Source organism: Stenotrophomonas sp. STEN087 (assembly GCF_056759115.1).
On record NZ_JBRRCR010000018.1, the window covers coordinates 1 to 54,927 of the forward strand.

A 54,927-nucleotide genomic window follows, 5' to 3' on the forward strand; every position below is an offset into this window, starting at 1 on the left:
GGTCCGGTTGAGGGGGACGCCGTGAACCCATCCATGGGGGCTTGGTCGCGGCATCCATGCCGCTCACACCCCCTCAACCGGACCCACCCCGCCTTCGACAGTTTCCTGCGAGCTGTCGGAACGGCACGGGGTCAGATCCCGTTGCGACGCAACGGGCTCTGACCCCATCCGGATGAATTCTCAAACTGGAATGCATCCACGCGTGGCGTGGCTCTACTGGTGGGTTCCGACCGTTGGTCGGCACGGGGTCGGATCCCGTTGCGACGCAACGGGCTCTGACCCCATCCGGATGAATTCTCATCTTGGAATGCATCCACGCGTGGCGTGGCTCTACTGCTCTGGTGGGTGCCGACCGTTAGTCGGCACGGGGTCGGATCCCGTTGCGACGCAACGGGCTCTGACCGCATCCGGATGAATTCTTATCTTGAAATGCATCCACGCATGGCGTGGATCTACTGGTAGGTGCCAACCTTGGTTGGCACGTTTCAGTCCCAGAACACGGTCAGTACGCGGTGGCCTTCCGAGGGCACGGGGGCGTCGATGTGTTGGCCGTACGGCCAGCCTTCGCCTACGCCGTCGCATTCCAGGCCCTGCAGCCAGCCTTCCACGGTTGCGGCGTCGGCGCGGGTCAGCACGTGCACGTTCTCCGCGGCAGGCCATTCGCTGTCGTCTTCCAATGCACTGCCCCAGTCCTGGTGCAGGCCCACGTAGATACCTTCCACTTCGGGCTTTTCACCAATCGCGGCCAGGCGTGCGTACAGCTCGGCAATCGGCGGGCGACCGTAGCCCCACTGGTTCGGTGCGATGCACTCTTCGAAGTCGTTGCCTTCGAAGTACGCGGCCAGCGGTACCACCGGCAGGTGCTCCGGATCACGGGCGTCAAGACGTTCAAGCAGGTCCAGCGGTTGCTGACGGGCGGACATGGGGCGTTCCTTGCAATGGGGAGCCGCGATTGTAGCGATCGCGGTCAGTAGATCGGCGTGACCTTCATCTGCGGCAGCGGACGTGGTGCGCCGTCGGTCAGGTCCGGGCCCAGGTCTTCCCAGGTGCGGCCCTGCTCCACCATCTGCGCCCACAGCTGCTGCGAACCACGACGCTTGTCTTCCGAGCCGAGCTTGTACGAAGGTGGCACGGGCTCGCCGCGGGCGACGATGGAATATGCCGCACGATAAGCCAGCACCTGCTGCGCCGGGTCGTCGGTGCGCGCCACTTCCAGCGTGTAGCGCTGGTAGGCCGAAGCGAGGTTGCGCCAACGGATCCAGTAGTGATTCTCGAACGAGAACGCGCAGAAGCGTGCGCCGGCCAGGCTGCCCTTGTCAGCGATGCGGCTCAGCACCTCCTGCGGCATGTCCAGGTTCATGCCGCCTTCGTCGCCCTGCAGGCTCACATGCACGATGCGGTCGCGGTAGCCCGGTGCACGCGCCTGCAGCAGGTCGCGCCAGTTCTGCATGGTGGCCACCACTGCGAACAGGAAGCGACCCAGCTCGGCCGCGGCCAGCGGCGTGGCGATGGACTGGTAATGCCGCTGCCAGCCGTGGCGGTTCTCGGTAGGCAGCACCACCGCACGCTCCAGCGCCTGCTGGCCGGTGGTGCCGTGGCTGACATCCTCGGCGTGCTGCGGGTAGACCAGGTTGATCGCGAAGGTCGGCCAGCGTGGCATCGCCGCGTCGAACAGGTGGATGGGGAAGTTGCTGCTGATGCCGCCATCGGAGAACCAGCAGATGCGGAACGCGGTGATGACCGGCCCGCAGGACTGGCCGGCACTGGTCAGTCCTTCCATGCTGTCGGCCACGTTGTGTTCGGCATCGGCCGCGGCCGGCGACGGCTCGCAGCGGCGCTCGCGGCGCGCGGGTTCATGCAGAGGCACCGCGCTGATCAGCAGCGGGAAACTCAGGCTCATGCGGGTGGCCACCAGCACCGGCAACTGCGGGCCCTGCGGCAGGTGGTAGTACTGCCGGCCCTCCACATCCACCGGCGCACCGGCATGGTCGACCAGCCACTGCACCACGCTGGCCGGGAACAGCTGCTCGAACTCCTCGCGCAGGAACCAGAACTGCGCGCCACCCAGCGGCAGCGTGCGCGGTTCGTTGTGCGATACGCAGGTGGTGATCATCTGCAGGCTGATCGCATGCGGGCTCTCCGGCTCGCCGGCATAGCGGGGCGCGTCGTGCAGATCGGCGAAGGTGAGCGGCGCGTCCAGCGGCTTGCCGGACAGCTGCTGCAGGCTCTCGTGCAGCCATTCGGTCAGCGCCGGCTTGCGCGCATCGCGGCCCAGGCCGCTGCACAGGCCCAGCAGGTTGCGCCGTGCCACCCTCGCCACCCGCAGCGCGGCACCGGCCACACCCGCACCATAGGCGCACAGCAGCGACGGCAGCAGGGTGGCCGCCACGCCGCTCCAACCGCCGCCCCACCAGCCCAGGCCGAGCAGCAGCGCCAGCGACACCAGCACTTCCAGCGGGGCGATTTCGAACACGGCCACCGCCAGGCACAGCAGCTTGCGCGGCCAGCCGTAACCACCGGTCAGCGCCACCAGCAGCCGGTAGGCCGCCCGCGCACCGCGCGCCGGCTGGAACAGGCTGTAGATGAAGCCGCGCCGCGACAGCTGCGCCGACACCGCCGACAGGCCGCCATAGCCGGCGTCGTCAGCCAGGTGCTCGCCGGCCTGCTGGCGGCGATCGCCATAGGCCGCCGCTGCCGCGACCGCCGCGGCAATGGCGCCGGCCGAGGTGCCGCCGATGCTCTTGAACCGATAATCGCGGGCCAGCGCCAGTACCGCATTGGGGTACACGATGCCGCTGGTGATGCCGCCCTTCATGACCAGATCGCAGTACTTGTCTGCCACTACCCTGCCCCCGCTGACTGTGCCTGAGATGCCACCCGACGCTACGGATGCAGTATGACGCGAAGGCTTCTCACAGCCTGAGAACCCGCCCACGGAAGGGCCACTGGCCGCCCCCGCCGTGCCGGGGCACACTGCGCCCAGGACACTCATGCAGGGATTGCCATGACCACCCGTCGCGCGTTCATCGCAGGCTGTGCCGCCGCCACTGCCGCCAGTGCCTGTACCCGGCGCGGCACGCCCGTGGCCAACGACATCAGCCAGCTGGAACCCACCGACGTGGCCGCGGTGCGGGCCGTTGCCGAAACGGCCGACCTGCAGGCCGCCCTGCAGCAGCACCGGGGCACGATCTGCGTGGCCGGCGGCCGCTACAGCATGGGCGGGCAGACCAGTGCGGCCGGCGCCCTGCAGCTGGACCTGACGCCGAGCCACCGCCTGCTGTGGCTGGACGTCGCGCGCAAGGCGGTGCGCGTGCAGGCCGGCATGCGCTGGCGCGCGCTGCAGGAATGGCTGGACCCGCACAACCTGTCGGTGAAGGTGATGCAGAGCTTCAGCAATTTCACCGTGGGCGGTTCGGTGTCGGTGAACTGCCATGGTCGCTACGTCGGCAGCGGCAGCATCGCTTCCACCGTGCGTGCGCTGCAGGTGGTACTGCGGTCCGGCGAGGTGGTCGAGACCTCGCGCACGCAGCACCCGGAGCTGTTCGCCGCGGTCATCGGTGGCTATGGCCTGATCGGCGTGGTCAGTGAAGTCGAGCTGGACCTGGCCGACAACGACCGCATGGCGCGGCACATGGAGCGGGTGGCACTGGCCGATTACCCGCAATGGTTCCGCGAGAACGTGGCGTCGCGCAGCGATGCGTTGATGCACAACGCCGACCTGATTCCGCCGCGTTTCGATGCACCGGTGACCGTGACCTGGCTGCGCAGCACAGCAGCGCTGACCGACACCCGGCGCCTGATACCGGTGGGTGCGAACTATGCCCACGAGCAGAACATGATCTGGGCCGTCACCGAACTGCCCGGTGGCCCGCAGCTGCGCGAGAGCTCGGTGGTGAAGCAGCAGATTGCCGAACCGCGGGTGATCCATCGCAACCTGGAAGCGAGCCTGGACGTGGCCGCGCTGGAACCCCGCACACGCGCGATGTCGACCTACCTGCTGCAGGAATACTTCATCCCCGTGCGCAGCTTCCAGGCCTTCGCCACGCGCATGGCCGCGATCCTGCAGCACCACCGCGTGGATGCATTGAACGTATCGATCCGCCACGCGCCGGCGGATACGACCGCGTTGATGAAGTGGGCGAACGAAGAAGTGTTCTGCTTCGTGCTGTACCACAAGCAGCGACGACACCCGTGGGGCGACACGATGTCCACGCGCTGGACCCGCGCATTGATTGACGCAGCAGTGGAAAGCGGCGGCCGTTACTACCTGCCCTACCGCCCGCACGCCACACGCGAGCAGTTCCAGCGCGCGTACCCGCAATGGAACGCATTCGTTGAACGCAAACGCCAGTACGACCCGCAGATGCAGCTGGTGAACCACCTCTGGCAGCGCTACTTGGCCGCCCCCTAGCAATGGGGTCAGAGCCCGTTGCGATGCAACGGGATCCGACCCCGTGCCGTTCCCACAGATCGCGGAAAACCGTCGAAGGCGGGGTGGGTCCGGTTGAGGGGGTGTGAGCGGCATGGATGCCGCGACCAAGCCCCCATGGATGGGTTCACGGCGTCCCCCTCAACCGGACCCACCCCGCCAACCCACGGATAGCCAGCTTTTGAAGTTGAGGTTGCCGGCCAGCGGCCGGCACTACCGCAGGTAACCCCACACTTGACCCCGACAACCATCGGCGTAGCATCAGCACCAAGCCAAGGGACAGACCCGCGGCTACCACAACGACATGAGGGATTCTCATGGAATTCGACTATCTCGTCTTCATCGGGCGTTTTGAGCCCTTCCACAACGGCCACGCCGCCGTTGCCCGCCTGGCCCTGAGCCGGGCCCGCAAGCTGATCTTCCTGGTCGGCTCTGCCGATACCCCCCGCAGCCTGCGCAATCCCTGGACCGTGGCCGAACGCGCCGTGATGATCCAGGCCGCCCTCGATGGCAACACCGAACGCCTGCTGATCCGCCCGCTGCGCGACCACCTGTACAACGAGGCCCAGTGGATCGCCAACGTGCAGCGCCAGGTGGCCGAAGCCCTGCGCAACGACGGCGCTGCCGCCGATGCCAAGGTCGGCCTGATCGGCATGGACAAGGACGCCTCCAGCTACTACCTGCGCGAATTCCCGCAGTGGCCGCTGGTGGACGTGCAGCACACCGCCACCCTGTCGGCCACCGAGCTGCGCCGCTACCTGTTCGAAGCCGGCGACGTCGACTTCCACGGTGCGCTGCTGATGCTGCGTGGCAACGTACCGGCGCCGGTGTACGACATGCTCGAAGCCTTCCGCAGAAGCGCACCGGCCTATGGCCAGCTGGTGGCCGAGTACCGCTTCATCGAACAGTACAAGGCCGCCTGGAAGGACGCGCCCTACGCGCCCACCTTTGTCACCACCGATGCGGTGGTGGTGCATTCGGGCCACGTGCTGCTGGTGCGCCGCCGTTCGGAACCCGGCAAGGGCCTGTGGGCACTACCCGGCGGCTTCGTCGGCCAGGAACAGAGCCTGCTCGACAGCTGCCTGCGCGAACTGCGTGAAGAGACCCGGCTGAAGATTCCGCTGCCGGTGCTGAAGGGTTCGTTGAAGAGCCAGCAGGTGTTCGACCATCCCGACCGCAGCCAGCGCGGCCGCACCATCACCCACGGTTTCCACTTCGAATTCCCGGCCGGTGAACTGCCGGCGGTGCGCGGCGGCGACGACGCCGACAAGGCGCGCTGGATTCCGGTGAGCGAAGCACTGGAGATGGGCCCGCAGCTGTTCGAAGACCACCTGCACATCCTGGAATATTTCCTCGGCCGGGGCTGACCCGACCGGCTTTCCCCACCGGCGGATAGACCGCCGGTGTCACTCGACGCGAAGGAGCTTCCGTCATGCATTACCTCGATAATCTTCTCCTCGACACCGACAGCTACAAGGCCAGCCACTGGCTGCAGTACCCGCCGGGTACCGATGCCACGTTCTTCTACGTGGAATCGCGCGGCGGCCTGCATGACCGCACGGTGTTCTTCGGCCTGCAGGCGATCCTCAAGGACGCGCTGGCACGGCCGGTCACCCACGCCGATATCGACGCCGCCGCCGCGGTATTCGCCGCACATGGCGAACCGTTCAACGAAGCCGGCTGGCGCGATATCGTCGATCGCCTCGGCGGCCACCTGCCGGTACGCATCCGCGCCGTGCCCGAGGGCAGCGTGGTGCCCACGCACCAGGCGCTGATGACCATCGAATCGACCGACCCGGCCGCGTTCTGGGTGCCCTCGTACCTGGAAACCCTGCTGCTGCGCGTGTGGTACCCGGTCACCGTGGCCACCATCAGCTGGCATGCGCGGCAGACCATCGCCGGTTTCCTGCAGCAGACCAGCGACGACCCGCAGGGGCAGCTGCCGTTCAAGCTGCACGACTTCGGCGCACGCGGTGTATCGAGCCTGCAGTCGGCCGCGCTGGGCGGTGCCGCGCACCTGGTCAACTTCCTCGGCACCGACACCGTCTCGGCGCTGTGCCTGGCCCGCGCGCACTACCACGCGCCGATGGCCGGCTATTCGATTCCCGCCGCCGAGCACAGCACCATCACCAGCTGGGGCCGCGAGCGCGAAGTGGATGCCTACCGCAACATGCTGCGCCAGTTCGGCAGGCCCGGTGCGATCGTCGCGGTGGTGTCGGACAGCTATGACATCTACCGCGCCATCAGCGAACACTGGGGCACCACCCTGCGCGATGAAGTGATCGCCTCCGGCGCGACCCTGGTCATCCGCCCCGATTCGGGCGACCCGGTGGAGGTGGTGGCCGAGAGCCTGCGCCGCCTGGACGAGGCCTTTGGCCACACGATCAACGGCAAGGGCTACCGCGTGCTCAACCATGTGCGGGTGATCCAGGGCGATGGCATCAACCCGGACACCATCCGCGCCATCCTGCAGCGCATCACCGCGGACGGCTACGCCGCCGACAACGTGGCCTTCGGCATGGGCGGTGCGCTGCTGCAGCGGCTGGACCGCGATACGCAGAAATTCGCGCTGAAGTGCTCGGCCGCGCGGGTCGACGGTGCCTGGATCGATGTCTACAAGGACCCGATCACCGATGCGGGCAAGACCAGCAAGCGCGGCCGCATGCGCCTGCTGCGCCGCCTGGACGATGGCAGCCTGCATACGGTGGCGCTGCCGGCCAGCGGTGACGACACCCTGCCGGCCGGCTTCGAGGATGCGATGGTGACCGTGTGGGAGAACGGCCGGTTGCTGTACGACCAGCGGCTGGAGGACATCCGCGCGCGGGCTGCGGCGGGGCGTTGAAGGTTCGTCCCGCCCGGGGTCAGAGCCCGCTGCGTGGCAGCGGGATCCGACCCCTTCCTTCCGCCGGGCTCTGCCCCCCCCTTGCCCCTTGACCCTGGCCGGCAACGCGTCCACCGTGGGCACGCCGAAGGTATCCCTGCCACGGCTGGATGGCGGCAGGGATTTGAATGGGAATCCGGTGAAGGCGCCTTACGCGCCCATTCCGGAGCTGCCCCGCAGCGGTGAATGGAAACGAATCCTGCCAACAGCACTGGGCTCGCGCCTGGGAAGCGGCAGGTAGTAGGTGGGCTGCGGCCCGTGTCCATCAGCCCGAATACCGGCCCCGGCCGGGGGACACGACTGTCCCCTGACTCGACCTGGAATCTCCGCGGGGAGGTTGCCGGGGCCAATGTCGTCCTGCGCGTGCAGGCGACGTGGCCGCGCGCGTCCTGTTCACGGTTTCCGGCCAGACCCGTTGCCCACGCCCAGATGCACCCGACGATGACCGAGTTCCAACGCCCCGCCCTGTCCCTGCCTGCCGACGGCAAGCGCCTGCTGCTGCATTCGTGCTGCGCGCCCTGCTCGGGCGAAGTGATGGAGGCGATCACCGCCTCCGGGATCGACTACGCGATCTTCTTCTACAACCCCAACATCCACCCGGTGAAGGAATACGAGCTGCGCAAGCAGGAGAACATCCGCTTCGCCGAGCAGCACGGCATCCCCCTCATCGACTGCGACTACGACACCGACAACTGGTTCAGCCGCGCGCGCGGCATGGAGAACGAACCCGAGCGTGGCATCCGCTGCACGATGTGCTTCGACATGCGTTTCGAGCGCACCGCGCTGTACGCGCATGAGCACGGCTACGACACCATCAGTTCGTCGCTGGGCATTTCGCGCTGGAAGAACATGACGCAGATCAACGACTGCGGCGTGCGCGCGGCCTCGCGCTACGAAGGCCTGCAGTACTGGGAATACAACTGGCGCAAGGGCGGCGGTGCCAGCCGCATGGTGGAGATCAGCAAGCGCGAGCAGTTCTACCAGCAGGAATACTGCGGCTGCGTGTATTCGCTGCGCGATGCCAACCGCCACCGCCGCGAAACCGGCCGCGAGCGCATCAAGATCGGCCTGCTGTACTACGGCCAGGAGGCTGAAACGCCGCAGGGCGATTGACGTGTGCGCGGGGGGCGGCCACGCTGGTCGCCCCCTCTGCTGTGCTGGACCCTGCCATGACCGCCCTGCCCGCCGATGTCGCCCTGCTGGTGATCGACCTGCAGCCGGACTTCATGCCCGGTGGCGCGCTGGCCTGTGACCAGGGCGATGCGCTGGTGGCGCCGATTGCCGAACTGCTGGCGCAGCGCCGCTACCGCACGGTGGTGGCCACCCAGGACTGGCACCCGGCCGACCACGCCTCGTTCGCCAGCCAGCACCCGGGCACGCGCCCGTTCGAGAGCATCCTGCTGCACGCGCAGCCGCAGACCCTGTGGCCGGACCACTGCGTGCAGGGCAGCGACGGCGCCGCGCTGCACCCGGGCGTGGACTGGACCGTGGCCGACCTGATCCTGCGCAAGGGCACCCGCCAGCAGGTGGACTCGTACAGCGCGTTCCGCGAGAACCATGGTCCGGAGGGCGAACGCCCGCCGACCGGGCTGGCCGGCTGGCTGCATGAGCGCCGCATCCGCGAGGTGCATGTGTGCGGCCTGGCGCGCGACTACTGCGTGCTGTGGAGCGCGCAGGACGCGGTGAAATCCGGCTTCCGGGTGAAGTTCCTTTGGGACCTGACCCGGCCGGTGACCGAAGCCAACGACGCGATGGTGCGTGAGGCGCTGGGCAAGGCGGGGATTGCGATCGTCTGAGGCGTGACGCCGGGCATGGCCCGGCGCTAACGGATAACCGCCGTTGGTAGCGCCGGGCCCTGCCCGGCGGCCGCGGGCTGGGAAAATTCCGGAACACCACCGTGCGATGCCCGTTGAGCAGAATGCGGTGCTCGACGTGCCGGCGCACGGCGCGCGCCAGCACCTGGGATTCGGTGTCGCTGCCCAGCCGCACCAGTTCGCGCGGTGCCATGGCGTGGTCCACGCGGGCCACGTCCTGTTCGATGATCGGGCCTTCGTCCAGATCCTCGGTGACGTAGTGCGCGGTGGCGCCGATGATCTTGACCCCGCGTGCGTGCGCCTGGTGGTACGGCTGCGCGCCCTTGAAGCTGGGCAGGAAACTGTGGTGGATGTTGATCGCGCGGCCGGCCAAGGCGCGGCACAGCGTCGGCGAAAGGATCTGCATGTAGCGCGCCAGCACCACCAGGTCGATACGCTCGCGCTCGACCAGATCGATGATCTGCTGTTCCTGCACGGCGCGCGTGTCCGCGTTCACCGGCAAGTGATGGAACGGCACCTGGTAGGACGCGGCCAGCGGCGCGAAATCGGCGTGGTTGGACGCCACCGCGGCGATGTCCACTTTCAGCTGGCCGCTATGGGCGCGGAACAGCAGGTCGTTCAGGCAATGGCCCTGCTTGCTGACCAGCACCAGCAGGCGCGCGCGGCGGCGGCCGTCGTGCAGCTGCCAGTCCATGCCGTAGTCGGCGGCCAGCGCGGCCATTGCTGCATTCACGGTATCCAGCGGCAGGCTGGCGTCGCGGTCGAAATGCACGCGCAGGAAGAAGCGGCCGCTCTCCTCATCGCCGAACTGCTGGGCGTCGAGGATGTTGCAGCCGTGGTCGAACAACAGCCCGGACACGCGGTAGACGATGCCGGTGCGGTCGGGGCAGGACAGGGTAAGAATGGAATCGGGGCGCATCGCCCGAGTTTAGGGCAGCGCCGTGGCAGCGGGGACGATGGTCACCGATGCAACCGTGTGCGCCGATGATCAGCGTGGCGCCTCCATCAGCGCCTGCAGTGCCCGCAGCGCTTGCCCGTCGTTCTCCCAGCCCAGCGCGGTGGTCATCAGCGCGCCGTCCTTCAGCAGATGGAAGGTGGGCGTCTGGCCAGTGCGCAGCGCCGTCCAGGCCGGGCCGGGCTGCAGCGGCTGCATCGGCAGATCGGGATGCGCACGGTTCCAGTCCAGCATCTGCTGGATGGGCCAGTTCTGGTCGTTGGGCACCACCAGCTGCAGGTGTGGCCGCAGCCCCGCGAACGCGGGATCGGTGGTGATCGCCGCCAGGGCACGCTGCGAGAAACCACAGTACGGATGGACCAGCGCTACGATCTGCCAGCCCTGCTGCGGCAGGGTGCGGCGGACGGCGTGGTCGGCGTCTGAAAGCACCAGCACCTGGCGCGCCGCGACCGTATCACCGGTGATCCCGGGCAGAACCTTGGCATCCAGGCCTGCATCGGCGCGCAGCGCATTGGCCTGGGCGAACCGGCGCTGTGCGATCAGCGCACGGTGCAGTTCATCGGCGCGGGCCTTCGCGGCATCGCCCTGACCCCGCAAACGCGGCAACAGGCACTGCATCTGGTCCAGCCGCTGCGCGTCCGGCGCGTAGAAGTTGACCAGCTGGGTGGCCGCGAATGCATCCTCCACGCGCTCGGCCGGTACGGCCTGGCAGCCCTCGGCGAGCATCGATGCCAGCGGATCGGCCTGGTAGGCCACCTGCAGGCGCTGCACGCGCTCGGCCAGTGGCATCGCCCGCGCGTCTTCGTCGATGGCCTGCAGGCGGTCGGCCAGAGGGGTCGGGGCGGCGGACACGCCGGCGCTGGCCAACAACAGCAGCCCACCCATCCAACGATGCAGTGCGGTCGACTTCATGCGGCCTCCTTCCCCATGGACGCAGGCAGCCTAGCGCGGTCGAAGGACACACACCAAGTGCGGATGCGACAACACTGCGCGGCTTGGTACAGACCCAAGCGATACTTTCCCTCCCGCATGGCAAGCTGGTCGGTCATGAACCTGTTGCAGCTCATCCGCAGCTTCACCCGCACCGCAGAGACCGGCAGCATTGCCGCCGCGGCCCGCCACCTTGGCATCAGCGCCACCGCCGTGGGCCAGAACATCCACCGGCTGGAAGCCCACCTGGGCGTGCGCCTGCTCAACCGCAGCACGCGGCAGCTGGCACTCAGCGAAGCCGGTGCGGTGTACCTGGCGCAGGTGCGGCACATCGAGGCCGACCTGGCGCGCGCGCAGGCGATGGTCACCGCCGGCGATATCGAACCGTCCGGGCCGCTGCGCATCGCCAGCAGCAGCGCGTTCGGCCGCCACGTGTTGGCTCCACTGCTGCCCCGCCTGCAGCAGCGCTACCCGCAGCTGCAGCTGGAACTGCGCCTGAGCGATCGCGCCGTGCAGCACGGGCCGGAAGCGGTGGATGCCAGCATCCGCATCGGCGCGCAGCTGGAAGACGGGCTGGTGGCGCGGCCGCTGGCGCGCATCCCCTTCGTGTTCTGTGCGTCGCCGGCGTATCTGCAGGCGCACGGCACGCCGGCCGATCCGGCCGCGCTGAACGGCCATCGCGGGCTGCTGCACCGCTTCCCCACCGATGGCCGGCCGCTGCGCTGGGGCCTGCTGAAGGACGGCCAGCGGGTGGATGCGGCGCTGCCGCCGAGCATGGTCTGCGATGACATCGACGCGCTGGCCGAACTGGCCGCTGCAGGCGCGGGCATCACCCGGCTGGCCGCGTTCGTGGCCGAGCCCTATCTGCGCGATGGCCGCCTGCAGGCGGTGTTCGGCCCGACCAGCGACTGGCAGCCGGAGCCGATGGAGGTGTTCTTCTGCGTGAGCGACCGCCGCGATTTCACCGCGAAGATCCGCGCGCTGTTCGAGCACCTGCAGGCCGGCATCGCGCCGGCCTGGCAGGTCTGAGGCTCAGCGTGCGCGGAACACGTTGCGCGCTTCGCGCGGCTCGCAGCGCAGGTACTGCGGCGACGGCACCACGCTGTCGCCCAGCGCGGCAGCGGCGTGCCACGGCCAGCGCGGGTCGTACAGGATGCCGCGGGCCAGGGCGATGGCATCGGCCTGGTTGTGGCGCAGGATCGATTCGGCCTGTTCCGGCTCGGTGATCAGGCCGACCGCGATGACCGGCATGCGCAGCTTCTTGGCCTTGATGGCCGCCGCGAACGGTACCTGGTAACCCGGGCCGACGCTGATCTTCTGGCGCTCGTCGAGGCCGCCGCTGGACACGTGCAGGAAGTTGCAGCCGCGTGCGTCGAGAATCTGTGCCAGCGCTTCGCTCTGCACCAGGTCCCAGCCGCCATCGACCCAGTCGGTGGCGGAAATGCGCACGCCCACCGACACCTTGTCCGACACCGCGGTGCGCACGGCATCGAACACTTCCACCAGCAGGCGCAGGCGGTTCGGCAGCGAGCCACCGTAGCCGTCGGTGCGGCGGTTGCTGAGCGGCGACAGGAACTGGTGCAGCAGGTAGCCGTGCGCGGCGTGGATCTCGATCAGCTCGAAGCCCAGGCGCTCGGCGCGCACCGCGCTGGCGGCGAAGGCGGCGATGACCTCGGCGATGCCGGCTTCATCCAGCGCCTCCGGCGCCGGGTCGGCGGCATGGAACGGTACCGGCGACGGGGCGACGGTGGCCCAGCCGTTGGCAGCGTCGGCCGGCAGCTGGCGGCCGCCGTCCCACGGGCGGGCGGTGGAGGCCTTGCGGCCGGCATGGGCCAGCTGGATGCCCAGCGGCATCGACGACCAGCGGCGGACGCTGGCCAGCACCTGCGCCAGGGCGGCCTCGGTCTCGTCGTCCCACAGGCCCAGGTCGGCCCAGCTGATGCGCCCGCGCGGCTCGACCGCGGTGGCTTCCAGGATCAGCAGGCCGGCGCCGGACTGCGCCAGGTTGCCCAGGTGCATGGCGTGCCAGTCGCTGGCGCGGCCCTCTTCGGCGGAGTACTGGCACATCGGCGCGATCACGATGCGGTTGGGCAGGGTCAGGGGGCCGAGGGACATCGGCGAGAACAGCTGGCTCAAGACGGTAAGGACATGCGTAGGGGGTGCGTATTGCACCGCTGCACGGCCTGCGGATCAACCATCTGGATGGATCGCTGTTTCGCGGGGGCGCGTCGGCGGCCGCCGTTGCCCGCCGGGCATGGCCCGGCGCTACCGGGTCGCGAAACCCGCCAACGCCTCGGCGCAGTCCCGTTCATCCTTGAACTGCAGCAGGTCATCGGCGCGGGTGCGGCCGCGGTTCAGCGCCGCCACCGGCAACCCGGCCTTTGCGGCAGCCTGCACGAAGCGGAAACCGGAATAGACCATCAGCGAGGAACCCACCACCAGCACCGCATCGGCCTGCTGCAGGTGCTCGTGCACGGCTGCCACGCGCTCGCGCGGCACGTTTTCACCGAAGAACACCACGTCCGGCTTCAGCAGGCCGCCGCAGTACGGGCAATCCGGCACCACGAAGGCGGAGAAGTCGGTTTCCAGGTCGGCGTCACCGTCCGGGGCGATACCCGCGTCCAGCGCGTCCCAGCCCGGGTTGGCTTCGAGCAGGCGCTGCTGGAAATCCTCGCGCTCGCTGCGGCGTTCGCAGCCCATGCAGCGCACCAGGTCCAGCCGCCCGTGCAGGTCGATCACGTTCTGGCTGCCGGCGCGCTGGTGCAGGCCGTCCACGTTCTGGGTCAGCAGCACCTGCAGTTTGCCGCGGGCTTCCAGCGCCGCCAGCGCCTGGTGGGTGCCGTTGGGCAGGGCCAGGCCGAAGCGCGGCCAGCCCAGCAGGCTGCGCGCCCAGTAGCGCTGGCGGGTGGCCGCCTCGCCCATGAAGGCCTGATAGGTCACCGGCGGCGTGCGTTTCCACTGGCCGTCGGTATCGCGGTAATCGGGGATGCCCGAGGCGGTACTGCAGCCGGCGCCGGTCAGCACGAACAGGCGTTGGGCGCGGTCGATGAAGTCGGTCAGCGGCGGGGTCATGGCAGCGAAATGGGGGCGTTGGGCCGCCCCCGCAAGCGCGTGGTCAGCTGGCCGGGTCGGCCGCCGGAGCGCCCGGCAGGCGCGGCACGGCGGTCGGCTGGCCATCCTCGCCCAGCGCGATCATCACGAAGTGGCCGCGGGTGCACAGCTTGCGCTCGCCGCTGTGCAGGTCTTCGGCAATCAGCTCCACCTCGACCTTCATCGAGCTGCGGCCCACTTCGACGATGCGACCCACGGTTTCCACCATCTGGCCGATGCGGATGGGCAGCTTGAAATCGACCTGGTCGCTGCGCGCGGTCACCACGGTGCGGCGCGAATAGCGGGCGGCGGCCAGAAAGGCGGCCTTGTCCATCCACGCCAGCGCCTGGCCACCGAACAGGGTGCCCATGTGGTTGGTGTGGTTGGGGAAGACGATTTCGGCCATGCGCACTTCGATGGGCGGCACGGTTTCGGGGATGGAGGTCATGGCGGGGCCATTGCTGTGGGGTGCGGCAATTTTAAGCCAGGCCCGGTGCAGGCGGCGCTACACTGCGCCACGCCCACCGCACGGAACGCCGCCATGCCCGCCGCCACCGACCTGCTGGCCTTCGCCCTGCTGTCGCTGGGCATGGTGCTCACGCCTGGGCCGAACATGGTCTATCTGGTCTCGCGCTCGATCTGCCAGGGCCGCCGCGCCGGGCTGGTGTCGCTGGGCGGGGTGGCGCTGGGCTTCGTCTTCTACATGCTGTGCGCGGCGCTGGGCATCACCGCCCTGCTGATGACTGTGCCCTTCGCCTACGACACGCTGCGCATCGGCGGCGCGCTGTACCTGCTGTACCTGGCCTGGCAGGCGGTGAAGCCGGGCGGCCGCTCGCCCTTCGCGGTGCATGCACTGCCCGTGGACAGCCCGCGCCGGTTGTTCGCGATGGGTTTCCTGACCAACCTGCTGAACCCGAAGATCGCGGTGATGTACCTGTCCCTGCTGCCGCAGTTCCTGCACCCGGACGGCCACGGCAGCGTGCTGGCACAGTCGGTGGTGCTGGGCTTCACCCAGATCGCGGTCAGCCTGGCGGTGAACACGGTGATCGTGCTGATGGCCGGCAGCATTGCGGCGTTCCTGGCCGCACGGCCGAGCTGGCAGGCCGCGCAGCGCTGGCTGATGGGCACGGTGCTGGCCGGGCTTGCCGTGCGCATGGCGGTGGAAGGGCGGCGGTAACCGCTCTTTGTAGAGTCGAGCCATGCTCGACTGCTGTTCGCGAAGATCAGTCGAGCATGGCTCGACTCTACAAAAGCACGGCAGCCAAGCATGGGCTTGACTCTACGGAAACAAAAAACCCCGGCATTGCCGGGGTTCTTCGTTGCGACAGACCTGACCGGTTCGATCAGAAGTTCATGTCGAAGGCGACTTCGCCCTGCACGCCGACCTGGTAGGCCGAGACGCGGCGTTCGAAGAAGTTGGTCAGCTCCTGCACGTCCTGCAGTTCCATGAACGGCAGCGGGTTGCGCACGTTGTACTTCTTTTCCATGCCCAGCTTGGCGAAGTGCTGGTCGGCGCAGTGCTGCAGGTACTGGCGCATGTCGCGGGTCGAGATACCGGCCACGCCACCGGACAGCACGTCCTCGGCGAACTGCACTTCGCACTCGATCGCTTCGGCAAGCATGTCATAGACCTGCTGCTTCATTTCCTCGTCGAACAGGTCCGGCTCTTCCTCACGCACCACGCGCACCGATTCGAACGCGAAGTCCATGTGCGCGCTCTCGTCGCGGAACACCCAGTTGGTGCCCGAGGCCAGGCCCGGCAGCAGGCCGCGCGAACGGAAGTAGTACACGTAGGCGAAGGCGGCGAAGAAGAACAGGCCTTCGATGCACGCAGCGAAGCAGATCTGGTTCAGCAGGAACTGGCGGCGCTCGGCACGGGTCTCGATGCGTTTCAGATCCTGGATCGAGTCGATCCACTTGAAGCAGAAGTCGGCCTTCTTCTTGATCGAGTCGATGTTCTCCACCGCGGCGAAGGCTTTGACGCGCTCTTCCGGATCCGGCAGGTAGTTGTCGAGCAGGGTCAGGTAGAACTGCACGTGCAGCGCTTCTTCGTACAGCTGGCGCGACAGGTACATGCGCGCTTCGGGCGCGTTCAAGTGCTGGTACAGGTTCAGCACCAGGTTGTTGGACACGATCGAATCGCCGGTGGCGAAGAACGCGACCAGGCGGTGGATCAGGTGGCGCTCACCCGGCGACATCTTGCTGTGCAGGTCGGTGATGTCGATCTGGAAGTTGATCTCTTCCACCGTCCAGGTGTTCTTGATCGCGTTCCGGTACATGTCATAGAACTGCGGGTAGCGCATCGGGCGCAGGGTCAGTTCAAAACCGGGATCGAGCAGCATCTGCTTGGGCTTGTCGGCCATGGGTGTTTCCTTGAATTCTCGGGTCAAAACGCCGGGCGTGGCCCGGCGCTACCTTGGTATTTTTCTGCAGTCGAGCAGCAGTGCCGACCAACGGTCGGCACCCACCGCGCGATGTATTACTGGCAGGCCTCGCAGGCTTCCGGGTTTTCCAGCGAGCAGGCGATGGCTTCGTCCGGGCTGAACACCTTGGCCGGGGCCGCGCTGCTCACCGTGGTCTTGGCGATCTTGGTGGCCGGACGCGAACGCAGGTAGTAGGTGGTCTTGATGCCCTGCTTCCAGGCGTACATGTACATGGAAGACATCGCGCCGATGTTCGGGCTTTCCATGAACAGGTTGAGCGAGGCCGACTGGTCGATGAAGGCGCCGCGCTCGGCGGCCATGTCGATCAGTGCGCGCATCGGCAGTTCCCATGCGGTGCGGTAGACCTCGCGCAGGGTTTCCGGAATCTGCGCGATGCCGGCGATGGAACCTTCGGCCAGCTTGATGGCGTCGCGCATGTCGGCGGTCCACAGGCCCAGCTTCTTCAGCTCGTTCACCAGGTAGCGGTTGACCTGCAGGAAGTCACCGGACAGGGTTTCGCGCTTGAACAGGTTGGACACCTGCGGTTCGACGCACTCGTAGCAGCCGGCGATCGAGGCGATTGTCGCGGTCGGGGCAATCGCGATCATCAGCGAGTTGCGCAGGCCGTGTTCCTTGATGCGGGCGCGCAGGGCATCCCAGCGTGCGGTGTCTTCCGGCACCACGTTCCAGGCGTCGAACTGCAGTTCGCCGCTGGCGGCACGGGTGTCGTTGAACGACGGGTGCTTGCCGCGTTCCTGGGCCAGCTCCGAGGAGGTTTCCAGGGCGTGGAAGTAGATCGTTTCGGCGATCTTCTTCGACAGGGCGCGGGCTTCGGCGCTGTCGAACGGCAGGCGCTTGCGGAAGAACACGTCCTGCAGGCCCATGCAGCCCAGGCCGACCGGACGCCAGCGCAGGTTGGCGCGGCGGGCGGTTTCGATCGGGTAGAAGTTCAGGTCGATGACGCGGTCGAGCTGACGCACGGCCAGGCGCACGGTCTCGGCCAGCTTCTCGAAGTCGAACTCGTTGTGCTCGTCGAAGTGGTTGCCCAGGTTGATCGAACCCAGGTTGCACACCGCGGTTTCATCGTTGGACGTGACTTCCAGGATTTCCGTGCACAGGTTGGACAGGTGGATCACGTTGCCCGGACGCAGGGTCTGGTTGCTGGCGCGGTTGCACTTGTCCTTGAAGGTCATCCAGCCGTTACCGGTCTCGGCCAGGGTACGCATCATGCGGGCGTACAGCTTGCGGGCGGAGATGGTGCGGTTGGCCTTGCCCTGCGCTTCGGCCTGCAGGTAGGCGGCTTCGAAGGCTTCGCCGAACAGGTCGGTGAACTCCGGCACGACGCGCGGATCGAACAGCGACCATTCCTGGTCGGCCTCGACGCGCTTCATGAACAGGTCCGGCACCCAGTTGGCCAGGTTCAGGTTGTGGGTACGGCGGGCTTCGTCACCGGTGTTGTCACGCAGCTCGAGGAAGTCCTCGACGTCGGCATGCCAGGTTTCCAGGTAGACGCAGGCCGCGCCCTTGCGCTTGCCGCCCTGGTTCACCGCAGCCACGGACGAATCCATGGTCTTCAGCCACGGCACGATGCCGTTGGAATGGCCGTTGGTGGACTTGATGAGCGAACCACGCGAACGCACGCGGGTGTAGCTGACGCCGATGCCGCCGGAGAACTTCGACAGCTGGGCGATGTCGCCGTACTTGGAGTAGATCGATTCCAGCGAATCCTGCGGCGAATCCAGCAGGAAGCACGAGGACAGCTGCTCGTGGGTGGTGCCGGAATTGAACAGGGTCGGGCTGGACGGCAGGTAGTCCAGGTTGCCCATGCGCTTGTACAGCGCCAGGGTCTCGGACACGTCCTCGCTCAGCGCGCTGGCGATGCGCAGGAAGAACTGCTGCGGGGTCTCGATCACCTTGCGGGTGTGCGGGTGGCGCAGCAGGTAGCGGTCGTACAGGGTACGCAGGCCGAAGTAATCGAAGTTCAGGTCCAGCGAGATGTCGATGGCATCGTTGAGCTTGCGTGCGTTGGTCTGCACGAAGTTCAGCAGGCGGTCATTGATCAGGCCGACTTCGTGGCCACGGCTGACCGACTGCGAGAAGGCATAGATTTCCTGGCCCGACACTTCCTTGGCGATGTAGTTGGCCAGCAGGCGCGCCGCAAGGCGGCCGTACTCGGGCTCTTCACCGATCAGCAGGGCGGCGGTGCGGATGGACAGTTCGTCCAGCTCGCGGGTGGTGGCGCCGTTGTACAGGCCGGAGATGGTACGGGTGGCCACGCGCATCGGATCGACGGCGTGCAGGCCTTCGGAGGAACGCTGCACCGCGCGCACGATCTTGTTCAGATCCACCAGCTCGGTCGTGCCGTTGCGCTTGGTCACGCTCATCGCGTTGGCCGTCGGCGGCGACGTCAGCAGGAACTCGCTTTCCTTTTCGATGGTGGCGCTGGATTCGGTGGTCACGGCGTGTGTCCTCTTGGCGTGATTGGGGGTGCTGTATGCATCAGGGTTGCTCGACCCGGGACATGACAGCCCAGGGTGGCAGGACGGCGTCGCAGGAGCTGAGACCCTGCGCCTTCCACTGCCGGTTGGCGATCGCTGGCGGGTACCGCGGTAGAGCCCCGTTGCGGACCCCAAGCCATGGGGTCGTTGCGACCGACGGCCACAAGATAGTGGGGGTGATGGGGGCCGTCAACGCCAAATGTAGTGAAATTTGGTAATCCCTTGCGGCGCAAGGATCATGCCATCGGCGCCGCGTCTGGACGCTTTGGACCTGCCGGAACGGGCTGCGCAGTCAAGCCCGGAAGGCGTCACATCGGCGGTACAACGTGCTGCGGAAACGGAACAATGACAGCTTCACATGACAGTGATGAAGCTGGCTAGGGACAACCCTGTGGATAGGTGGTGGGCAGCCGGTGGGAAAGCCGGTATGGCCGGTTGGATGGCCATCGGGCAGTGACTTCCGGCCGGTGACGGCACCGTGCGGGCGCGGGATGCTGGGGCCCTGCACTGACCGGAAAGGATTCCACCATGCGCCTGCCCCTGCCCGCCCTGGCCCTGCTGGCCTGCCTGGCCACCGCCCCGGTGCTGGCCGGCGACGCCCCGAAGCTGCGCTCGGACCAGTGCGGCATGCGCACCGACTACGACGTGCTGGTGGACAGCGGTGGCATCTGGCTGCGGCATGGCCCGCAGGCGCCGCATGAGGTGGTGTTCCACGATGGCGTGCTGAGCCTGGACGACACGATCGTGCCGGTCAGCGAGGCCGACGCCGCCCGCCTGCGGCAGATGGAGGCCGGGGCGCGGCAGCTGATGCCGGCGGCCACCGCGCTGGCCCAGGAAGTGAGCGGACTGAGCTTCGACGTGCTCGACGGGGTTTATGAGAGCCTCACCGGCACCGCCAACAGCCGCAAGGTCCGGCGCCTGCGCCGGCAGGCCGATGACTGGATCGGCGGCACGCTGGGCAAGGGCTACTGGGAACAGGCGGTGTTCGGGCCGGGCTTCGAGGCCAAGGTGCAGGACATGGCCGAGTCGCTGTCCGCATCCATCGCCCGCAGCATGCTGTGGCAGATGGTCACCGGCCGCAGCGAGGCGATGGAGGAGCGCGCCGACCGCCTGGACGCGCAGATGGAACAGCAGCTGGAAGGCCGCGCCGAGCGCATCGAGGCCCGCGCGCAGGCGCTGTGCCCGCTGGTGGCCGCCGTGGCCGAGGCCCACGACGCGCTCGAGGTCCGCTATCAGGGGCAGCCGCTGCGGCTGATCCAGCGCAGTGAGGGCGTGCAGGTGGCGGCCAGCGTGCGCGAGCAGCCGCAGGATGATGCGGTGGCGCCGAGTCGATAAGCCCGGCGTGGATGCCGGCCAGCGGCCGGCACTACCGGGTCAGGCCGCATCCGGCACAATGGTCACCCCTCACGCGCCGCCGTACCGCCATGACCGACCTTGCCCCGCAGACCCCGATCGAAACCCTGCTGAAGGCCGCCATGGACGGAGCCGTGCCGATCCGCGCCTTCATGGAAGCCTTCGTGGCCTCCGAGGTGGTGCTGCTGACCGGCAGCCTGGTCACCCCCGATGGCAGCGGCTTCGACCCGCTGCTGTTCGACAAGCAGGGCACCCTGCATGTGGCGGTGTTCACCGATCCGGCGCGGGTGGGCATCCACAGCCAGCAGGCGCCGCACCAGATCCGCTGGCTGATGCTGGACGTGCTGCGCCGCGTGCCCGGTGGCTACGGCGTGGTGGTCAACCCCGGCACCACGCTGGGCTTCGAGATCTCCGCCAGCGGCGTGGGCGAGATCCTGAAGGATTTCGCGCAGGGCTGAGCAGGATCTCGTACATGGATTCGATTGCTCGCACCGCCACCCAGCATGAACGTCTGGCCGCGACCTGGCTGGTGACGGGCGTGGCTGTGTCGCTGGCGACAGGGCTGACGCTGGGCTTCGGCTTCGATATCCACGATACCCCCGCACCCCTGTTGGCATGGGTAGGCAGTTGGGGTGCGGCCTGGCATCTGTACCACGGTGCGCGATTGAAGGGACGGCGCGCGTGGCTGTGCGGTGGCCTTGCTGTGCTGGGGCCAGTGCCCGCGCTCATGGTCCACATGTGGTTGCGCAGGGCGTAGGCACCGCCTGCCCGGTGGCTAAGGCGTTGGCGGGATCCTGAAGGATCTTGCACAGGTGTAGAGTCGAGCCATGCTCGACTCATCTGGAATCGCGCGAACGGCAGTCGGGCGTGGCTCGACGCTACAGAAGCAGCAGGCGGGCATGATTCAACGTTGCGGGATGCTTCCCTTCGCGCGCCGTCCGTGATTCCCTTGGGCGATATCGGGATGCAGGCTCTGTCATGGAATTCAGGGAACTACCCAGCGGCGCGCCGGAAAATCTGCAGCTGGCCCAGTGGTACCACACGCAATGGGGCAAGGAAGCGGGCCTATCGCTGGAACAGGAACTGCAGCGGCTCAACCAGCCGCAGGACGCCGGCGGTTTCCCGCACCGGATTGCTGCATTTCATGAAGGTCAGATAGTCGGTGCGGTGCAACTCAAGCGTCGGGAAATGCAGGCGTTTCCGCAGTATGAGCATTGGCTGGGCAGTGTATTCGTGGCCGACAACCATCGTGGGCGTGGGCTCGCCAGCAATCTCGTCGATGAGGCGGTGGCGCTGGCGCGGCAGAAGGGCGTGCGCGAGCTCTACCTGCAGACCGAAGCGCTGGATGGCGGCCTGTACGCGCGGCTGGGCTGGCAGCCCATCTGCGAGGCCGACAGCCACGGCTATCACGTACTGGTGATGGTGCGGAGGCTGCACGCATGACCACTTCTGCACCTCGTCATTCCCGCAACGCGCTGATCTTCCTGATCGCAGCGATTGTCGCTGCATTGCTGGCCCTGCCGCTGCTGGGCGCGGCAGCAGGGGCGTTCGGCCTGGGTCTTCGGTGGGCCTGCGCTGCTGGGCACGGTCGCTTTGATCGTCGTGTATGTTCTGCTGGCGGCCCTGCCGTCCTTGGCACGGTCGCCGCGATGGTGGTGTACCGGCTGTTTGTCTTACCCGGCGCCGAAGCACGGAGTGTCGCCGCAAGATTGAAGTCGCCGGGGGCTGGTACTGCCTGACAAGGGCTCGTACTGCTACTGTGACATGGAAGATGCTGTTTCGTCGCCTGTCATATACATGGCCCGGTCAAGCGCATTGCGTCGAGCATCTTTTTGTTCTACGTATCTGAACAGATCTTGCTCGATCACCCGATTGCTGAGTGCCTTGAGTCGCTCAAGTTCCGCCTCGGATCTGCCAGGTGAGTCGACAGAAAGTTGAAGGCTGTTTGCGATTTGTAGTGAAATTCTCCCGCGAAGTTCGGTGGCCTCTCTTGCTTGTCCGTGTTCGTCAAACAGGGTGTGGATCGACATGGCAAGATCATCTGTGTGCTGCTGTCGTAGGCTGGGGATCATCTGGTTTGCGTAAAAAAAACCTAAAATTGTCGAGAGGATCGCTGTAAGCAGGTGTGTTCCGAATAAAATATACTTCTTCATTGCGGCTTGTCCTAGCGCGGGAGAATCCATTCGCAGCGATCAAGTTTTCCATTCACGGTGCCGCATCGGAATTGTCCACCCCCGAAGAGATAGCGGACTTCGCGAGGCCAGTCGCTCTTGTCGATGTCGATATCGATGTTTCCTCCGTTCTTGATTGTGTCCGATTCGGGGAGGAGATCGCCATGGACATTCTTGGCGGTGCCTTCAATAAGGCGCGCAGCTCCTCTCACCATTGGATTGATCTGCCAGCAGGCGGTGTCTCCGTTGTCCATTAGCAGGCAGCCGCCGACACCTTTCCCAAAGAAATATTCGAGAGATCTGAATAGCGAGCCGATCAGATTTCCATTGATTTGGCCGTGCTGCCACGCTGGATTTTTCGTCGTTTGCGCAATTCGAATTACATCGTCAACTGCAGGGATAAATTGATTTGCGACGTATGCGCTTGAAAAATACCCGCTGTCATTGCTGGGTTTGACGAAAATCCACTCTTTGGACATGTGGACGATGGCCTCCAGCTGGAGGCGTTCGCCATCGCTGAGTTCATGTGAACTGCTGTCGTAGTCTCCTTGACCATTTGGAGTGTTTATGGATCTGCTGGGCAAGCGCCAAGTAGGGACTTCGATGTCGTTGATGTCATCGAATCCTAAAGGTGAATGAGCCCTTTCGATTCGCTTGGGTACTTCCCCGGGTGGTACGTAGTTGACAGTGACGTATAGCGCTTGCGCAGTATTTGGATTGACGACCATGTACCTATCCCAGCCGCGACGATCACCATGGGCGATTTCGCCTGCAGACTCATACTGCCAATCCTGCGAGCAGTTTCCGCAGGTTACGATTTGAACTGCATGCGCCGTTGACGGAAGCGCAGAGCATGCGGTCATAATCAAGACCGACGCCACAATGTTTTTCATGATCTGATTTCCCTTGGTTGGCGATTGCTGTACGCGGATTCGACTCGGAATTGACGTGAACCCGTGTGTTCATGCTGCCGGCTTGGCTATTTGATCTGAATAGGCCATCTGCTTTCGAAGCGCAGGAAACAAGATCGTTTGGGTGTCAGGGAATGAGAGATTGGCCTGTGAGTGGGCGCGGCAGCAGGGCCGCCCGGCCTGGGCCTTTCGGTGGGCCTGCGCTGCTGGGTACGGTCGCTTCGATCGTGGTGTATGTGCTGCTGGCGTTGCTGGGGCCGAAGCGCGGGGCATCGCCACAGCGGTGACGCGGGCAAGCTCTGTCAGGCATGGCCTGGCACTACTGGAATCAGTTCAGGCCGAAGCGTGGGGCATCTCCGCGGGGGTGATGCGGGCAACCGCTGCCAGGCATGGCCTGGCACTACTGGAATCGGTTCGGGCCGAAGCGCGGGGCAACGCCACGAGTATCAGTTCGGGTAGTAGACCAGGGCGGAGCCCTCGGCCAGTGCTTCTTCGTAGAAGCCGGCAAAGCGACGGTAGGCATCGGTGTTGAGCGCGTCCACCTGGAATCGGCCGCAGCGCAGGTCGCTGACCTGATCGAAACCGAAACGCGCGGACTCCGCCAGGGCCAGGTCGAAGGCATCACGCTCTTCGTCCTGCCTCAGGAACAGCATGGCGTTGTGGACTGCGCCGGGTTCAGGCGCATTCCATTCAAACTCCGTGGTGCCGGCATAGCGGCCGGTGAATCCATAGACCATCACGATCACGGTGCATCTCCCGGCAGGACAGCGGAGGTGCCGGCAATCACCGGCACCTCCGCAGGCATCACATCGACACCTTCTTCCGGTTGTCGTCGCTGTCGCGGTCGATCAGCTTGTTGTACGGATCGAACCCGGCCTCATCCGGTTTGCCATCCACGGTCACGGTGATCACCGGGGCGGCCTCGGTGATGTGGTGGCGCTTCAGGTACAGCACCTTCTGGTCGCGTTCCTTGCCGGAAGGTGCATTGGCGAACACGCCGATCTCGATCCAGTCGTCCAGCGTGGCCGGGGTTTCCTTGCCCTGGCCATCGGCATGCACCTTGGCGGCGTGCAGCTTCAGGGTCACGTCGTAGCGGCCATCCGCACGCTTCTTCGCGCTGGCCGTCTCCAGCCGGTTGTCGTACAGGGTGATCTTCTCGAACAGGTCGGTCAGCAGCTGCTGGCGGTCGGCCGGCGCTTCGGCTCGCAGGTAGCCCAGCAGTTCGCGCGAGGTGGTGTACGGCGGCTGCTGGTAGCCCTTGTCCTGCAGGAAGCGCTTCAGTGCGCGGTTCAGGGCGGCTTCGCCCATCTCCTCGCGCAGGCGGTAGAACACCAGCGAACCCTTGCGGTAGTGGATGTACTGCTGGTTTTCCACCCGCTCCAGCGGCAGCTCCTCGATGCGTTCGCTGCCACGCTCGGCCAGGTACCGGTCCAGTTCGGTCTTCAGGAACTGGCGCATGTGCGCGCGGCCGTACTCCTGTTCCATCACCATCAATGCCGAGTACTGCGCCAGTGATTCGGACAGCATGGTGGCGCCCTGCACGTTGGCGCCGATCACCTGGTGTGCCCACCACTGGTGGGCGATCTCATGCGCGGTGACGTAGAACACGTAGTCCACGTTGTCCGGGTCGCGCAGGTCGGCGATGAAGCCGAGCGACTCGGAGTAGGGAATGGTGTTGGCGAAGGACTGGGCGAAGCTGCGGTAGCCCGGGAACTCGATGATGCGCACCTGGCGATGCTGGTACGGGGTGAAGTTCGCCTCGTAGTAGGCCAGCGACTTCTGCACGGCCTCGATCATCCGATCCACGTTGTAGGGGTGGGCCGGGTCGAAGTACACCTCGATCGGGATGTCCTTGTACATGCCTTTCTTCACCTGCCAGCGTGCGGACAGGTAGGCGTAGAAGTTCAGCATCGGCCGGTCCATGGCGTAGCTGAAGCAGCGCCGCCCATCCACGGTGGCTTCCTTCTGCAGGTAGCCCGGTGCCAGCGCCACCTGGTCTGGTGCGGTGCAGATGGTGGTGCGGAAATCCAGCCAGTCGGCGTCGTTGGACACGTAGTTGTTGGCGCGCGCGGCGTCATCCTCCAGCTTCGGCATGCGGGTCGGCTCACCCAGCCCGCGCTTGCGCCGCTCGTTGCGATCCTTCAACTCGCTGTTCTCGTCGTAGCCGAAGGAGGGCAGCAAGCCGCTGTTGAAGAACGTGCCGTTGTCCACGATGTTGCTGGGCGCCTGGCCAGCGGTGATGCCCTTTGGCTTCTGCTCGACGCGGAAATGTACCGTGCGCTGTTCGCCGGGCTGCAGCGGCGTGGCCAGGCGGTAGATGCGGTAGCCCAGGTCCACGTCGTGGTAGCTCAGGGTCTGCCCGCCAAGGTCGACCTTGATCAGCTCACGGTCGTCGCCCATCGAGATGTGGATGTCGTTGATCGGCACAGCGTGCGGATTGCGGATCGTCCAGTCGGCATCGATGGTCACCGTCTGCGTTTCCGGACGCAGGTCCACGCGGTTGTCGATGGCGATGATGCGCGGCTGCGGCAGGTTGCGGTACTTGGACAGCTCGCGCTCGTAGCGCACCTGCAGGTCACGCTGCTGGTCCGGCGACACGAACTCGTTGCGGATGTTGGTGCTCCAGTACAGCCAGCTGCCCAGGGCAACAAAGGCGACCAGCGATACAGCGAACCCCGCGCCGGTCGGACCGCGCAGGCGGTGCATGGCCAGCTTCACCCGCTCACGCAGACCGGTGCCGACGCCGCGCACCCAGAACGCGGAGGCCAGGAACAGCAGTGCGATCAGCAACAGGGCCCAGTAAGCCTGGAACACCAGCTGGCCCGGCAGGAAGTGGCCGTAGCCATTCATGTCCGAGTACGGGGCGTTGGGCCAGTTGCCGAAGTTGTACAGGTTCTGGGTGAAGTCCAGCAGCCCCAGTGCGACCTGGGCGATCATCACCACGATCAGCAGCGCATAGCCGAAGAACTTGTTGTTGGTCAGCACCTGCAGGACCAGTGCCAGCCCACCCATCAGGACATAGAACACCGAACCCAGCGCCAGGACTTTCAGGTACAGCAGTGGCTGCAGGTGGGTGAAGCCCTGGACCAGCTGCATCGCCATCGACACCACTGCGCCGATGAGCTGGAACGCGGCAACGATGACCACCAGCGTGGTGAACCGGGCCAGCAGCGGTACCCAGTTGGGCACGGGCATGGCGTCGTTCACTTCGTTCAGGCGCGCGGTGCGCTCCTTCCAGATCAGTTCACCCGAATAGAACAGCACGATGATCACCAGCAGCCAGCTGTAGGCGCCCTGCAGGGACGACAGCATTTCGGCGGTCACCGGCCATATCGGCGTGCCGTACAGCGCTCGCTGCTGCAACGCGCCGGGGATGAAGTTGGCCAGGCCGAGGATCAGCAGTACGATGAAGGGCACGCTGCGCAGCACGCCGAAGGTATCGAAGCGTACCTGTCGCAGGAACTGCTGCAGGCTGGTGGCGGCGCCGAAGACCGGGCGCACGCGCGGTGCCACGATACGCGTCGGCCGTGCCGGTTCGGTGCTGGCAACGACCTTGCGTCGGCCCCAGCGGCTGCGGGCGCTGCCGGCGCGTTCGGTGCGGAACAGGGCGAAGGTGGCGGCGAACAGCGCTGCGGCCACACCCAGCCACAGGGCGCGGTTGGCCAGCAGGTAACCGGCTACCGGTGGCAGCTGCGTGTTGCTCTGCTCGGTGGCCCAGTAGCGCACGGCACGGCCCAGCGCACGCATGCCCAGCGGCTCGGTCAGCGTGGCGATCCAGACGTTGTCGATGTCCTTCAGCAGCGAGGCACTCACCCCGTACAGGACGAAGTAGCCGACCAGACCGATGTAGACCCACAGGATCGAGCGGGTCGCCGCCGCCAGCAACGAAAGCAGCGCGGTGGTGAACACCACGTTGGGCAGGACGATCCAGGTGAACGTCCAGGCATACGCAGCCAGCGACACCGGGCCCACCCGGGCCTTGTCCATCCACGGCATGAACGGCCCCAGGAAGATGCCCAGTGCGATGACCAGGTAGACCACCAGGCTGGCGCAGATCGCGGCGAGGATGCGCCCGGCCAGGTAGTCGCGGCGCTTGATCGGGCTGGCGAAGATCAGTTCGGCGGTGCCCAGCTCGAAGTCGCGCAGCAGGGCGTTGCTGACGAACATCGTGGACACCAGCATGCACACCATGGTGAAGATGCCCATGAAGCGTGCGATGACGATGGGCGCGTTGCTGTACACGTTGCCGGTGCCGCCGCCGATCTGCACGGCTTCGGTGGAAGCAGCGGCGAAGGCCAGCGCGGCGAACAGGAAGGCCAGCAGCCACAGCAGCGGCGAACGCAGCTGCTCGCGCAGCTCGAAGCGGAAGAAGGTCAGGATCATGGTCTACTCCGGTCAGGCCGCGCGGGCACGCGCCTGCAGGCGCAGGCGCTGGAAGTAGACGTCCTCGAGATCGGGGGCCACGGCGCGGAAGCCATCGCCGGGATCGCTGGCACTGTGGATGTGGATGACCGGGCGGCCGCCGACCAGGCGCGTGGACAGCACCACGTAGCGCGCCTCGTGGTCGGCCAGCTCGGACGGATCGACCTGCTTGCGCCAGACCTGGTTTGCCAGCGCTTCGATGGCATCGGTGGGGCGGCCGGTCAGCAGCACCTGGCCCTTGTTCATGATGGCCATGCTCGGGCACAGGTCGGTGACGTCCTCCACGATGTGGGTGGACAGGATCACCGCGACGTTCTCGCCGATGGCGGCCAGCAGGTTGAGGAAGCGGTTGCGCTCCTCCGGGTCGAGACCGGCGGTGGGTTCATCGACGATGACCAGGCGCGGATCGCCGAGCAGGGCCTGGGCGATGCCGAAGCGCTGGCGCATGCCGCCGGAGTAGGTGCCCAGCTTGCGCTTGCGCGCGTCCCACAGGTTCACCTGCTGCAGCAGGCCGTCCACTACTTCGCGGCGCTGCGCGCGCTGGGTCAGGCCCTTGAGCACGGCGAAGTGTTCCAGCAGGTCGAGCGCGCTGACCTTGGGATAGACGCCGAAATCCTGCGGCAGGTAACCCAGGCGGCGGCGCACGGCGTCCTTGTCGCGCAGTACGTCGATCGGCGCTTCGCCGGGAATGGTCAGCACCGCCGTGCCGCTGTCGGCTTCCTGCAGGGTGGACAGGGTACGCATCAGCGAGGATTTGCCGGCGCCGTTGGGGCCCAGCAGGCCGAACATGCCGCGCGGGATGTCCAGGGTGACCGCGTTCAACGCGTGGACGCCGTTGGCGTAGGTCTTGGACAGCGAGTCGATCTGCAGCATGCGGCGTACACCTCTTCCCTGTGTGTGAAGTGCCGTTTATCGCGCTGAATACGACGTCGGTCAATGCCGATGGTCATGGTTCCGGCAATTGGGGAGGGTCAGGTGATGAATTTCCTCTCCTGCCTGGCTGCGCGGTCCGTCGATTCCCGTCGTTGCGCTGATCGGTCATCATCGGGCGCTATCCAGGGAAGGGAGCAGGGCATGGGCGGGTATCTGTTGCTGAAGGACGATTTCGAGGCGCGCATCCGCCTGCTGGCCCATGAAGAAGGCGGCCGCCGCCACCCTGCGTACAACGGCATCCGCTGGGACTTCGCCTATGCCGATGCATCGGGCGAATTCGAGCTGTTCATGATCTTCCCGGAGTTCCTTGGCGAGGATGGCCAGCCGCTGGCCGAGGACATCGCGCTGCCGGTCGGCCCGTGGCTGCGGGCGAGGATGCGGATCGTGAACCGGGAACTGCGCCAGACCCTGCATCGCGATCGCATCGTCGAGGATGTCCGCTACCATTGTCATGAGGGCCCGCACGTATCCGCGGTAGGGGAAGTCACGCGGATTACCGGCCTGCACGAGACCCTGTAGAGCCGAGCCATGCTCGGCTGCCGTTGTTCGGCTCTACATCCGCTGCGACGACTCGCGCACCACCAGCTTCACCGGAATGCTCAGGCTCTCCACCGGCTGGCGGCCGATCAGCGCCAGCAGTTTCTCCACCAGCAGCTGGCCCGCCTGCTTGGTGTCCTGCTGCACGGTGGTCAGTGCCGGCGACACCGAGGCGGCAAGCGGAATATCGTCGAAGCCGGTCACGGCCACGTCCTGCGGCACGCGCAGGCCCGCCTCGCGCAATGCACGCATCGCACCGATGGCGATCAGGTCGCTGGCGGCGCAGATCGCATCGATGCGTTCACCGCGTGCCAGCAACGCCTGGCAGGCTTCCTGCCCGGAGGCCTCGGTGGTGATGGCATCGTGCTGCAGCGCCGGGTCGGCGGCCAAGCCGTGCGTGCGCAGCGCCTCGACATGGCCGCGGTAGCGCTCCTCGAATTCCGGATAATGGCTGGACGCATGGCCGAGGAAGGCGATGCGACGGCAGCCCTGCTGCAGCAGATGGGCGGTGATGTCATGCCCACCCTGGAAGTTGTCGCTGCCGATCGACACACCCGGCTGGCCGGGCAGGGCCGCGCCCCAGCGCACGAAATGCGTGCCCTGTTCGACCAGTCGCTGCAGGCGGTCGCGCGACTGGTGGTAGTCGCCGTAGCCGAGCAGGATGATGCCGTCGGCCTTGTTGCTGTCCTCGTAGTCGGCCTGCCAATCGGTGGACAGCTGCTGGAAGGACACCAGCAGGTCCTGCCCATGCAGCGCGCAGGCGCGGGTGATCGAGCCCAGCATCGAGTGGAAGAACGGGTTGATCAGCGAGTCATCATTGGTCGGGTCTTCGAAGAACAGCAGGGCCAGCGTGCCGGCATTGCGCAGGCGCAGGCTGGAGGCGTTCTTGTCGACCTTGTAGTTCAGCTCGCGGGCGATGCGCAGGATGCGCTCGCGGGTTTCGGCGTTGACCATCGGGCTGCCGCGCAGGGCACGCGACACCGTGGGCTGGGAAACCCCGGCCAGGTGGGCGATGTCCAGGGACGTGGCTTTGCCTTTGATGGTCATGTCGAAGAAATGCGGGCAGACCCGGCGATGATGCCATGGGCTGCTGCAACGTGCGGAACCGGGGCGCTACCATCGCCGTTGTTTTCCGTTGATCCTGCACATGCAGCCTGCCTACCTGACCGCCGAACACCCCTGGGACCTGCTGGACTGGCATGAGGCCGTGGATGCACTGCGCGAGGGCCACCGCCAGGGCCAGCCGCGCAGCGCCGACATCCACCTGCACGGCGAGCACGGCGATCTGTTCTCGCGCGCCAGCGGTATCGACGGCGTGGGTTACGGGCTGAAGGCGGAATCACTGTTCGGCGGCAATCCCGCCCGCGGCCTGCCCACCTCGCAGGGCGTGATGCTGGTGTTCGCACCGGACGACGGCCGCCTGCGGGCGATGGTCGACAGCCGGGTCATCACCGCGCTGAAGACCGCCTCCGATTCGGTGCTGGCCGCCGGCTACCTCGCCGCGCCGGGCATCAGCCACCTGCTGGTGGTCGGGGCCGGGGTGATGGCCGGCCACCTGGCGCGCGCCTGCAGCGCTCTGTTCCCCGGGCTGCAGCGGATCTCGGTGTGGTCGCGTCGCCCGGAGGCCGCGCAGGCGCTGGTCGCCTCGCTGGCCGGCCTTCCGGCCGAGGTGGTGGCGGTGCAGGACCTGCAGGCGGCGGCCGGGCAGGCCGACATCATCTGCACGGCAACGATGTCGACCGCGCCGCTGGTCTACGGGGCCTGGCTGAAGGCGGGGGTGCATGTCGATCTGGTTGGCGGTTTCACCCCGTCCATGCGTGAATCCGATGACGACCTGGTGGCCCGGGCGGCGGTCTACGTGGATTGCCGCGCATCAGCGCTGCAGGCCGGCGATCTGGCCCAGCCGCTCGCGGCCGGTCGCATCGGTCCCGACCACGTGCGCGGTGACCTCTACGACCTGGTGGCGGCCCCGGGCCGGCCCGAGGCGGACATCACCGTGTTCAAGAATGCCGGCGGCGCCCACCTGGACCTGATGGTGGCGGCCCGGTTGCTGCAGAGGCACGGCCTGTAAGGGCTGCGGGCGGTTTGCCGGGGCTGGCAGGGGCAATTCCCGAGACGCCTTGGCGGCAGTTTCCGACAGGGCTGGAGGGGTCAGGGATGTTAGACTGGGCCGTTCTGGCATTCCCCAAATTCAACGGGGCGGCCCTGTCCTGCAGCCCGCCCACGGCTGTGATAGAACGGGTGCTGCCCTGTACAACGGACGAACACACCTATGGCGCGTGGCATCAACAAAGTCATCCTGGTCGGCAACCTCGGTAACGACCCGGACGTGAAGTACACCCAGGGCGGCATGGCGATCACCCGCATCAGCCTGGCCACCACCAGCGTCCGCAAGGACAAGGACGGCAACCAGCAGGAGCGCACCGAATGGCACCGCGTGGTGTTCTTCGGCAAGCTCGGCGAAATCGCCGGCGAATACCTGCGCAAGGGCAGCTCGGTCTACGTCGAAGGCAGCCTGCGCTACGACAAGTACACCGGCCAGGATGGCGTGGAGAAGTACTCCACCGACATCATCGCCGACGAAATGCAGATGCTGGGCGGCCGCGGTGAAGGCGGCGGCGGTGGCGGTGGTGGTGGCAACTTCGGCGGCGACCGTCCGCAGCGCCAGCAGGCCCCGCGCCAGGAGTACGGCGGCGGTGGCCAGCGTGGCGGCCAGGGCGGTGGTTACGGCAACCAGGGTGGTGGCAACCAGGGCGGCGGCTACGGCAACCAGGGCGGCAACCAGGGTGGCGGCTATGGCAACCAGGGCGGCAACCAGCGCCCGCAGCCGCAGCAGGCCCCGCCGATGGACGACTTCGCTGACGACGATATTCCGTTCTGATTTTCCGCAGGTTCCCGCCTGCGCAGAACCCCGGCAAGGCCCTGCGCCTGCCGGGGTTTTTTGTTGTAGCGTGGGCGCACATGAAACCCTCCCGCCTTGCCACCGTGGCGCTGCTGCTGATCCTCGGCGGCTGCGGCGACGCTGGCAGTGGCAGTGGCAGTGGCAGTGGCAGTGGCCAGAGCCAAGCCCCGCCGGCCACGCCATTGGGCCCGTCTGCGCCGGTGTCACGCCCGGCGCACTTTCTCATCCACAGCGCGGCAACCCTGGAGCAGACCGCCGCAGTCGCTGCGGCCGTGGAAGCGCTGCATCAATCCTATGTCGCCACCGTTGGGCAGCCAGGCAGCGCCGGACCCTTCCAGCTGGTGCTGTACCGCGACCAGGCCGACTTCAAGGCGCACAACCGCAGCAGCCCGTGGGCCGAAGCGTATTACCGCCGGCCCTATGCGTTTGCCTACCCCGGCCAAGGCGATGCGCAGCACCACTGGATGCTGCATGAGGTGACCCACCAGTTGCTTGCCGAAGCCAGTGGCCTGGCGCCACGGCGCTGGATGAACGAGGGCATGGCCTGCTATTTCGGCGCCAGCCGGCTTGCCGGAGGAACACTGCACGCGGGCGTGCCGGACCCGGCCAGTTATCCGGTCTGGTGGCTGGGTGAACTGCAGTTCGACAGCGCCGGCCGCCCCCGCTTGGACGATGCGCCGCTGCCTTCTCTGAAGCAACTGGTAGAGGACAGCGGGCCGCCGGTCGCCGGGCACGTAAACGGGTATTACGTGGCGTGGTGGAGCCTGGTGCACTTCCTGATGGAGGGCGATGCACGGGCCCATCGCCAGCAGACCCTGCAACTTCTGCGTGGCGGCGGTGATCCGGTGGCGTTCCAGCAGCGGATTGGCCGCTACGCCGACATCGAGCCGCGCTGGCACCAGCACCTGCGCGCGCTGGCTACGGCGCAGAGCGGACCGGAAAAGCACTGAGCCCCGGGCGAAGCTGGCACCTTCGCGGGCGTCAGGCCGGCGACCTCGCCGTTGTGCTCCGCAGCATGGTTTTTCGTGCACCGCGTCTTGCAAAAAAAATAATTCCTCCCGTATGGTGCAATCGATTGCATTGCTGTGAATCCTCAGTGTTTGCACCGGTTGGGAGGCCGGGAAGTGGATGTCGATCCATTCCATCGAACCGGCGCCTGCGCCGGGGCTCACGCGGCGCGATGCGCTGCGCATGGCCGTCGCCGGCAGCCTGGGCCTGGCGGCCGCAGGCGTCCTGCCCTCTGTCGCATCTGCCGCGCCCCTCAAGGGCAGGCTGAAGCACTCCGTCGCCCGCTGGACCTTCCCGCAGTTGTCGGTCGCCCAGCTCTGCCAGACCGTGAAGGGCCTCGGCTTTGCCGCCATCGACCTGGTCGGTCCCGAGGACTGGCCCACCTTGAAGGCCCATGGCGTGGACAGCTCGATGTGCAACGGCGCCGAGCTGGGCCTGACCAAGGGCTTCGCCGGAAGCGAGTTCCACGAAGAGCTGGTGGCGCGCTACACCCGGCACATCGACCGGGTCGCCGATGCCGGCTATCGCAACCTCATCTGTTTTTCCGGCAACCGCAACGGCATGGACCCCCAGCAGGGCATGGCCAACGCCGAAGCCGGCCTCAAGCGCATCCTCGGCCATGCCGAGAAACGTGGCGTCGTACTGGTGATGGAGCTGCTGAACTCCCGCGTCGATCACGCCGACTATCTGTGCGACCACTCGGCCTGGGGCGTGGAGCTGTGCAAGCGTCTCGGCTCTGACAATTTCGGCCTGCTCTACGACATCTACCACATGCAGATCATGGAGGGCGACATCATCGCCACCATCGGTCGGGACCATGCGTATTTCAAGCATTACCACACCGCGGGCGTGCCTGGCCGGCACGAGATCGGTGACCAGCAGGAACTGAACTATCCGGCCATCTGTCGCGCGATCCGCGACACCGGTTTTGATGGGTATCTGGCGCAGGAGTTCATGCCTGCAGCGCCCGATCCCGTTGGCTCATTGCGCGAGGCGATCCGTCTCTGCGACGTCTGAAACGATATCCACCCAGGTGATAGACCCATGGCAGATAATCATTACGACGCCATCGTTGTTGGCTCGGGAATCAGTGGCGGTTGGGCGGCGAAGGAACTGACCGAAAAAGGTCTCAAGGTCCTGATGCTGGAACGCGGGCGCAACATCGAGCACGTAAAGGACTACGTCAATGCGATGAAGGAACCGTGGGACTTCCCGCATCGCAACCGGCCGACACAGGCGATGAAGGCCGCGTTCCCGGTGCTGATGCGCGACTACGCGCTGGCCGAGAACCTGGAGGGCATGTGGGCCGACGAACAGGACTCGCCCTACATCGAGACCAAGCGTTTTGACTGGTTCCGCGGCTACCACGTCGGTGGCCGCTCGCTGATGTGGGGGCGTCAGAGCTACCGCTTCTCCGATCTGGATTTCGAAGCGAACCTCAAGGACGGCATTGCCACCGACTGGCCGATCCGCTATGCCGACATCGCGCCGTGGTACGACCACGTGGAGAAATTCGCTGGCATCGCCGGCACGCGCGAAGGGCTGGACGTGCTGCCTGATGGCGAGTTCCTGCCACCGATCCCGCTGAACATCGTCGAGAAGGACGTCGCCGCGCGGATCCAGAAAGCCTTTGGTGGCACGCGCCACATGATCCACTCGCGCACGGCCAACATCACCAAGCCGATGCCCGAGCAGGGCCGGGTCAACTGCCAGTACCGCAACAAGTGCATCCTCGGCTGTCCCTTCGGCGCCTATTTCTCGACCCAGGCAGCAACGCTGCCGGCGGCGATGAAGACCGGCAACCTGACGCTGCGGCCGTTCTCGATCGTCAAGGAAGTGCTCTACGACAAGGACCGCAAGCGTGCGCGCGGCGTGGAGGTGATCGACGCCGAGACCGGCCAGACCTACGAGTACACGGCCAAGGTCATCTTCCTCAATGCGTCGTCGTTCAATTCGACCTGGCTGCTGATGAACTCGGCCACCGATGTCTGGGAGGGTGGACTGGGCTCGTCGTCCGGCGAGCTCGGGCACAACGTGATGGACCATCACTTCGGCGCGGGTGCATCGGGCCGCGTCGAAGGCTACGACGACAAGTACTACTTCGGCCGACGTCCCTGCGGGTTCTACATTCCGCGCTTCCGCAACGTGGCGTCGGACAAGCGTGGCTACCTGCGCGGCTTCGGCTACCAGGGCGGCGCGAGCCGCAACGGCTGGTCGCGCGAGATCGCCGAGCTGAACATCGGTGCCGACCTGAAGGAGGCGCTGAGCCTGCCGGGTGACTGGCGGATCGGCATGACCGGTTTCGGCGAGATGCTGCCGCACCATGGCAACACCATCCGCCTGGACCACGAACGCAAGGACAAGTGGGGGCTGCCGGTGCTGGCCATGGACGTGGCCATGCGCGAGAACGAGAAGGCGATGCGCAAGGACATGGCCGCCGATGCCGCCGAGATGCTGGAAGCCGCTGGCGTCAAGGATGTGGAGATGCACGACAACGACTATGCGCCGGGCAAGGGCATCCACGAAATGGGCACCGCGCGCATGGGCCGTGATCGGAAGACCTCGGTGCTGAATCAGCACAACCAGGTCTGGGATGCGCCCAACGTCTATGTCACCGACGGTGCGTGCATGACCTCCAGTGCTTGTGTGAATCCGTCGCTGACCTACATGGCGCTGACCGCACGGGCCGCCGACCATGCCGTGCGCGAACTGAAAGCGGGGAACCTGTAATGGATCGTCGTGAACTGTTGAGGATGATCTTTGCCGCCACCGGGGCGGCGATGATCGGCCTGCCGGCGCTGGCCAGCGCCAAGCTGCCGGCCGCGGCGCCAGGCGCTGGCTTCTCCGAGGCCGAGATCGCCACGCTGGATGAAATCGCCGAGACCATCCTGCCACGCACCCGCACCCCCGGCGCGAAGGATGCGGCCACGGGCGCCTTCATGGCGCGGTTCGTGACCGACTGCTACACCGCCCGGCAGCAGGCGACGTTCCGTGCCGGCCTGGCCGACATCGACAAGCGCGCCGGCGGAAGCTTCGTGGCCCTTGCGCCCGAGGCGCGCAGCACGCTGCTGCGCACGCTGGATGCGGAAGCCCGCAAGCGCGCGGTGGAGGTGAGCGAGACCGGCACCGGGGAAACCGCGAAGGCGATGCCGCATCCGTTCACCATGATCAAGCAATTGGCCATCTTCGGCTTCTTCACCTCGAAACAGGGCGCGACCGAAGTGCTGAAGTACGTCGCCGTGCCCGGACGCTACGATGGCGACATGGCCTACGCGCCAGGTACGCCGGCCTGGGCCACCAGCTGATGGAGTACGACAGGATGATCAGACCTTTCTTGATGGCCGCGGGCGTGCTGGCGGTGGTGCCGGTGTTCGCGCAGGCCGGTGCGGAGCGTGATCCGGCGAAGACCGAGGTATGGGCGCCGGTGGCGGAAGTCGCCACGCCGGTCGGCGCTGCGCCGTCGGATGCGATCGTGCTGTTCGATGGCAAGGACGTGTCCGCCTGGGAGGCGGAGCAGGGCGGGCGCGTGCCGTGGACGGTGGCCGACGGCGCGATGACCGTGGTGCCGGGCAGCAAGGGCATCCGCACCCGGCAGCGTTTCTGCGACATGCAGCTGCACGTGGAGTGGCGTACGCCGACCGATACCAAGGGCTTCGACGGCCAGAACCGCGGCAACAGCGGCATCTTCCTGCAGGAGCTGTATGAGCTGCAGGTGCTCGACAGCCACGGCAACCCGACCTACGCCAATGGCCAGGCTGGCTCGATCTACAAGCAGGCCATGCCGCTGGTGAATGCCGCGCGTGCGCCTGGCCAGTGGCAGGCCTACGACATCATCTGGAAGGCGCCGCGGTTCTCCGCCGGCGGCGGGCTGACCTCACCGGCGCGCATCACCGTGCTGCACAACGGCGTGCTGGTGCAGGACGACACCGTGCTGGCGGGCCGGACCGAGTACATCGGCGCGCCGTCGTACTCGCCACATGGCTGCGCGCCGCTGTACCTGCAGGAGCACGCCTCCAAGGTCAGCTACCGCAACATCTGGGTGCGCGAGCTGTAACGCTCGCGCCTACTTCGCCAGGAAGCTGGCGAGGTCATCGATCTCCTGCGCGGACAGCTGGGAGAAGGGCGGCATCAGCCCGCCGCCCTTGCTGATCTTTTCCTTGATCTGTGCCGGCGGCAGGCGCTTGCCGATGTCGGTGAGCGCGGGGAACGCGCCGGGCATGCCGGCACGATCAGCGCCGTGGCAGGCCACGCAGTTCGCCGCGTACAGCTTGGCACCGGCAGCGGGATCTTCCTTGGACCACGCCGGCAGCGCATGGCTTGCCGCGCACAGGGTCAGGGCCAGGGTCAGGACAGTTTTCAAACGAAGCTCCTTGGCGGGCTAGCGCGAAGCGCGGGCGGGCAGGCTGACGGTCAGGTGTTCACGCAGGTAGTCGGCGCCGGTCTGGATGACCTTGGCCGGGTCACGCGGCTGGTCGTGCTCGACGATGTACCACTTCACGCCGGCACTGCCGGCCGCCGGCAGGATCGCGTTCCAGTCGAGCACGCCCTGGCCGACGGCGGCGAATCCGCCTTCGTCTTCGGCCTGGCCCTTGGGCGCGTTGTCCTTGGCATGCACCGCGAACAGGCGGCCGCGGAACTTGCCCAGCATTACCACCGGGTCGTGGCCGGAGCGGGCCACCCAGGCCAGGTCCAGCTCGGTCTGCAGGTTCGGGCCGGCGGCTTCGAAAAGCAGCTCAAGGCCGGTGCGGCCATCGAAGTCGACCAGCTCGAAGTCATGGTTGTGGTAGGCCAGGCGCATGCCCTTGGCGCGCACCCGTTCGGAGATGCCGCCCAGTTCCTTGCCCAGCGCCGCCCAGCCGGCAGCATCCGTCGGCCGATCCTTGCTGTCCAGGTAGGGCACCACCAGCGTGGTGTTGCCGATGGCACGGTTGAAGGCCACCACCTTGTCGAGATCATTGCGCAGGTCGGCCAGCGCGGTGTGCGAGGAAATCGCCTTGATGCCGTACTTGTCGAGCAGCTGCTTCAGCTCTGCCGCGCTGACGTCCTGCGTGCCGACCGTTTCCACTGCATGCACGCCTGCGTCGTGGACGATCTTCAGCTGCTGGTCGAGCGTGCCGGCGTTGCGCAGCGTGTACATCTGCACCGCAATGGGCTTCTGTGCGCCGCCCGCTTCCGCAGCGAAGACGGGCAGGGTGGCGAGCAGCAGCAGTGCGGCGGTGGCGATCCTGCGTGTTGGAGCCTTCATCCGTACATCCTCCGGGGATTCATTCGAGGGTGGCCCAGGCGCGCGACCTGGCCGATGCGATGACGCGGTCGACGATCCGCGCCGAGCGCAGGCCGTCTTCGAAGGTGGGCAGGCCCTGCGGTGTCTCGCCGTCGATGGCGCGATAGGTGTCGGCGACGAACGCCTCGAAGCACTGTGCGTAGCCCTGCGCATGGCCTGGCGGCAGCGTCGACAGCCGGCGTTGTTCGGCAGTGCCGGCGCCGGGGCCACGCACGAAGGTTTCCTCGCGCTGGTCGGGTCGGCCGATCCACAGCCGCTCGGGATCTTCCTGATTGAACGCCACGCTCGCCTTGGCGCCATCGATCTCGAACCAGAGACGGTTGTGCCGCCCCGCCGAGACCTGGCTGACGGTCAGCGATGCCAATGTGCCTGCGCCGGTGCGGAACATCGCCATGGCCACGTCCTCGCTGGACACTGCCTGCGTCGCGCCGCCTGCCGTGGGTGTGCTGAAACTCTGCGCGCCCTCGGCGCTGCGCTGGGCGATCACCGTGGCGAAGGCCGCGCTGACTTCGGTGAAGCGCTCGCCGCTGACCCATTCCACCAGGTCGCACCAGTGCGAGCCGATGTCGGCGAACACGCGCGAGGTGCCGCCCAGCACCGGGTCGACGCGCCAGTTGTTGCTGGCCGGGTCCAGCAGCCAATCCTGCAGGTAGCTGCCGTGGATGAGGTGCAGGGGCCCTAGGTCGCCGGCCGCGATGCGTGCGCGGGCCTCGCGGACCACCGGGTGGTAGCGGTAGACGAAGGGCACCGTGGCGACCAGGCCGCGTGCTGCGGCCAGCGACGCCAGCGCCTGCGCATCGTCGAGGGTCGTGGCCAGCGGCTTCTCGCAGATCACGTGCTTGCCCGCTTCCAGCGCGGCCTGCGCCATCGGCCGGTGCAGGTGGTTGGGCGTGCACACATGCACCACCTGTACCTGCGGATCGGCGACGACCTCGTCGATATCGCGGTAAGCGCGCGGCACATTCCATGCCTGCGCCACGTCCTGCGCACGCTGCGGTGAAGACGCGGCCACGCCGCGTACGTCGGCACCGGCGAGCAGGGCGGCACGGCGGTGCACCGCGGCGATCATCCCCGTGCCGACAATGGCGATTCCAGGCTTTGGCATCGGCGTTGTTCTCAGCGGGTAGTGGCTGCGGCCGCGGCGGCGGGGCGGTCGCGGAACAGCAGCAGGAAGGCGACCAGCACGACCAGTGCAACGCCGGCCGGGAACAGCCAGATCTGCTGCCAGTTCGGCCCTGCGGCCGTGGTGTAGTGCTCCACCACCGCGCCGGACAGGAAGGTGCCGATCAGCATGCCCACGCCGTAGGTGGCCAGGGTGATGAAGCCCTGCGCGCTGCTGCGTGCATCAGGACCCGCGTGTGCATCGGTATAGATCTGTCCGGTGACGAAGAAGAAGTCGTAGCAGATGCCGTGCAGCACGATGCCGATCACCAGCAGCGAGAAGCCGCCGCCGGCATCACCGAAGGCGAACAGCGCATAGCGCACCACCCACGCCGCCATGCCCACCGCCAGCATGGTCTTCACTCCCAGCCGCACGAACAGGAACGGCATCGCCAGCATCAGCAGCACTTCGGACACCTGGCCCAGCGACTGCAGGCCGGCCGCGCCGCGCACGCCCAGGTCGTTGAGGTACGGGTTGGTGAAGTTGTAATAGAACGACAGTGGGATGCAGATGGCGATGGAAGCCAGGAAGAACACCAGGTAGGCGCGCGACTTCAGCAGGCGCAGCGAGTCCAGGCCGAGGATCTGCCCGAGCCCGGCGTCGCGCTGCTTGGCCAGCGGCGGCGTGTGCGGCAGGGTGAAGGCATACAGGCCCAGCAGCAGCGAGGCCACCGCTGCCATCCGGAAGGTGAGTTCAAGGCGGTGCGCCTGTTCCCAGCCCAGCCAGCCGATCAGCACGCCGGCGATGATCCAGCCGATGCTGCCGGCCACCCGCACCAGCGGGAACTGTTTCTCGGGCGACTGCATGTGCCGCATCGCCACGCTGTTGGCCAGCGCCAGCGTCGGCATGAACAGCAGCATGTAGCCCATCACACAGGCAGAGAACATGCTGAAGCTGGTCGCGGTGGAGGCCAGCCACATCAGCACCGCGCCGGCCAGGTGCAGTACCGCCAGGATGCGCTGTGCGGCGAAGTAGCGGTCCGCGATCAGGCCGACCAGGAAGGGAGCGACGATCGCGCCGATGGACTGGCTGAGGAAGGCCGTGGCCACCTGGCTGGCGCTGGCCTGCAGCGGGCCCTGCACCAGATAGGTGCCGAGGGTGACGAACCACGCCCCCCAGATGAAGAACTGCAGAAACATCATCGCGCCCAAGCGCGACATGGCGTGCGTCATGGCTTGCCCTCCCGGGGCGGTGTCAGCTCAGATTCCCAGCATGCGGTGCAGTGATGCGGCGTCGGTGCCGCTGTCGGCGAAGTCGTCGAAGGCGCGCTCGGTGACCCGGATGATGTGGTCGCGGATGAAGGCGGCACCCTCCCGTGCGCCGTCTTCGGGGTGCTTCAGGCAGCACTCCCATTCCAGTACCGCCCAGCCGGGGAAGTCGTACTGCGCGAACTTCGAGAAGATCGCCTTGAAGTCGACCTGGCCATCACCGAGCGAACGGAAGCGGCCCGGGCGATCGATCCAGTCCTGGTAGCCGCCATAGACGCCGCTGCGGGCGCTTGCGTGGTACTCCGCGTCCTTGACGTGGAAGATGCCGATGCGCGGGTGGTAGCGGTCGATGAAGCCGAGGTAGTCCATCTGCTGCAGCAGCAGGTGGCTGGGGTCGTAGAGTATCTTCGCGCGCGGATGGTGGTCGACCACCTCGAGGAAGCGCTCGAACGTCGCGCCGTCGTGCAGGTCTTCGCCCGGATGGATCTCGAAGCACAGGTCCACGCCGCAGTCGTCGAACGCATCGAGGATCGGGCGCCAGCGGCGGCCCAGTTCGGCGAAGGCTTCTTCCACCAGGCCCGGCGGGCGCTGCGGCCAGGGGTACATGTAGGGCCAGGCCAGTGCGCCGGAGAAGGTGGCGTGTGCAGTCAGCCCCAGACGTTGGCTGGCCTTGGCGCCCAGCATCAGCTGGTCCACCGCCCAGGCCTGGCGGGCGGCAGGATTACCGTGCGTGGCTGCCGGTGCGAAACCGTCAAACAGGCTGTCATAGGCGGGGTGCACCGCGACCAGCTGCCCCTGCAGGTGGGTCGACAGTTCGGTGATCTGCACGCCGTACCCGGCCAGCATGCCGGCGACGTCATCGCAGTAGGTCTGGCTGCGTGCCGCCTCGGCCAGATCGAACAGCTGGGGCGCGGTGGTGGGCACTTGTACGCCAGAATAGCCCAGCCCCGCGGCCCATCCGGCCAGCGTGTCCAGCCGATCAAAAGGAGCCTTGTCGCCGATGAACTGCGCCAGGAAAAGCGCCGGACCCTTGAGCGTCCTCACGTTGATTCGCCCTCGATGCAATCGATTGCATTACCCTAGCATGGGCTTTCCGCAGATCCGTTGTGCAGTGCACAGCGGCAACAGGAGCTAGGACCATGGCAACCATCTACGACATCGCAAAGCACGTAGGCGTCTCCGCAGGGACGGTGTCGCGGGCGTTGTCGCGGCCGGAAAAAGTGCTGCCGGCCACCCGCGCGCGCATCGAACAGGCGGCCGCCAAGCTGGGCTATGTGCCCAACACGGTGGCCCGCACGCTGAAGACCCAGCGCAGCGGCAAGATCCTGGTGACCGTGCCTGACATCGCCAACCCGTTCTTCGCGCAGATCCTGCAGGGCGCCGAAGAGGCGGCGCAGGCGGTCGGCTACGCCGTGCTGCTGGGCGATACCCAGCACCAGCCCGACCGCGAGGAACGCTACGCGCAGATGCTCAGGCGCAACGAAGCCGACGGCCTGATCGTGCTGGGGCACCGGCTGCCGCCGACCGCGCGCGAGATCGTGCAGGCGCTGGGCGCCGCCGCGCCGGTGGTCAACGGCTGCGAGTTCGATCCCGCGCTGGGCATTCCCAGCGTGCACATCGATAACGCCGCCGCCGCGCGCGCGGTGATGGAGCACCTGTATGCCCTTGGCCATGAGCGCATCGCCGTGGTCGGCGGGCCGCCGGACAATCCGCTGCACCAGCAGCGCCTGGAGGGCGTGCGCAGCGCCGGCAAGGCGCGCGGCCGGCTGCGCAACCTGAGCGTCGTACCCGGTGATTTCTCGCTGGAATCCGGCCATGCGGCGGCGAAGGCGCTGCTCGCGCTTCCGCTCGCGGCGACCGCGGTGTTCTGTTTCAGCGACCAGATGGCGCTGGGTGCGCTGGCGGCCTGCCGCGACCTGGGCATCCGCGTGCCGGACCAGCTGTCCATCGTCGGCTTCGATGATCTGGCCTCGTCCAGCTTCCTGACGCCGCCGCTGACCACCATCCGCCAGCCAATGCGGGAAATCGGTGCGCGGGCGGTCAACCTGCTGCTGGCGATCATCGAACGCGTCGATGTACCGCTGCAGCAGACGCTGGATTTCAGCCTGATGCTGCGGGGCTCGACGGCCGCGCCTGCCGCCGGCTGAGCGGCAGGCGCCGGCCAGGGCGCGGTGTTACTTCAGATGGGCCTTGGCGCAGGCCAGCACGTGGTTGTAGTCGCTGGACATGCACTGGTAGAAATCGCGCTTGGCGTCCGTCGCGCCTTCGCAGTCTGCATCGGTGATCTGCGGCAGCAGGCCGCGCATCGGCGTGGCCATGGCCTCGAACTTGGCGGCATCCATGTAGCCGCCGGCCACGTTCTTCGCGCCCACTTCCAGCATGGTTTCCAGCCCGTAGCGCGCGTTTTCGACGGCCTTGGGGCAGGACAGCTCGACATCGATGCGCTGCACTTCCAGCAGCGAGGCGGCGATGGCCTCGGCATCGGCCTTGACCTGCGGCGGCAGCGGCGTCGTGTCGGCATCGCCGCCCGCGGCCAGCGTCGGCAGCGGGCACAGCATCAACAGCAGCGCGGCGGGCAGCAGGCGGGGCATCGGGCATCCATGCGGGCAGGTGGGGCGCCAGTGTGCGCTGGCGTGGGCGCGGCCGCCAGAGGGCTGAACGGAACGCCGCGCACTGCCCCGGAACCGCCATGGCAATCCACTACCATGGGTCACCCCAGTGGATGTGCTGCCATGACCGACGTGATCCTTGCCCCGCCCAGGCCACCTGCCGCGCGCATCGCCGCCTGGCTGTTGATGCTGCTGGGCATGTGGCTGGCCCTGAAGCTGGGCCTGGTGGTCACCCTGTTGTCGGGCCTGCTGGTGTTCCAGCTGACCCACGTGCTGGCCAACACCGTGGAAGGCAAGCTGCCGCCGGGACGGGCGCGCGCGATTGCGGTCATCGTGCTTTCGGCGGTCATCATCGGTGCGCTGGTACTGGCCGGTATCGGCGTGGCCTCGTTCTTCCGCAACGAGACCGGCGGCCCCGACGTGCTGTTGGCGCGGCTGATGGACATCCTCAATACCTCGCGGCACCAGGTGCCCGCACTGCTGCAGCCGTACATTCCCGAAGACCTGACGCGGCTGCGCGAGGCGGTGAACGAATGGGCCGCCGAGCACCAGCGGCAGCTGGGCGTGGCCGGTACGTCGGTGGTGCAGGTGGGCGTGCGCGTGCTGATCGGCATGGTGCTGGGCGCGATGATCGCCCTGTACGACGAGTTGCCGCTGCCGAAGATGGGGCCGCTCGCGCAGGAACTGATCGGGCGCACCACGCGCCTGGCCGTGGCCTTCCGCCAGGTGGTGTTCGCCCAGGTGAAGATCTCGCTGCTCAACACGGTGTTCACCGCGGTGTTCCTGCTGGGCGTGCTGCCGCTGTTCGGCGTGCACCTGCCACTGTCTAAGACGCTGGTGCTGATCACTTTCCTCGCCGGCCTGCTGCCGGTGGTGGGCAACATCATCTCCAACACCATCATCACCATCGTGGCGCTGTCGGTGTCGTTCTACGTGGCGGTGGCGGCGCTGCTGTACCTGATCGTCATCCACAAGCTGGAGTACTTCCTCAACGCGCGCATCGTCGGCGGCGAGATCCAGGCGCGGGCCTGGGAGCTGCTGCTCGCGATGCTGGTGATGGAAGCGGCCTTCGGCCTGGCCGGGCTGGTGGCCGCCCCGGTGTTCTACGCCTACCTGAAGCGCGAACTGGTCGACCAGGGCTGGATCTGATCACGGCCTGGTCGCCCCGCATCGGTAGCGGCGGGCCATGCCCGGTGCAGGCGTGAAGGCGGCGCCACCACCACTGCACGCGCCAGTCACCGCACGCGGGGGAGGCTGGGCTCCCCTTCCATCCGGACCCAGCGCATGACCACGCTCACTCTGCCCGAACTGGCGAAGAAGATGGCCGGCATCGATTTCGCGATGCTGCAGACCCACGCAGCCGGCGAGATCGACGGCCGGCCGATGAGCAACAACGGCGACGTGGACTACGACGGAGACAGCTGGTTCTTCGCCCTGCAGAGCACCGACATGGTGCAGCAGATCGAGGCCGATCCGAAGGTCGCGCTGGGCTTCACCGGCAGCAAGTCACTGCTGGGCAAGCCGCCGCTGTTCGTACATGTCACGGGCCGGGCCGCCATCATCCGCGAACGCGGCGTGCTGGCCCAGCACTGGGTTGAAGATTTGGAGCGCTGGTTCGAGCAGGGCGTGGATACGCCGGGGCTGGTGCTGATCCACGTGCATGCACAGCGCATCCAGTACTGGGATGGTGAGGACCACGGCGAACTGACGGTCTGACGCCTGGCGGCTCAGGCCCCTTCGAACACAGCCTCATCCACCCAGTCGGCCAGCTCCGGCGCCAGCGCATGTTCCACCGCCCGCCGCAGCAGCGCCGGGGCGATGTAGTGGCGGTGCACGGCATCGATCATCGCCATGTACAGGCGGCCGAAGCGGTTGTGGGTCTGCACGCGCGAGCCCAGGCTGATCTGCACGCTGCCGTCGTCGCCGAGCTGCACGCGAACGCTGCTGCGGAAGCGCAGGTGGCGGTCGTCGGCACCGAGCAGCACTTCGGCACTGCGGTCCTGCCCGTCGACGCGTGCGTCCAGCACTGGAAAACGGCCGGCGAACAGGCGGCTGCGGTCGGTGGACAGCAGCGACGACACCGGACAGCCCAGCGGCGAGGTCCGCAGGCGCAACGGTGCGACCAAGCGATTGCGCAGCGCCATCAGCCGTCCCACGCCGCCCGGCGGATTGCGCAGGAAACCGTCCAGCACCTCGGCCAGCAGCGCGGAGGCCGAGCGCTGCGTGCACTGCCCGCTGCGCAGGGTCAGCACGGTCAGGTCCTGGTAGTGGCTGGAGGGCAGCGCACCGGCCAGCAGGCCCTGCGCGTCGGGACGACCACTGTGCACCGGGTAGTGCGGCGTGCTGCGTTCGACGAACCCGCGCAACGGCCGCAGGTTGATCCGCCGCAGCGGGCCCAGCAGTGAACGGGTCTGCGCACACAGCCGCGCGCACAGGCTGGGCGGCGCGGCCTGCAGTGACAGCTGCAGCAGGGGCGCGGTGGCCAGCATGGCCGCACTCGGCCAATGCGGCTCCGGCAGTACTTCGGTCAGGCTGGGGATGTCGGCACTGTTGGCCTGCACCTGCGCGCGAGTGCTCTCGCTCATGGCCCCGGCCAGTTCATTGCTGTGGCACGACAGCGCGAACAGGGCAGGGTGGGCGGCGTGGTTGGAGGCGAACTGGTGCCAGGTGCCACCGCCGAAGCGCACGGTGAACAGGCAGTCCGGTGGAATGCGGATGCGCCGCAGGCTGCGAAGGAAGGCGGCCGGGTCGGTGGCCAGCTGCGCATCGGCGGCGGTGGCGAAGCGCAGCTCCGCACCGGCGCTGCCGGCGATGGCGGTGAACATGCGCGGGCCGGCATGGCGATGGAACGGATGGCCGCCGCCGGCGACCACGAAGCTGTACAACGAGGACGCATCGCCGTGCTGCAGGTGCATCCCGCCCAGCCGCGCGGAGGGTTCATCCAGCGCATCGATGAAGGCCGGATGGTGGCGCTGGCGTTCGCCGGCATCCTTCACCAGCGCGTCGCCGGCACCGATGCCGAGCTGGGCGATGAGGGTGACTTCGATGGGGCCGGCGCCGTCCTGTGCGGGCAGCTGGACACCTGGAAACGAACGGCTGTTGCGGGTCGAACCAGGCATCGTCGTGCTCCTTGTCAGCGGGCAGGGGACTTGCGGCGTGCGCGGGCTTCGCGCTTGAGCGGGCCACCGACCGGACACACTTCGGCGGCCCAGGAGAACAGGGTGTTGGCCAGACGCTCGGGCACCTGGCGGAAATACACGAACTGGCCGCGCTTCTCGCGTTCGATCAGGCCGGCCTCTTCGAGGATGCGCAGGTGGCTGGACAGCGCCGGCTTGCTGAAGTCGAAACGCTCGGCCAGCTCGCCCGCGCTCAGTTCGCCGGCACTGAGGTAGGCCAGGATCTGCCGGCGGGCACCGGAGGCAAGGGCTTCGAAGATGCGGTCCATGGGTCGTTAATTAACTAATTCGTTAATTGATGATCCCGCGTGCATGGGGCCGTGTCAAGCGGGCGCGCCCGTTGCGCAGCAGCCCCTGCCTTTGCCATCCTCCCCGCTGATTTCGATCCGTTGGAGCTGTGATGCGTGCTGCGCCCTGGTTGATGGCTGGCCTGCTGCTGCCCGTGCTGGCGGTGGCGCAGCCGTCGCGCGCGCCGAAGACGGCCGTCGCACAGGATTCCTTCAGCGAACTGTTCGACACCGCGTGCATGCAGCACATCGGCGCCCCGGCACGGCTGCAGGCGCTGATGGAGGCCAATGGGCTGACCCCGCTGCAACCGGCCGAGGCGGCCACCCTGTTGCAGGGGCAGCCGGGCGTGGCGTGGCTGGTGCCATTGGCCAGCGGGCGTTATGCGGTGAGCTGGGCCGACGACGGCACCTGCAGCGTGTATGCGGAGAAGGCCGAACCGGCGGTGGTGCAGAAGGGCTTTGCGCGGTTGATGCAGGCGGCGCCGAAACCGCTGCAGGTGCGTTCGCTGCCCGGCAGCGGGCCGCTGCCGGCCGACCAGGTGGCCATCCAGTACGGCTGGGCCACGCCGGGCGAAACCAGGCTGCGCGTCCGTTTCCGCCTGGTCACCCGGCAGGCCGCCGAAGCTGGCGTGCAGGCGATGGCCTCGGCCAGCCCGGGTGAAGCCATGCTCGAACAGGCGTCCACGCCGCCGGGCGACACGGCACTCCCGCGCTAGGGCCGGGCCCGGGGCCTACGATTCATCCAGCGCATCCGGATGTGGTATATCGTTTATCGATAAATCCATCCCGGGCGGCGAGGCTGCCCCACACCGGAGGCTGCTTGACCGCTCGTCCCGCCCGCGCCGAATCCGCGCGAGGCTTGTTTACCCTGGCCCAGACCGCCGTGCAGGCCGTACGGGCAATGTGCTGGCTGGGCATCCTGGCCGCGCTGCTGGCCGTGCCCCTGGTGGCCTACGACCGGCGCTGGCTGCTGGACAGCGTGCACGACGCGCACGCCGCGGCCGTCCACGGCAGCGATCTGTTCCTGCATTTCTGCATCGGCCTGGGCAGCATCGTCGCCCTGCTGGTGCTGTGCCTGGTGTTCCTGCGGCACCTGGCGCGCCTGCTGCGCTCGGCCGCCGGCGCGCGCCCGTTCACCCATGCCAATGCGCAGCGCCTGCAGCGCATGGCGTGGCTGATGCTGGCGATGGAAGTGCTGTCGATCATCATCGGCGTGTACGCGTCCTGGATGGGCCCGGATTTCGCCTGGATGGAAGTCGGCGGCGGCATGTCCATCACCGGCCTGATCGCGGTGCTGATGCTGTTCGTACTGGCGCGCGTGTTCGCCGCCGGTGCGGCCATGCGTGATGACCTCGACGGTGTCATCTGATGGCGATCGTCATCACGCTCGACCGCATGCTGCAGGAACGGGGCATGACCCTGTCCGAGCTGGCCGGGCGCATCGACATCACCCTGGCCAACCTGTCCATCCTCAAGACCGGCAAGGCACGCGCCATCCGCTTCTCGACGCTGGATGCGATCTGCCGCGAGCTGCAGTGCACGCCGGGCGACCTGCTCGGGCACGACCCGCTGCAGGCGCAGGACGACGACTGAAACACCCCTCTCTCCCTTACCTCATGAAGAAACGGAACCGAAATGGAATGGTTGGCTGACCCCTCGATCTGGATGGGCCTTGCGACCCTGATCGTGCTTGAGATCGTGCTTGGCATCGACAACCTGGTGTTCATCGCGATCCTGGCCGACAAGCTGCCACCGCACCAGCGTGACCGCGCGCGGGTGATCGGCCTGAGCCTGGCCCTGCTGATGCGCCTGGTGCTGCTGGCCGCGCTGGCCTGGATCATGAAACTGACCGAGCCGCTGCTGACGCTGTTCGATCACAGCTTCTCCGGGCGCGACCTGATCCTGCTGGGCGGCGGCCTGTTCCTGCTGTTCAAGGGCACCATGGAACTGCACGAGCGCCTGGAAGGCCGCCAGCACGAGGACAACGGCAAGAAGGTCTATGCCAGCTTCGCGATGGTGGTGGCGCAGATCGTGGTGCTCGACGCGGTGTTCTCGCTGGACTCGGTGATCACTGCCGTCGGCATGGTCGACAACCTGGGCGTGATGTACGCCGCGGTGACCATCGCCATGGTGCTGATGCTGCTGGCCAGCAAGCCGCTGACCCGCTTCGTCAACAAGCATCCCACCGTGGTCGTGCTGTGCCTGGGCTTCCTGTTGATGATCGGCTTCAGCCTGGTGGCCGAAGGCCTGGGCTACAAGATTCCGAAGGGATATCTGTACGCGGCCATCGCGTTCTCGATCCTGGTGGAAGCCTTCAACCAGTGGGTGCGCTTCAACCGCGAACGCAACGAGCGCCGCCAGCCATTCCGCCAGCGCACCGCCGATGCAGTGCTGCGCATGCTGGGTGCACGCCCGGCCAACGGCCACGATGACGCCGGCGAAGAGGAGCACGGTGATGCGGAGGAGCGCCTGCAGCCCGCCGAGCACGAGATGATCCGCAGCGTATTGGGCCTGGCCGACCGGCCGGTGTCGAGCGTGATGACGGTGCGCTCCGACGTGCAGTGGATCGACCTGGCGCGTGGCCAGGACGACGTGGTGGCGCGTCTGGTGGCGTCGCCGCATACGCGCCTGCTGGTGGGCGAGGGCGACCTGGACAGCCTGCGTGGCGTGGTGCAGAGCCGCGACCTGCTGGCCGACCTGCTGCAGGGCCGGCCGCTGCAGCTGGAGGGCAACCTGCGCGAGCCGCAGTATGTGCTGTCCAGCGCCAGCGCATTGCAGGCATTGGAACTGATCCGCCAGCACCCGGTGCCGCTGGCGGTGGCCGTGGACGAGTACGGCAGCGTGGAAGGCCTGGTGACCGCCAACGACCTGCTGGCGGCGATCGCCGGTGACCTGGCCGATACCCAGGACGAGCGCTACGGCGTGGTGGCGCAGGGCGAGGACCAGTGGGAAGCCGATGGCGCGCTGACTCTGGACGACCTGCAGCGCCTGGCGGGTGTGTCGCTGCCGCGCAGCAGCGACTACATGACCATTTCCGGCCTGGTGCTGGACCAGCTGGGGCGCCTGCCGGATGAAGGCGATGCCGTGGATGTGGCCGACGTGCGCATCACCGTGCTGGCGATGGAGAAGCGCCGCATCGCGCGTCTGCGCGTGCAAAGGCTGGCGCCGTAACGCGCGCCTGCCTCTTGTAGAGCCGAGCCCACGCTCGGCTGTTTTTGCGTTTTGTAGAGCCGAGCCCACGCTCGGCTGTTTTTCCCGCAGCCGAGCATGGCTCGGCTCTACAGTTGGTGTAGCCGAGCATAGGCTCGGCTCTACCCATTGCAACCTCCGCCCGTCACCATGGCGGGCCCCACGTTCTGGAATGCCGCAGTGCTGAGTACGATTGGATTGTTGATGGGCCTGTACGTGGCCTGGCGCCTGTTCTGGCCGCTGCGCCTCCAGGTGTGGGCCAAGGCCTTGTTGTCGCTGCTGCTGGTGGGCCTGGCCGTGCAGCTGCGCATCGTCGCCACGTTCTGCGGCACGATGGCCTCGCCGGAAATTCCGAAGATGGCCATCGCCGTGCTGGCCACCGGCTCGACCGCCGTGCTGCTGCTGGCGCTGGCGATGCTGCTGTTCGATGCCGGCCTGCTGTTGGCGCGCGTGCTGCGCCTGCCGCGCGCAGTCTCGGCCCTGCGTACGCCGCTGCTGCGTCCGCTGGCCGCAGGTGTCGCCCTGCTGCTCAGCGCCTACGGCGTCAGCCAGGGCATGGCAGTGCCGAAGCCGCGTCAGGTCGAGGTGGCGATCAAGGATCTGCCGGCCGCCTTCGATGGCTACCGCATGCTGCAGCTCACCGACATCCACGCCAGCCGCCTGCTGACCGGCGACTGGGTGCGCCAGGTGGTGGCCGAAAGCAATGCGCTGAAGCCTGACCTGATCGTGATCACCGGTGACCTGATCGATGGCACGGTGGATGCACGCCGCGACGATTTCCGTCCGCTGGGCGACCTGCACGCGCCGGACGGGGTGATCGCCATCACCGGCAACCATGAGTACTACGCGCAGTACAGCGACTGGATGCAGGCCTTCCGCGCGCTGCACATGCAGGTGCTGGAAAACAGCCACACCCAGGTGCGGCGTGGCGATGCCGCGCTGACCATTGCCGGTGTCACCGACCCGGTGGCGGCGCGCTACGGCCTGCCGCTGCCCGACCTGCAGGCGGCGCTGGCCGGTGCCGATCCTGCCGCACCGGTGATCCTCCTTGACCATCGCCCGCGCAATGCCGCCGATGCCGCCGCACGCGGGGTGAAGCTGCAGCTGTCCGGCCACACCCATGGCGGGCAGATCATCGGCATGGACCAGCTGGTGAAGCGGGCCAATGGTGGCTTTGTCTCCGGCCGCTACGAGGTGGATGGCATGACCCTGTACGTGAGCAACGGCGCTGGCCTGTGGGCCGGTTTCCCCGCGCGCATCGGCGTGCCTTCGGAAATCACCCTGTTCACCCTGCGTCGCGCGCCGTGAACTCTGATGGGGTCGGATCCCTTTGCCAACGGCAAAGGGCTCTGACCCCGCAAGCGCCTGGGGTCAGAGCCGATTCCCTGCGGGAATGGGATCCGACCCCGCGCGCCCTGGCTCATCACGCCGCCCGCAGCGGCCGCGCATGCACGCCGCGCTTCAGCGACTGCGCCCGCTTGGCAATGGCGCGGACCACGAAGGCCGTGAACAACAGGGCCGAAGGCACGGCGTACCAGAAATTGGTCGGCACGCGCTTGAAGTACGAATAGGTGAACACCGCCGCGATGATCCACATGCCGGTCACGTGCAGGCGGCGCCATGCGGTGGGGCCCATGCGCCGGGCGATGCCGCGGTGCGAGGTGATCGCCAGCGCGAGGATGGCCACGTAGCCCACCGTGCCGGGCAGGTTGGCCAGGGCCGAGCGTGCCGGCCAGAACGCCGGGTTGAGGATGCCGAACGCGGTGATCGCGATGGCATGCAGCAGGTGCGAGAACGCGAACGACAGGCCGATGATCCGGCGTTCGCGCAGCAGGAAACGGCTGGTCGGCCCCGGCAGCAGGCTGGCGAACGACGAAGCAGTGAACGCCGCCAGGAACAGCAGGAACGAGGTGCGTGCGGTGACCCGGATGGCCGCGCGGCTGCCTTCGGCCACGTCGGCGTGCAGGGCGAACGCGGCCAGCGCAAAGGCGATGAGCACCACGGCAATGGCCACGAACAGGCGCCAGCCGTGCAGGAAGGAAGTGTTGGAAACAGCCATCGATCAAGCCTCGGAATGGAGAAGGGTAGTGCCGGCCGCTGGCCGGCAATCAGGGAAAGCGGTCAGCACAACCAGCACGCCGGCCGCGCACAGTTCGCCCAGCAAGGGCGCAGCCACCACGCGCAGTGCATCAGTGGTCACGCCATGCGCCTCGGCCAGCGCCTGCAGGGCGTCATCCACGCGCGCACCGTCGTTGCCAAAGGCCGACAGCAGCGCATAGGCCAGCGGTGCCAGTTCCTGGACCTGCAGGTGGTAATCCGCCAGGCGGCGCAGCAGCAGAAGCGTCGGCTCGTCTGCGGCGGCATCGTCCAGCGTGGCGTCCTCATGCACCGGCCACTGGTAGCCCAGTACCCGCACCAGCGCAGACAGCGCCAGCACGTCGCGGCCCGCAGGCGTGTGCTGCAGCGAATGCCCGGCGTCGCGCACTTCGATGTGCAGCGCCTGCTGGGTGCTTTCGTAGTGCGCCAGCTCCGCCGCCCAGCCGGGCAGCGCGAACGTATCCTGCGTTGCCAGCCACGCAGCGAACTCGCTGGCGATCTGCGGAAACAACGGGGTATGGCAGGGGTGATGTGCGTAGTAGTACTCGACCAGGCTGCGCCAGCGCGCTTCGCCCAGTTGTTCCTGCAGGCGCGGCAGGCTGCCGGCCAGCAGGCTGTCCAGGCTGTCGATGCACAGGCGGCGGTACACCGCCAGCCGGCGTGCCTCGATGCAATCGGGCGCCGGCATCGACGGGTCGCGCACATGGTCGACCCAGCGCTGCTGCAGGGTGGCCAGCGACTCAGCCATGGGCCATCTCCGGCAGCAGCACCTCGGCCTGGGCCTGGCGGATCTGCGTGACCTCGGCCAGCAGTTCGGCCAGCGGCGGGAAGTTGAAATCGCGCTCCAGCAGGGTGGGGCGCACGCCGACACGCGCATAGGCCTCGCGCAGCAGCGCCCAGACCACGCCCTTCACCGGCGCGCCGTGGGTGTCGATCTTGAAGCCATCGTCTTCGTCGAAGTGACCGGCCACGTGCAGCGAGGCGACACGGTGGCTGGGGACGCGGGCGAGGAAATCGAAGGCGTCGTAGCCGTTGTTGCAGGCGTTGACGAAGACGTTGTTGACGTCCAGCAGCAGGTCGCAGTCTGCTTCTGCCAGCACGGCGTTGATGAAGTCGATCTCGCTCATGTCCGCGCCGGGCACAGCGTAGTAGGAGATGTTCTCCACCGCGATGCGCCGGCCCAGCGTGTCCTGCACCTGGGCGATGCGCCCGGCGACGTGGCGCACGGCTTCGGCGGTGAACGGCAGCGGCAGCAGGTCGTAGACATGGCCGCCGGCAGCGCAGTAGCTCAGGTGTTCGCTGTACAGCTGCACCTGGTGCAGCTCGAGGAAGGCGCGGGTCTGCGCCAGCAGGGTGCGGTCCAGCGGGTCCGGGCCGCCCAGCGACAGCGACAGGCCGTGGCAGGTCAGGCGGTGGCGTTCGCTGAGCTGGCGCAGCGCGGCACCGTGGGCGCCACCGACGCCGATCCAGTTGTCGGGCGAGACTTCGAGGAAGTCGATGGCGTCGGCGGGCATTGCCAGCAACTCGTCAATCAGGCCACGGCGCAGGCCAAGACCAGCGCTGGCGGAAGGCAGGGGCAGGGACATGCGCGGTACTCCAGGGCAGTGGCGCCACCACGAGGGCGGCGCCGTTGGGGGCAATCAGTCGTTGACGCGGGAGAACAGGCCCTTCGGCATCGGCTTGCCGTTGGCGGTGTAGACGCTGCGCAGGTAGTCGTGCGCTTCCTGTTCGCTGATGTAGCCGTCGTGGTCGGCGTCGATGCGGTCGAATTCGGCGGCACGCTTGCCGGCCACGGCGTTGAACTCGGCACGCGAGACCCGGCCGTCGTGGTCACGGTCGGTGCGGGCAAACGAGGCGTCCCCGCACTTGCCTTCGCCGCACTGGCCTTCGGCCACCTTGGCCTTGCCGGCGGGCTTGCTGGTGGCGGCCTTGTTGGCGCCGCACTTGCCTTCACCGCACTTGCCTTCGGCGGCGGCGCTCATGGCCACGGCACTGATCGCCAGCGGCTGGATCGCGGCGGCCTGGCCAGCCAGCAGCAGGCCGCCAGCCAGGGCGATACCGATGGCGCCGATGCGCGGCAGACGGGAAGCAGCGGTGTTCTTGGTCGAGACGGACATGGTGGTGACTCCTTGGGATGTGCACGCAGGGCGTGCGGGATGGACGCCGCGGGAAGGCGACGGAATGCGATGCGAAGAAAAGTGGGAAAGGGCGGAGGCGGATCAGGCGCTGCGGCGACGGCGCAGCACATGGGCCAGCAGCAGGGCGCCGCCGAGCAGGGCACCGCCGAATCCAATGCCCGGCAGCAGTGCGGCAATGGGCAGCAGCAGGGCGACCAGGCTGACGCCCCAGCCGAGGCGGTCATCGCCAACTGCGGCACGCTGCGGGCCGGCCAGCAGGCGGTCCAGGCTGAGTGCGCCGCCACCGTTGAGGATCAGCGGCAGCAGCATGGCCAGGAACAGCAGCGGCAGCTTGAAGTTGCCATAGCCCTGGTCGGTGATGGCATAGCCCTGCCAGAGTTCGCCGAGGCCGTTCCACTGGTCGGGCCAGTGCACGGCGGCGATGGCGACCACGGTCAGCACCCAGAAGATGTAGGCCACCGAACGCGTGGCCAGGCCGAGCAGCAGCATCACCGCGCCCACCAGTTCCAGCCACGTGGCG

The 54,927-nt window shown here is 67.1% G+C and carries 54 protein-coding genes, 2 pseudogenes and 1 riboswitch (1 of these 57 only partly in view); of the genes and pseudogenes, 28 read left to right on the forward strand and 28 right to left on the reverse strand.

The features are described from left to right. Nucleotides 1-485: 485 nt before the first annotated feature. The gene (locus ACVOK1_RS06935; protein WP_481561537.1) at nt 486-923 is read right to left on the reverse strand and encodes a hypothetical protein; all 438 of its coding nucleotides are present in this window, start codon (nt 921-923) and stop codon (nt 486-488) included. A gap of 44 nt (nt 924-967) precedes the next feature. After that, nucleotides 968-2,842 (reverse strand): patatin-like phospholipase family protein, encoded by a 1,875-nt coding sequence (locus tag ACVOK1_RS06940; RefSeq protein ID WP_481561538.1) that lies wholly within the window; start codon nt 2,840-2,842, stop codon nt 968-970. 162 nt (nt 2,843-3,004) lie between these two features. On the opposite strand from ACVOK1_RS06940, the gene ACVOK1_RS06945 reads away from it, so the two are divergent. From ACVOK1_RS06945 to pncA, 5 genes are all read left to right on the forward strand, one after another. Beyond that, on the forward strand, nt 3,005-4,411 hold the full coding sequence (locus ACVOK1_RS06945; RefSeq protein ID WP_481561539.1) for an FAD-binding oxidoreductase: 1,407 nt from the start codon (nt 3,005-3,007) through the stop codon (nt 4,409-4,411). Nucleotides 4,412-4,746: 335 nt separating this feature from the next. Beyond that, complete coding sequence (locus ACVOK1_RS06950; RefSeq protein WP_481561540.1) at nt 4,747-5,796, forward strand: bifunctional nicotinamide-nucleotide adenylyltransferase/Nudix hydroxylase; 1,050 nt, start codon at nt 4,747-4,749, stop codon at nt 5,794-5,796. A gap of 65 nt (nt 5,797-5,861) precedes the next feature. Beyond that, nucleotides 5,862-7,271: a nicotinate phosphoribosyltransferase gene (locus ACVOK1_RS06955; protein ID WP_481561541.1), complete on the forward strand. Its 1,410-nt coding sequence runs from the start codon at nt 5,862-5,864 to the stop codon at nt 7,269-7,271. Nucleotides 7,272-7,382: 111 nt separating this feature from the next. Further along, nucleotides 7,383-7,610: riboswitch (cobalamin riboswitch) on the forward strand. A 141-nt stretch (nt 7,611-7,751) separates the two neighbouring features. Then, nucleotides 7,752-8,423, forward strand: coding sequence for an epoxyqueuosine reductase QueH (locus tag ACVOK1_RS06960; protein WP_481561542.1), 672 nt, complete (start codon nt 7,752-7,754; stop codon nt 8,421-8,423). A gap of 56 nt (nt 8,424-8,479) precedes the next feature. After that, entirely contained in the window at nt 8,480-9,106 is a 627-nt protein-coding gene (pncA, locus tag ACVOK1_RS06965; protein ID WP_200753410.1) for a bifunctional nicotinamidase/pyrazinamidase, read from the forward strand. Nucleotides 9,107-9,194: 88 nt separating this feature from the next. On the opposite strand, the pseudogene purU reads toward pncA, so the two are convergent. Further along, a pseudogene (gene purU, locus ACVOK1_RS06970) lies at nt 9,195-10,043 on the reverse strand (formyltetrahydrofolate deformylase); the annotation flags it as partial. 69 nt (nt 10,044-10,112) lie between these two features. Then, nucleotides 10,113-10,991, reverse strand: a complete 879-nt coding sequence (locus ACVOK1_RS06975) for a hypothetical protein (RefSeq protein ID WP_481561543.1) — start codon at nt 10,989-10,991, stop codon at nt 10,113-10,115. A gap of 135 nt (nt 10,992-11,126) precedes the next feature. On the opposite strand from ACVOK1_RS06975, the gene ACVOK1_RS06980 reads away from it, so the two are divergent. Beyond that, nucleotides 11,127-12,038 (forward strand): LysR family transcriptional regulator, encoded by a 912-nt coding sequence (locus ACVOK1_RS06980; RefSeq protein ID WP_481561544.1) that lies wholly within the window; start codon nt 11,127-11,129, stop codon nt 12,036-12,038. A gap of 3 nt (nt 12,039-12,041) precedes the next feature. On the opposite strand, the gene ACVOK1_RS06985 is transcribed toward ACVOK1_RS06980, so the two are convergent. The 3 genes from ACVOK1_RS06985 to ACVOK1_RS06995 all read right to left on the reverse strand — a co-directional run bounded on the left by ACVOK1_RS06985 (nt 12,042) and on the right by ACVOK1_RS06995 (nt 14,547). Further along, nucleotides 12,042-13,145 carry an NADH:flavin oxidoreductase/NADH oxidase gene (locus ACVOK1_RS06985; protein WP_481561545.1) on the reverse strand — a complete coding sequence of 368 codons (1,104 nt, stop codon included), beginning with the start codon at nt 13,143-13,145 and terminating at the stop codon, nt 12,042-12,044. Nucleotides 13,146-13,274: 129 nt separating this feature from the next. Continuing rightward, nucleotides 13,275-14,081, reverse strand: a complete 807-nt coding sequence (locus ACVOK1_RS06990; protein ID WP_481561546.1) for an NAD-dependent protein deacetylase — start codon at nt 14,079-14,081, stop codon at nt 13,275-13,277. 43 nt (nt 14,082-14,124) lie between these two features. Then, entirely contained in the window at nt 14,125-14,547 is a 423-nt protein-coding gene (locus tag ACVOK1_RS06995) for an acyl-CoA thioesterase (protein ID WP_481561547.1), read from the reverse strand. 93 nt (nt 14,548-14,640) lie between these two features. Between ACVOK1_RS06995 and ACVOK1_RS07000 the strand changes: the two genes are divergently transcribed. Further along, on the forward strand, nt 14,641-15,276 hold the full coding sequence (locus ACVOK1_RS07000; RefSeq protein WP_481561549.1) for a LysE family translocator: 636 nt from the start codon (nt 14,641-14,643) through the stop codon (nt 15,274-15,276). A gap of 166 nt (nt 15,277-15,442) precedes the next feature. Here ACVOK1_RS07000 and ACVOK1_RS07005 read toward each other — a convergent pair whose 3' ends face one another. Together ACVOK1_RS07005 and ACVOK1_RS07010 are read right to left on the reverse strand one after the other, a co-directional pair. Next, on the reverse strand, nt 15,443-16,462 hold the full coding sequence (locus ACVOK1_RS07005) for a ribonucleotide-diphosphate reductase subunit beta (protein ID WP_049433139.1): 1,020 nt from the start codon (nt 16,460-16,462) through the stop codon (nt 15,443-15,445). 116 nt (nt 16,463-16,578) lie between these two features. Then, the gene (locus ACVOK1_RS07010) at nt 16,579-18,981 is read right to left on the reverse strand and encodes a ribonucleoside-diphosphate reductase subunit alpha (RefSeq protein WP_108767354.1); all 2,403 of its coding nucleotides are present in this window, start codon (nt 18,979-18,981) and stop codon (nt 16,579-16,581) included. A gap of 567 nt (nt 18,982-19,548) precedes the next feature. Between ACVOK1_RS07010 and ACVOK1_RS07015 the strand changes: the two genes are divergently transcribed. The 5 genes and pseudogenes from ACVOK1_RS07015 (at nt 19,549) to ACVOK1_RS07035 (ending at nt 22,086) form a co-directional block, all read left to right on the forward strand. After that, nucleotides 19,549-20,355: a DUF2884 family protein gene (locus tag ACVOK1_RS07015; RefSeq protein WP_108767353.1), complete on the forward strand. Its 807-nt coding sequence runs from the start codon at nt 19,549-19,551 to the stop codon at nt 20,353-20,355. Nucleotides 20,356-20,444: 89 nt separating this feature from the next. Continuing rightward, entirely contained in the window at nt 20,445-20,831 is a 387-nt protein-coding gene (locus ACVOK1_RS07020; protein WP_079220982.1) for an SseB family protein, read from the forward strand. A 14-nt stretch (nt 20,832-20,845) separates the two neighbouring features. Beyond that, nucleotides 20,846-21,130 carry a hypothetical protein gene (locus tag ACVOK1_RS07025; protein ID WP_481561550.1) on the forward strand — a complete coding sequence of 95 codons (285 nt, stop codon included), beginning with the start codon at nt 20,846-20,848 and terminating at the stop codon, nt 21,128-21,130. Nucleotides 21,131-21,351: 221 nt separating this feature from the next. Then, a complete protein-coding gene (locus ACVOK1_RS07030) occupies nt 21,352-21,816 on the forward strand; it encodes a GNAT family N-acetyltransferase (protein ID WP_481561551.1) in 465 nt (154 codons plus the stop codon). Next, nucleotides 21,813-22,086 (forward strand): annotated as a pseudogene (locus tag ACVOK1_RS07035) (hypothetical protein). Before ACVOK1_RS07030 ends, ACVOK1_RS07035 begins: the two are co-directional and overlap by 4 nt. A gap of 41 nt (nt 22,087-22,127) precedes the next feature. Here the strand turns inward: ACVOK1_RS07035 and ACVOK1_RS07040 are convergent. The 5 genes from ACVOK1_RS07040 to ACVOK1_RS07060 form a co-directional block, all read right to left on the reverse strand. After that, nucleotides 22,128-22,526, reverse strand: a complete 399-nt coding sequence (locus tag ACVOK1_RS07040) for a hypothetical protein (RefSeq protein WP_481561552.1) — start codon at nt 22,524-22,526, stop codon at nt 22,128-22,130. A gap of 11 nt (nt 22,527-22,537) precedes the next feature. Then, nucleotides 22,538-23,437 carry a hypothetical protein gene (locus ACVOK1_RS07045; protein ID WP_481561553.1) on the reverse strand — a complete coding sequence of 300 codons (900 nt, stop codon included), beginning with the start codon at nt 23,435-23,437 and terminating at the stop codon, nt 22,538-22,540. 464 nt (nt 23,438-23,901) lie between these two features. After that, complete coding sequence (locus tag ACVOK1_RS07050; RefSeq protein ID WP_481561554.1) at nt 23,902-24,201, reverse strand: hypothetical protein; 300 nt, start codon at nt 24,199-24,201, stop codon at nt 23,902-23,904. A gap of 58 nt (nt 24,202-24,259) precedes the next feature. Then, the gene (locus ACVOK1_RS07055; protein ID WP_481561555.1) at nt 24,260-27,838 is read right to left on the reverse strand and encodes an ABC transporter permease/M1 family aminopeptidase; all 3,579 of its coding nucleotides are present in this window, start codon (nt 27,836-27,838) and stop codon (nt 24,260-24,262) included. Nucleotides 27,839-27,850: 12 nt separating this feature from the next. Continuing rightward, a complete protein-coding gene (locus ACVOK1_RS07060; protein ID WP_406232566.1) occupies nt 27,851-28,750 on the reverse strand; it encodes an ABC transporter ATP-binding protein in 900 nt (299 codons plus the stop codon). Nucleotides 28,751-28,855: 105 nt separating this feature from the next. Between ACVOK1_RS07060 and ACVOK1_RS07065 the strand changes: the two genes are divergently transcribed. After that, entirely contained in the window at nt 28,856-29,329 is a 474-nt protein-coding gene (locus ACVOK1_RS07065; protein WP_481561556.1) for a hypothetical protein, read from the forward strand. 33 nt (nt 29,330-29,362) lie between these two features. On the opposite strand, the gene ACVOK1_RS07070 is transcribed toward ACVOK1_RS07065, so the two are convergent. Continuing rightward, nucleotides 29,363-30,394: a LacI family DNA-binding transcriptional regulator gene (locus tag ACVOK1_RS07070; protein WP_108768104.1), complete on the reverse strand. Its 1,032-nt coding sequence runs from the start codon at nt 30,392-30,394 to the stop codon at nt 29,363-29,365. Between the two features lie 100 nt (nt 30,395-30,494). Between ACVOK1_RS07070 and ACVOK1_RS07075 the strand changes: the two genes are divergently transcribed. From ACVOK1_RS07075 to ACVOK1_RS07105, 7 genes are all read left to right on the forward strand, one after another. Continuing rightward, the gene (locus ACVOK1_RS07075; protein ID WP_481561557.1) at nt 30,495-31,418 is read left to right on the forward strand and encodes an ornithine cyclodeaminase family protein; all 924 of its coding nucleotides are present in this window, start codon (nt 30,495-30,497) and stop codon (nt 31,416-31,418) included. 201 nt (nt 31,419-31,619) lie between these two features. Next, nucleotides 31,620-32,228 (forward strand): single-stranded DNA-binding protein, encoded by a 609-nt coding sequence (gene ssb, locus ACVOK1_RS07080; RefSeq protein WP_481561559.1) that lies wholly within the window; start codon nt 31,620-31,622, stop codon nt 32,226-32,228. Between the two features lie 80 nt (nt 32,229-32,308). Further along, nucleotides 32,309-33,199 (forward strand): DUF1570 domain-containing protein, encoded by an 891-nt coding sequence (locus ACVOK1_RS07085; RefSeq protein WP_481561560.1) that lies wholly within the window; start codon nt 32,309-32,311, stop codon nt 33,197-33,199. A gap of 178 nt (nt 33,200-33,377) precedes the next feature. Further along, a complete protein-coding gene (locus tag ACVOK1_RS07090) occupies nt 33,378-34,274 on the forward strand; it encodes a hydroxypyruvate isomerase family protein (protein ID WP_481561561.1) in 897 nt (298 codons plus the stop codon). Between the two features lie 27 nt (nt 34,275-34,301). Beyond that, complete coding sequence (locus ACVOK1_RS07095; protein WP_481561562.1) at nt 34,302-35,987, forward strand: GMC oxidoreductase; 1,686 nt, start codon at nt 34,302-34,304, stop codon at nt 35,985-35,987. After that, a complete protein-coding gene (locus tag ACVOK1_RS07100) occupies nt 35,987-36,562 on the forward strand; it encodes a gluconate 2-dehydrogenase subunit 3 family protein (protein ID WP_481561563.1) in 576 nt (191 codons plus the stop codon). The genes ACVOK1_RS07095 and ACVOK1_RS07100 overlap by 1 nt, the downstream gene beginning before the upstream one ends. 14 nt (nt 36,563-36,576) lie before the next feature. Beyond that, entirely contained in the window at nt 36,577-37,311 is a 735-nt protein-coding gene (locus ACVOK1_RS07105; protein ID WP_481561564.1) for a 3-keto-disaccharide hydrolase, read from the forward strand. A gap of 9 nt (nt 37,312-37,320) precedes the next feature. Here ACVOK1_RS07105 and ACVOK1_RS07110 read toward each other — a convergent pair whose 3' ends face one another. Genes ACVOK1_RS07110 through ACVOK1_RS07130 form a run of 5 tightly spaced genes read right to left on the reverse strand, consistent with a single transcriptional unit; the run spans nt 37,321 to nt 41,955 of the window. After that, nucleotides 37,321-37,617 carry a c-type cytochrome gene (locus tag ACVOK1_RS07110; protein WP_313052164.1) on the reverse strand — a complete coding sequence of 99 codons (297 nt, stop codon included), beginning with the start codon at nt 37,615-37,617 and terminating at the stop codon, nt 37,321-37,323. 18 nt (nt 37,618-37,635) lie between these two features. Next, nucleotides 37,636-38,502, reverse strand: coding sequence for a sugar phosphate isomerase/epimerase family protein (locus ACVOK1_RS07115; protein WP_481561565.1), 867 nt, complete (start codon nt 38,500-38,502; stop codon nt 37,636-37,638). Nucleotides 38,503-38,521: 19 nt separating this feature from the next. Continuing rightward, nucleotides 38,522-39,646 (reverse strand): Gfo/Idh/MocA family protein, encoded by a 1,125-nt coding sequence (locus tag ACVOK1_RS07120; protein WP_481561566.1) that lies wholly within the window; start codon nt 39,644-39,646, stop codon nt 38,522-38,524. An 11-nt stretch (nt 39,647-39,657) separates the two neighbouring features. After that, nucleotides 39,658-40,875: a nucleoside permease gene (locus ACVOK1_RS07125; RefSeq protein ID WP_481561567.1), complete on the reverse strand. Its 1,218-nt coding sequence runs from the start codon at nt 40,873-40,875 to the stop codon at nt 39,658-39,660. Nucleotides 40,876-40,902: 27 nt separating this feature from the next. Further along, the gene (locus ACVOK1_RS07130; RefSeq protein ID WP_481561568.1) at nt 40,903-41,955 is read right to left on the reverse strand and encodes a sugar phosphate isomerase/epimerase family protein; all 1,053 of its coding nucleotides are present in this window, start codon (nt 41,953-41,955) and stop codon (nt 40,903-40,905) included. A 95-nt stretch (nt 41,956-42,050) separates the two neighbouring features. On the opposite strand from ACVOK1_RS07130, the gene ACVOK1_RS07135 reads away from it, so the two are divergent. Further along, nucleotides 42,051-43,058 carry a LacI family DNA-binding transcriptional regulator gene (locus tag ACVOK1_RS07135; RefSeq protein ID WP_481561569.1) on the forward strand — a complete coding sequence of 336 codons (1,008 nt, stop codon included), beginning with the start codon at nt 42,051-42,053 and terminating at the stop codon, nt 43,056-43,058. A 27-nt stretch (nt 43,059-43,085) separates the two neighbouring features. Here ACVOK1_RS07135 and ACVOK1_RS07140 read toward each other — a convergent pair whose 3' ends face one another. Continuing rightward, the gene (locus ACVOK1_RS07140) at nt 43,086-43,502 is read right to left on the reverse strand and encodes a hypothetical protein (protein WP_108768115.1); all 417 of its coding nucleotides are present in this window, start codon (nt 43,500-43,502) and stop codon (nt 43,086-43,088) included. A 141-nt stretch (nt 43,503-43,643) separates the two neighbouring features. On the opposite strand from ACVOK1_RS07140, the gene ACVOK1_RS07145 reads away from it, so the two are divergent. Both ACVOK1_RS07145 and ACVOK1_RS07150 read left to right on the forward strand, forming a co-directional pair. Continuing rightward, entirely contained in the window at nt 43,644-44,669 is a 1,026-nt protein-coding gene (locus ACVOK1_RS07145; RefSeq protein WP_108768116.1) for an AI-2E family transporter, read from the forward strand. A 135-nt stretch (nt 44,670-44,804) separates the two neighbouring features. Then, complete coding sequence (locus ACVOK1_RS07150; protein WP_481561570.1) at nt 44,805-45,236, forward strand: pyridoxamine 5'-phosphate oxidase family protein; 432 nt, start codon at nt 44,805-44,807, stop codon at nt 45,234-45,236. An 11-nt stretch (nt 45,237-45,247) separates the two neighbouring features. Here the strand turns inward: ACVOK1_RS07150 and ACVOK1_RS07155 are convergent, their stop codons facing one another. Both ACVOK1_RS07155 and ACVOK1_RS07160 read right to left on the reverse strand, forming a co-directional pair. Continuing rightward, the gene (locus ACVOK1_RS07155; RefSeq protein ID WP_481561571.1) at nt 45,248-46,639 is read right to left on the reverse strand and encodes a DUF2867 domain-containing protein; all 1,392 of its coding nucleotides are present in this window, start codon (nt 46,637-46,639) and stop codon (nt 45,248-45,250) included. 14 nt (nt 46,640-46,653) lie between these two features. Beyond that, entirely contained in the window at nt 46,654-46,965 is a 312-nt protein-coding gene (locus tag ACVOK1_RS07160; RefSeq protein ID WP_079221004.1) for a metalloregulator ArsR/SmtB family transcription factor, read from the reverse strand. Nucleotides 46,966-47,096: 131 nt separating this feature from the next. Here ACVOK1_RS07160 and ACVOK1_RS07165 point away from each other — a divergent pair, with 131 nt between their 5' ends. From ACVOK1_RS07165 to ACVOK1_RS07185, 5 genes are all read left to right on the forward strand, one after another. After that, nucleotides 47,097-47,699 carry an NMCC_0638 family (lipo)protein gene (locus ACVOK1_RS07165; protein WP_481561572.1) on the forward strand — a complete coding sequence of 201 codons (603 nt, stop codon included), beginning with the start codon at nt 47,097-47,099 and terminating at the stop codon, nt 47,697-47,699. 185 nt (nt 47,700-47,884) lie between these two features. Beyond that, nucleotides 47,885-48,352 (forward strand): DUF2975 domain-containing protein, encoded by a 468-nt coding sequence (locus ACVOK1_RS07170; RefSeq protein WP_108770634.1) that lies wholly within the window; start codon nt 47,885-47,887, stop codon nt 48,350-48,352. Further along, nucleotides 48,352-48,576: a helix-turn-helix domain-containing protein gene (locus tag ACVOK1_RS07175; RefSeq protein WP_108764376.1), complete on the forward strand. Its 225-nt coding sequence runs from the start codon at nt 48,352-48,354 to the stop codon at nt 48,574-48,576. The genes ACVOK1_RS07170 and ACVOK1_RS07175 overlap by 1 nt, the downstream gene beginning before the upstream one ends. A gap of 42 nt (nt 48,577-48,618) precedes the next feature. Further along, nucleotides 48,619-50,154 (forward strand): TerC family protein, encoded by a 1,536-nt coding sequence (locus ACVOK1_RS07180; RefSeq protein ID WP_481561573.1) that lies wholly within the window; start codon nt 48,619-48,621, stop codon nt 50,152-50,154. A 168-nt stretch (nt 50,155-50,322) separates the two neighbouring features. Further along, nucleotides 50,323-51,480: a metallophosphoesterase gene (locus tag ACVOK1_RS07185; RefSeq protein ID WP_481561574.1), complete on the forward strand. Its 1,158-nt coding sequence runs from the start codon at nt 50,323-50,325 to the stop codon at nt 51,478-51,480. A gap of 115 nt (nt 51,481-51,595) precedes the next feature. On the opposite strand, the gene ACVOK1_RS07190 is transcribed toward ACVOK1_RS07185, so the two are convergent. The 5 genes from ACVOK1_RS07190 to ACVOK1_RS07210 form a co-directional block, all read right to left on the reverse strand. Then, complete coding sequence (locus tag ACVOK1_RS07190) at nt 51,596-52,231, reverse strand: ferric reductase-like transmembrane domain-containing protein (protein ID WP_481561575.1); 636 nt, start codon at nt 52,229-52,231, stop codon at nt 51,596-51,598. Nucleotides 52,232-52,234: 3 nt separating this feature from the next. Then, a complete protein-coding gene (locus ACVOK1_RS07195; protein WP_481561576.1) occupies nt 52,235-53,017 on the reverse strand; it encodes an HvfC family RiPP maturation protein in 783 nt (260 codons plus the stop codon). Continuing rightward, nucleotides 53,010-53,855 (reverse strand): HvfB family MNIO-type RiPP peptide maturase, encoded by an 846-nt coding sequence (locus tag ACVOK1_RS07200; protein WP_406232526.1) that lies wholly within the window; start codon nt 53,853-53,855, stop codon nt 53,010-53,012. The genes ACVOK1_RS07195 and ACVOK1_RS07200 overlap by 8 nt, the downstream gene beginning before the upstream one ends. A gap of 54 nt (nt 53,856-53,909) precedes the next feature. After that, a complete protein-coding gene (locus tag ACVOK1_RS07205) occupies nt 53,910-54,386 on the reverse strand; it encodes an HvfA family oxazolone/thioamide-modified RiPP metallophore (RefSeq protein WP_108768126.1) in 477 nt (158 codons plus the stop codon). A 102-nt stretch (nt 54,387-54,488) separates the two neighbouring features. Beyond that, nucleotides 54,489-54,927: the 3' portion of an HvfX family Cu-binding RiPP maturation protein gene (locus tag ACVOK1_RS07210; protein ID WP_406232524.1), read on the reverse strand. Its footprint extends 206 nt past the window's final position; 439 of the gene's 645 nt are visible here — the last part of the coding sequence; the start codon falls outside the window, past its right edge; the stop codon is at nt 54,489-54,491.

Bases quoted from the DNA above. Each gene is read 5' to 3' on its own strand.
- ACVOK1_RS06990 (WP_481561546.1), bottom strand. From the start codon at position 14,081: ATGACCCCGCCGCTGACCGACTTCATCGACCGCGCCCAACGCCTGTTC.
- ACVOK1_RS06950 (WP_481561540.1), top strand. From the start codon at position 4,747: ATGGAATTCGACTATCTCGTCTTCATCGGGCGTTTTGAGCCCTTCCAC.
- ACVOK1_RS07145 (WP_108768116.1), top strand. From the start codon at position 43,644: ATGACCGACGTGATCCTTGCCCCGCCCAGGCCACCTGCCGCGCGCATC.
- ACVOK1_RS07045 (WP_481561553.1), bottom strand. From the start codon at position 23,437: ATGAAAAACATTGTGGCGTCGGTCTTGATTATGACCGCATGCTCTGCG.
- ACVOK1_RS07180 (WP_481561573.1), top strand. From the start codon at position 48,619: ATGGAATGGTTGGCTGACCCCTCGATCTGGATGGGCCTTGCGACCCTG.
- ACVOK1_RS07085 (WP_481561560.1), top strand. From the start codon at position 32,309: ATGAAACCCTCCCGCCTTGCCACCGTGGCGCTGCTGCTGATCCTCGGC.
- ACVOK1_RS07155 (WP_481561571.1), bottom strand. From the start codon at position 46,639: ATGCCTGGTTCGACCCGCAACAGCCGTTCGTTTCCAGGTGTCCAGCTG.
- ACVOK1_RS07175 (WP_108764376.1), top strand. From the start codon at position 48,352: ATGGCGATCGTCATCACGCTCGACCGCATGCTGCAGGAACGGGGCATG.
- ACVOK1_RS06935 (WP_481561537.1), bottom strand. From the start codon at position 923: ATGTCCGCCCGTCAGCAACCGCTGGACCTGCTTGAACGTCTTGACGCC.
- ACVOK1_RS07170 (WP_108770634.1), top strand. From the start codon at position 47,885: ATGTGCTGGCTGGGCATCCTGGCCGCGCTGCTGGCCGTGCCCCTGGTG.
- ACVOK1_RS06960 (WP_481561542.1), top strand. From the start codon at position 7,752: ATGACCGAGTTCCAACGCCCCGCCCTGTCCCTGCCTGCCGACGGCAAG.
- ACVOK1_RS07025 (WP_481561550.1), top strand. From the start codon at position 20,846: ATGGATTCGATTGCTCGCACCGCCACCCAGCATGAACGTCTGGCCGCG.
- ACVOK1_RS07000 (WP_481561549.1), top strand. From the start codon at position 14,641: ATGCCCGCCGCCACCGACCTGCTGGCCTTCGCCCTGCTGTCGCTGGGC.
- ACVOK1_RS07015 (WP_108767353.1), top strand. From the start codon at position 19,549: ATGCGCCTGCCCCTGCCCGCCCTGGCCCTGCTGGCCTGCCTGGCCACC.
- ssb (WP_481561559.1), top strand. From the start codon at position 31,620: ATGGCGCGTGGCATCAACAAAGTCATCCTGGTCGGCAACCTCGGTAAC.
- ACVOK1_RS06945 (WP_481561539.1), top strand. From the start codon at position 3,005: ATGACCACCCGTCGCGCGTTCATCGCAGGCTGTGCCGCCGCCACTGCC.
- ACVOK1_RS07165 (WP_481561572.1), top strand. From the start codon at position 47,097: ATGCGTGCTGCGCCCTGGTTGATGGCTGGCCTGCTGCTGCCCGTGCTG.
- ACVOK1_RS07140 (WP_108768115.1), bottom strand. From the start codon at position 43,502: ATGCCCCGCCTGCTGCCCGCCGCGCTGCTGTTGATGCTGTGCCCGCTG.
- ACVOK1_RS07065 (WP_481561556.1), top strand. From the start codon at position 28,856: ATGAATTTCCTCTCCTGCCTGGCTGCGCGGTCCGTCGATTCCCGTCGT.
- ACVOK1_RS07115 (WP_481561565.1), bottom strand. From the start codon at position 38,502: ATGAAGGCTCCAACACGCAGGATCGCCACCGCCGCACTGCTGCTGCTC.
- ACVOK1_RS07090 (WP_481561561.1), top strand. From the start codon at position 33,378: ATGTCGATCCATTCCATCGAACCGGCGCCTGCGCCGGGGCTCACGCGG.
- ACVOK1_RS07005 (WP_049433139.1), bottom strand. From the start codon at position 16,462: ATGGCCGACAAGCCCAAGCAGATGCTGCTCGATCCCGGTTTTGAACTG.
- ACVOK1_RS06955 (WP_481561541.1), top strand. From the start codon at position 5,862: ATGCATTACCTCGATAATCTTCTCCTCGACACCGACAGCTACAAGGCC.
- ACVOK1_RS07040 (WP_481561552.1), bottom strand. From the start codon at position 22,526: ATGAAGAAGTATATTTTATTCGGAACACACCTGCTTACAGCGATCCTC.
- ACVOK1_RS07075 (WP_481561557.1), top strand. From the start codon at position 30,495: ATGCAGCCTGCCTACCTGACCGCCGAACACCCCTGGGACCTGCTGGAC.
- ACVOK1_RS07060 (WP_406232566.1), bottom strand. From the start codon at position 28,750: ATGCTGCAGATCGACTCGCTGTCCAAGACCTACGCCAACGGCGTCCAC.
- ACVOK1_RS07095 (WP_481561562.1), top strand. From the start codon at position 34,302: ATGGCAGATAATCATTACGACGCCATCGTTGTTGGCTCGGGAATCAGT.
- ACVOK1_RS07205 (WP_108768126.1), bottom strand. From the start codon at position 54,386: ATGTCCGTCTCGACCAAGAACACCGCTGCTTCCCGTCTGCCGCGCATC.
- ACVOK1_RS07125 (WP_481561567.1), bottom strand. From the start codon at position 40,875: ATGACGCACGCCATGTCGCGCTTGGGCGCGATGATGTTTCTGCAGTTC.
- ACVOK1_RS07150 (WP_481561570.1), top strand. From the start codon at position 44,805: ATGACCACGCTCACTCTGCCCGAACTGGCGAAGAAGATGGCCGGCATC.
- ACVOK1_RS07160 (WP_079221004.1), bottom strand. From the start codon at position 46,965: ATGGACCGCATCTTCGAAGCCCTTGCCTCCGGTGCCCGCCGGCAGATC.
- ACVOK1_RS07070 (WP_108768104.1), bottom strand. From the start codon at position 30,394: ATGACCATCAAAGGCAAAGCCACGTCCCTGGACATCGCCCACCTGGCC.
- ACVOK1_RS07120 (WP_481561566.1), bottom strand. From the start codon at position 39,646: ATGCCAAAGCCTGGAATCGCCATTGTCGGCACGGGGATGATCGCCGCG.
- ACVOK1_RS07030 (WP_481561551.1), top strand. From the start codon at position 21,352: ATGGAATTCAGGGAACTACCCAGCGGCGCGCCGGAAAATCTGCAGCTG.
- ACVOK1_RS07200 (WP_406232526.1), bottom strand. From the start codon at position 53,855: ATGTCCCTGCCCCTGCCTTCCGCCAGCGCTGGTCTTGGCCTGCGCCGT.
- ACVOK1_RS06975 (WP_481561543.1), bottom strand. From the start codon at position 10,991: ATGAAGTCGACCGCACTGCATCGTTGGATGGGTGGGCTGCTGTTGTTG.
- ACVOK1_RS07185 (WP_481561574.1), top strand. From the start codon at position 50,323: ATGGCGGGCCCCACGTTCTGGAATGCCGCAGTGCTGAGTACGATTGGA.
- ACVOK1_RS06995 (WP_481561547.1), bottom strand. From the start codon at position 14,547: ATGACCTCCATCCCCGAAACCGTGCCGCCCATCGAAGTGCGCATGGCC.
- ACVOK1_RS07135 (WP_481561569.1), top strand. From the start codon at position 42,051: ATGGCAACCATCTACGACATCGCAAAGCACGTAGGCGTCTCCGCAGGG.
- ACVOK1_RS07195 (WP_481561576.1), bottom strand. From the start codon at position 53,017: ATGGCTGAGTCGCTGGCCACCCTGCAGCAGCGCTGGGTCGACCATGTG.
- ACVOK1_RS07100 (WP_481561563.1), top strand. From the start codon at position 35,987: ATGGATCGTCGTGAACTGTTGAGGATGATCTTTGCCGCCACCGGGGCG.
- ACVOK1_RS07020 (WP_079220982.1), top strand. From the start codon at position 20,445: ATGACCGACCTTGCCCCGCAGACCCCGATCGAAACCCTGCTGAAGGCC.
- ACVOK1_RS07190 (WP_481561575.1), bottom strand. From the start codon at position 52,231: ATGGCTGTTTCCAACACTTCCTTCCTGCACGGCTGGCGCCTGTTCGTG.
- ACVOK1_RS06980 (WP_481561544.1), top strand. From the start codon at position 11,127: ATGAACCTGTTGCAGCTCATCCGCAGCTTCACCCGCACCGCAGAGACC.
- ACVOK1_RS07055 (WP_481561555.1), bottom strand. From the start codon at position 27,838: ATGATCCTGACCTTCTTCCGCTTCGAGCTGCGCGAGCAGCTGCGTTCG.
- pncA (WP_200753410.1), top strand. From the start codon at position 8,480: ATGACCGCCCTGCCCGCCGATGTCGCCCTGCTGGTGATCGACCTGCAG.
- ACVOK1_RS07105 (WP_481561564.1), top strand. From the start codon at position 36,577: ATGATCAGACCTTTCTTGATGGCCGCGGGCGTGCTGGCGGTGGTGCCG.